This is a genomic window from Agathobaculum desmolans ATCC 43058 (genome assembly GCF_000701665.1).
GTDB lineage: Bacteria > Bacillota > Clostridia > Oscillospirales > Butyricicoccaceae > Agathobaculum > Agathobaculum desmolans.
Window position 1 is genome coordinate 1 of sequence record NZ_JNJN01000015.1, and the last position, 52,446, is coordinate 52,446.

The following is a 52,446-nucleotide window of genomic DNA, read 5'->3' on the forward strand; positions in this document are numbered from 1 at the left end:
GCCGCTGCATTGATAACGGTCCAACCGAGGGATTCTGGGGAATCATTAAATCCGAAATGTACTATCTGCAAACGTTCAAGGACGAGAAATCCCTTCGCTCGGCCATTGAGAAATACATCCATTTCTACAACTACGAGCGTTTCCAGGAGCGCTTTGAAACCCGCACTCCGATGGAAGTCCGCACGGAGGCATTAAACTCCGATACCCCTGCACTATATCCCATTCCCGAAAATAAGCGTATCCAAAAATACAAAGAAAAGTTCGCTGCATAAACAAGCTCACCGTTCCCGAAAAAGGAAACGGCGAGCATAACCGCACTATATTTTATTTATTTCTCCGGTCTACCTTGACTGGGGCGGATCATTGTGCCTGACTTTTTATATATTTTTGTATTGGATGCTTTTTGTATATCAGTCGTCGTAATCGACATCCCAGTCGAGCACTGTGCCGGTTTTTGCATCAATATCGCAATCATATTCGGTGCGTCCGCTGCGCAGTTCGATTTCATACACGGCGCGGCCATCATCATAGTCCAACTGACAGCGGACGACAGAGGCGCCGGGCGCCTTAGCCAGCGCAATGCTTTTTGCCTTATCTGCGGAAATCAGTCCATCGGTCGAAGACTGTCCCTGCGTGGGACGGTTGTCCGCACGGTCGATATCGAATTCCAATACCTTACCGGTGAGTGCGTCGATCTCATAGTCATACTCTGCGCTGCCGGAGGTAAAATCAATTTCATATACGGCGCGGCCATCATCCCACTTGAGGGTGGATTTGGTTACCGTGGCATTGGTCACATCGGCGTGTGAAAAGGCGGCTTTGCGTGCGGCATCTTCGCCGATATAATTGTCCATTTGACCGGATTTGGTATCAACAATGCGGGCAATACGGTTTTGGCTGTCGTACTGTACATCCAGGCCGACTGCCTCGCAGATGGCGCGGATGGGGGCGTAAGTTGTGCCATTATAGGTGAATACTTCAACGGCGGTGCCGCTGACATCAAGGGGAATAAACTCCGCGCCGTTGATGGAGAGGCGGATGTCATCATTCACTGAGATCGTGCGTCCGTATGCACTGGCGGCGGATACGGTCAGTCCTGCAATGAGCAGCGCAGCGGCGAAACCGGTGAAAAATCCGCGGCGTCTTTCGGGGTTCTTTTTGTTCATAACGAAGTTCCTCCTTTTAATAACGTTGTGTGTGTGAAACAAATGGCCGCTATTTGACCAATGGAAACGAAGGACAGACGGCACCGAGCGGACAGCCGGTGCATTTGGGACTGCGGGCCGTGCAGTGTTCACGGCCGAACAGCACCAACCGGTGGCAGAAATCCGAAGATTCTGCCGGCTCGATCAGCGCACGCAGGGCTTTTTCTACCTTGACCGGATCCTTTTCGTTTTTAACAAAGCCGAGCCGGTTGGACAGACGGATACAGTGTGTATCGGCTACGATTGCGGGCTGGCCGAAAATATCACCAAGGATTAGGTTTGCGGTTTTACGCCCTACACCGGGCAGCCGCAGCAGATCTGCCATATTGTCCGGCACATTGCCGCCGAATTCGGTCAGCAGCATGATGGCGCATGCCTTCAGGTCGCGCGCTTTGGTGCGGAACAGCCCACAGGTTTTAATTACCTCGGCAATATCTTCTTCAGATGCCTGCGCAAAGCTTTCCAACGTTGGAAATTGGTGAAACAGAGTTGCAGTAACGATATTTACCCGTGCATCGGTGCACTGGGCAGATAAACGAGTGGCAAACAGCAGCTCGTAATCGTGTGTATAATGCAGCGCGCAGACAGCGTCCGGATAAACGGTTTTAAGCAATTCGGTTACAGCATGTGCGCGTTCTTTTTTTGTCACGAAAACATCTCCTTGTTTGGTGTGTTTTCATTATAAGTCAGAAGCAGGTAAAATGCAAGGCTTTGATAAAAATATTGTAGTTAATCATTTTTAACATAAAAAAGGAGGGAACAGAAGTAAAATCTATCTGTTTGACAGTAGAAAAATGGGAAAAAATGTGCTTTAATTAAAGAACAGAATATCTCACGTTGATGGAGGATGCAATATGGTTCGCGAGGCAATGGAATTTGTAAAAGCGTATGACCCTGAGTTGGGCCGTATGATGCAGGCGGAATATGACCGGCAGCAGCGCAATATCGAGCTGATCGCTTCGGAAAATATCGTCAGTGAGGCAGTTATGGCCGCAATGGGTTCGGTGCTGACCAATAAATATGCGGAAGGTTATCCGGGCAAGCGGTATTACGGCGGCTGCGAGTGCGTCGATGAAGTGGAAAATCTGGCTATCAAACGTGTTTGTGAAGTGTTTGGTGCAAAATATGCCAATGTGCAGCCCCATTCGGGCGCACAGGCCAACATGGCGGTTTATCAGGCGTTGTGCCAGCCGGGCGATACGGTGCTCGGTATGAGTCTGGACAACGGCGGTCACCTGACGCATGGTTCGCCGGTCAACCAGTCCGGCCTGCTGTACCGCATTGTACCCTACGGCGTGGATGATAACGGTTATATTGATTATGATGCGCTGTATGACCTTGCGAAAAAGGAGCAGCCCAAGATGATCATTGCGGGCGCTTCCGCCTATCCGCGTGCGATCGATTTTGCCAAGTTTGCGGAAATCGCGCACGAGGTTGGCGCATACCTGTTTGTGGATATGGCGCATATTGCGGGTCTGGTTGCGGCCGGCCTGCATATGAATCCGCTGCCTTATGCGGATGTCGTGACCACGACTACCCACAAAACGCTGCGCGGCCCGCGCGGCGGTGTGATCCTCTCGAACAATGAAGAGCTGGGCAAAAAGTTCAATAAGGCGATCTTCCCCGGCACGCAGGGCGGCCCGCTGGAGCATGTGATCGCGGCGAAGGCGGTTTGCTTCGGCGAAGCACTGAAGCCCGAATTCAAGGCGTATCAGCAGCAGGTTGTCACCAATGCCCATGTGTTGGCAGATGCACTGCTGGGGCAGGGCTTTGATCTGGTATCCGGCGGTACGGATAACCACCTGATGCTGATTGATCTGCGCAAAACCGGTATTACCGGCAAGGAGCTGCAGCACCGCTTGGATGAAGTGTATATCACGGCTAACAAGAATGCGATCCCGAACGATCCGGAAAGCCCGTTTGTCACTTCGGGTCAGCGCGTCGGTACCCCGGCGGTCACCTCGCGTGGCTTTGGTGAACCGGAAATGCTGCGTATTGCAGAATTCATCTGGCAGACGGCGACCGATTTTGAGAATAAGGCGGAAGAGATCCGTCACAATGTTTGCGAGATCTGCTCGAAATTCCCGATTTATTGATCGGGGGCGGAAGTCACCCGGCAGAAAATAAAAAATGTCAATATGCCGCTTTTCGGTTCCGGAAAAGCGGCATATTATTTTTATTCGTGGAAAAAAGAAGAAAAAATATACTTTTCTGTTTTTACTCGGTAAAGTTTTTATAGAAAATAGACAAAATAACCTTGCGTTCTGCTGTATGTATGATATACTATTAGCAAAAGGGAGTACAGGCCGATGGAAGGGCTTGGAATCAGAGCAAAGGGGAATACAGCTATGGCTATGGAATTGAAATTGACCGGGTTGCAGGGCTTTGTCGGCGAGGAAGAATTGACCTGCATGGCACCGCTGGTACAGGCGGCGCAGGATACGCTGCACAGCCGCTCGGGCGCGGGCAGCGACTATCTGGGCTGGGTCGATCTGCCGGAAGCTTATGACAGAGAAGAGTTTGCACGCATCAAGGCGGCGGCGAAAAGAATTCAGCAGACCTGTGATGTGCTGGTTGTGATCGGGATTGGCGGCTCCTATCTGGGAGCGCGTGCCGCGATTGAATTTGTCAACGGCCAGATGTACAACGGTATCCGCCCGGAGGGGATTCCGGAGGTTTACTTTGTCGGCAATAACATTTCCTCTTCGTATCTGAATGATGTGATCCGCATCATCGGCAACCGCGATTTCTGTGTCAATGTGATTTCCAAGTCGGGCACGACCACGGAACCGGCGATTGCATTCCGTATTTTCAAAAAAATGTGCGAGGAACGCTACGGACGGGACGGCGCGAAAGCGCGTATCTTTGCTACGACCGACCGGGCGCGCGGTGCGCTGAAAACGCTGGCGGATGACGAGGGCTATGAGACGTTTGTCGTGCCGGATGACGTCGGCGGCCGGTTTTCCGTGCTGACGGCGGTCGGCCTGCTGCCGATGGCGGCGGCCGGCGTGGATATCGACGCGGCGATGGCCGGCGCGGCTGCGGCGCGCGCGGCATTTGCCGAAGGGGTCGAGCACGACTGTGCCAAGTATGCCGCCGTGCGGAACATCCTGCTGCAAAAGGGCAAGGCGATGGAGATTCTGGTCAATTATGAGCCGGCGCTTGTCATGTTGGGCGAATGGTTCAAGCAGTTGTTCGATGAATCCGAAGGCAAGGATCATAAGGGTCTGTTTGCAACATCGGCAAACTTCTCGACCGACCTGCACTCGATCGGGCAGTTTATTCAGGATGGTACCCGGAATATGTTTGAAACGGTTGTTTGGGTGCGTGAGCCGCGTTCGGAGAGCTATATCGAAGAGATGGAAGGCGATATCGACGGCCTGAATTATCTGGCGGGCAAAAGCGTACAGTTTGTCAATTCCAAGGCGTATCAGGGTACCCTGATGGCACATATGGACGGCGGTACGCCCAATGTGATTGTGGAGATTGACCGGGCGGATGCATGGCATTTCGGCTATCTGGTGTATTTCTTTGAAAAGGCCTGCGGTATTTCGGGATATCTGCTCGGCGTGAACCCCTTCAATCAGCCGGGCGTAGAGGCATATAAGAAGAATATGTTCGCACTGCTCGGTAAGCCGGGCTATGAGGAGCGCCGCAAAGAACTGGAAGCGCGCCTGTAATCGGACATGGACACAAATGCAAAGGGATGACAGCAGCCATCCCTTTCTTTGTGCCCGCAGGATGCGTGGCGGAAAGGAGGACACGAAAACAATGAAATCGATTTATTTGGCAGGGTTTGATGTGTTTGCGCCCGACGCTGTGCAGCGCGGTGCAAAAATGAAACTGATGTGTGCGGAAAAAGGCTTTGCGGGGTTGTACCCGCTGGATAACGAAGCGGACGGCGCAGCAGCAATTTTTGCAGGCAACTGTGCGCTGATCGACCGCGCGGATGCGGTGATTGCCAATCTGAATTCGTTCCGCGGGGCGGAGCCGGACAGCGGCACCTGCTTTGAGGTCGGTTATGCCCATGCCAAGGGAAAGCCGGTATACGGCTATCTGTCCGATGGGCGGACGATGCGCGAAAAATGGGGAGCGGCAGATGAAAACGGGTTTGCGGTAGAGGATTTTGGCCTGCCGGTCAATTTGATGCTCGCCTGTGCTGCACGGATCGTGCAGGGCGGCTTTGCCGAAGCGTTGGCAGCTTGTGCGGCCGAGCAGGTATGAACCTGTGAGAATCAGGCACACTAAGTTCCGGTGATTTGTGATGAAAAAGCAAACAGCGGGACTTTTTGTTTTGGGTGCGGCCGGCTATGCGGCGCTTGAATTGCTGTGGCGCGGCTATACCCATTGGACCATGGCGCTGACCGGGGGTGCGGTGCTGGTAAGCCTGCACCGGCTGCGCGAACGTGTGCGCGGGGAACCGCCGCTGATCCGCTGCCTGTGCGGGGCGGTGTGCATTACGGCGGCAGAATATGTGGTGGGCTGTACGGTCAACCGGAGGTGGCATCTGCAAGTATGGGATTATTCGCGGGAAAAAGGCAATCTGCACGGGCAGATCTGCCCGAAATATGCGGCGCTGTGGGCACTGCTGTCCGCACCGGTCATGCTGCCGAAATAATGCTTGCAAATGGGGTGTGCCGGGCGTATAATGGCGTTGGCATAATGCCGGAAAAGGAGATACGATAATGCTGATCGCAGTGAATGCAGGAAACAGTCGGATCTTATTGGGCGGTTATGAGGAGGACGCGCAGGTTTTTGCCGCCTCCATCGCAACAGAGCCCAGAAAGGTACAGGATGATTATGCCTGCAAGCTGCAGCAGGTGTTCGGCTTATACGGCGCGGATGCGGCGCGTATCCGCGGTGCAGTGATCGGTTCGGTTGTGCCGGGGTTGGCAGCCGAGCTGGAAGGTGCGCTGCGGCTGCTTGGTGTGACCGATGTGATCGAAGTATCCAGCGGTATCCGCACCGGGCTGAATATCCGTTCGGAGCAGCCGCGGCAGATCGGTTCGGACCGTGTGGCGGCAGCGGTAGCGGCCCGTGCAAAGGGCAGGCTGCCGTGTGTGGCGGTCAGTCTGGGAACGGCAACCACCTTTACCGTGCTGGATGCATCCGGCGCGTTGGTCGGTTCGGCGATTACAGCCGGCGTACAGCTCGGCGTGGACGCACTGCGTGAGCAGGCGGCACAGCTCCCGGCTGTGGCGATCGATGCAGCGGACGAGGGCGTTCTGGCGCGCAATACGGCGGATGCCATGCGTGTGGGCGCTGTGTACGGCGCAGCCGCGCTGGTGGACGGTATGATCGAACGCTATGCCGGGGCGCTGGGGCAGTATCCGTATACGGTGGTAACGGGCGCAATGGCGCCGCTCGTGATGCCGTATCTGCGTGTACCGTATGAATACGATCCCCGGCTGGTGCTGGATGGATTGCACCTGATCTGGAAGCGGAATCGTTCCTGAATCCGTCATTGGCTTAAAAATGCCCTGTACCCGACGAAGAGGGCGGGACGGGAGCGGGAGGAAAACAAAATGAAGAAACAAACAAACAACATCCGGTTTATGACGCAGCTTGCGCTGCTCACGGCAATCACCCTTGTGCTGGCATATACACCGTTAGGGTATCTGCGGATCGGGCCGTTCAACGCATCCTTTTTGTCTGTGCCGGTGTGCATCGGCGCGATTGTGATGGGGCCGGGCGCGGGCGCGTTCCTTGGTATGGTATTTGGCCTGACGAGCTTTGGCAACGCGCTGACCGGCGGTTCCGCAATGGGTGTTGCATTGCTCGGTGTCAGCCCGGTGGGGTATTTTGTGCAGGCGGTTGTCGGCCGCGTGCTGATGGGTCTGTGCGTAGGCCTGATCTTCCGTGCGCTGCGGCGTGTGGATAAGCGCGGCTGGTTCAGCTATGCAGTGGGCGCGGTCAGTGCGCCGCTGCTCAACACCGTGTTTTACATGGGGCTGATGGTGCTGTTGTTCTACAACTGTGAGTATGTGCAGAGCAGAGTTGCTGAACTGGGAGTGGTCAATCCGATCATGTTCGTACTGGCGGTTGTCGGCGTGCAGGGCTTAGTCGAGGTGCTGGTTTGCGGCACTGTGGGCTGCGTGGTCAGCAAGGCAATCGATACGGCGCTCGGCAAACGTGCCGCACCGCAGACGGCAGAATAAAAAATTGCAGAAAACGGCGGTTTTTTCCAAACGGATGGGGAAAACCGCTGTTTTTTTATCATAGAAAACCTTGCCATGACCAGAGACTGATCGGAAAACCAGAAATCCCAAGAGAATAGCAAAGGTTCACAGGCTTGTTTTGCGCATCGGGTGGCACAGTAAAGGACGGAGGTGAAAAAAGTGCAGTTGAGCAAAGCAAAAAAATTTGCAATTTCTCTGTTTTTGGCGCTGGCCATGCTGGTATCCGCGTCGGCGGCGGATGTGGCATCGCTCATCCCGATCGGGCACACCGTAGGGATACAGATGCAGGCAGACGGCGTGCTGGTCGTGCATTTGCAGGACGTGGAGACAGGGAACGGTGCATCCTGTCCGGCGCGGGATGCGGGTGTATGCGAAGGCGACCTGATTTTGCGCGTGAACGATGCGGCGGTCAGCTCTAACGATGGCCTGCAAAAACAGGTCGCGCTTTCCGGCGGGCAGCCGGTGGAGCTGACGCTGGCGCGTGAGGACAGCACCCGTACCGTTACTGTGACACCGTGTGCAGATCGCGACGGCACGTATCGGATCGGCGTACTGGCACGTGACAGCATGGCCGGTATCGGTACGCTGACCTATGTCGATCCGGAAACCGGGGCATACGGCTCGCTGGGGCACGGCGTATGTGACAGCGAAACCGGCGTGCTGATGCCGCTGCGTGCGGGCAGCCTGCTGTATTCTGTGGTAGGCTCGGTGCAGCGAGGCAAAGCGGGCGAGCCGGGTGCCTTGCAGGGCGAGTTTTCGCCGGGGAATCCGCTGGGAACGGTGGAAGAAAATACGGAATACGGTATTTTCGGTAAACTGACGGATTCGTCCCTGTATGCGTCGCTGGAGTCTGTTCCGGTAGCGGATGCAGAGGAGATCCGCACCGGTCCGGCAGAGATCCGCGCGAATGTGGAAGGCGATCGGGTGCAGACTTATTCTGTGCAGGTTGTAAAGGTTTATCCAAAGGACGATGTGTACGGCCGCGGTATGCTGCTGCATGTGACCGACCCGGCGCTGCTGAAGCAGACAGGCGGCATCGTGCAGGGCATGAGCGGCAGTCCGATTTTGCAAAACGGCAAGCTGATCGGCGCGGTGACCCATGTGCTGGTCAATGATCCGTCACGCGGTTACGGCATTTCGATGGAGCGTATGCTGGAAGCAGCGGGATAAGCTGCTAGGGCAGGAGCGTGGATGCTCCTGCCTCTTTTTTTATAAAAGAGGAGCGGCTGCGGATTTATCGGTGGGCGGAAGCTTTTTTGTTATTGGACAAATGACATGGGAAATGGTGAATTAGTTTCTGCTGATGTGGAGAAAAATGGAGTATTGTCGAAATTCGTCGAAAAAAGTTGAGAAAAAAACCAATCTTTTGCGGAAATGCCCTTGAATTCGATGGAAGCATATGGTAAATTGTAGACAGCAGAGAGAAAGAATATAAAAAAGTGGAAAGCTGGTATTGATAATATGGAACAAAAAATTCGCGTGCTGCTTGCAGATGATGATCGTGATTTTTGCGCACGAATGGCAGCAACACTGGAACAGGCGGGGGACATGGAGTTGGTCGGCATTGCGGAAGACGGCGCAAAAGCGGTGGATGCAGTGCGGGAGCTTCGCCCTGATCTGCTCATCATCGATTTGATGCTGCCGGTGATGGACGGCGTCATGGTTCTCAGCCGTCTGCGTGAGCAGGAGCGGATGCCTGCTACACTGGTTCTTTCCGCCTTTGCAAGCCCGCAGATCGGCGCAGCCTGTACATCGTTGGGCGTGGATATGTTTTTGCGTAAGCCGATGGAGACGGATATGGTGTGTGAGCGCATCCGTATGTGGCGCACAGGAGAAAAGGAGGCCGAACAGGCGGGGGAAGCGATGGCGCTCGAAGTGCGTGTGACCGAAGTGATCCATCAGGTCGGCGTGCCGGCGCATATCAAGGGCTACCAGTATCTGCGCGAGGCGATCATCATGGCGGTGGAGGACATGGAAGCGGTGAGCGCGATCACGAAGGTACTGTATCCGTCGATCGCGAAAAAGTTTAAGACCACTTCATCCCGTGTAGAACGTGCGATCCGCCATGCGATCGAGGTCGCGTGGGACCGCGGCGATATCGAGACGCTGCAAAGCTATTTCGGCTATACGGTGTCGGGCGTGAAGGGAAAACCGACCAATTCCGAGTTTATCTCAATGATCGCTGACCGGTTGCGTTTGCAAATGCGGTTCGGCGCATAAGCGAATACTTAAAGCAGGGGCAGGGCGTAAGCACTGTCCCTTATTTTGTCTGGTAATCCGGCAGGGGATGCGATATAATAAAGCATAAGAAAAATTTTCGAAATAATGAGGTCTGTATTCATGAAGATCATGGTGATAGACGGCAACAGCATCCTGAACCGCGCGTTTTATGGTGTGCGTCAGCTTTCCAATCACGAAGGCCTGCCGACCAACGCAGTATATGGTTTTTTGGCAACGCTGTTCAAATTGCAGGACGAGGAGCAGCCAGACCGCACAGTCGTGTGCTTTGACGTGCGCGAAAAAACCTTTCGTCATTTGAAATTTGATACCTACAAGGCCACGCGCAAGGGGATGCCGGAGGAATTGGCAGTCCAGCTTCCACTCGTCAAGGAAGTGCTGGACGCAATGGGGCTGGTGCGCTGCGAACTGGCAGGCTACGAGGCGGATGACCTGATCGGTACGATCAGCCGCCGGGCGAATGAGCAGGGGAACGCGTGCGTTGTGGTCACCGGTGACCGGGACAGCTTGCAGCTGATCGGCGGCGGTACGGTCGTGCGGCTGGTCACCACACGGATGGGACAGACGCTGTATGAGACCTATGATGAGGCGGCGTTCCGTGAAAAATACGGCTTTGACCCTATTCGGCTGATCGACCTGAAAGCGCTGATGGGGGATTCCTCGGATAATATCCCGGGCGTGCCCGGCGTGGGGGAAAAGACCGCGATGCAGCTGCTGCATGATTTCGGCTCGCTGGACGGCGTATATGCTAATCTGGAGGACGCGCGCATCAAAAAAGGCGCACGCACTAAGCTGGAAGCCGGTGAGCAGTCCGCGCGGGACAGCTACTGGCTGGCGACCATCGACCGAGACGCACCGCTGCCGCTTGATATCGCGTCGCTTCCTGCGGCGCAGCCGGATGAGGCGGCGTTGTATGAGCTGCTGACGCGGCTGGAGTTCAAAAATTTCATCAAGCGTCTGGGACTGAGCGGAGAGCTGGCAGAGCCCAAGCTGCCCGCTGTCGGCGCGCAGCGGATCGGTACGGCGGCGCAAGCATTCGCCTTGCTCGATGCCCTGACCGGAGCCGACCGCGTATATGCGCTGGCACCGGAAACGCTGGGCGCACTGTGTCTGCTGGATGGCGATACGGCGCAGGTGCTGTTTTCGGATGATTTTGCGCAGGAGGATTGGGATGCAATTTTGCGCCGTCTGTTCGGCGGTGAGCTGGAACTCGTGCTGCACGATGCCAAGCCGGTCGTTGCAGCGCTGCTGGCGCGCGGAATTGAGGCGAAGGGGATCCGGTTTGATACCGCTCTGGCGGCATATCTGATCGACCCGACCCAGTCCGGCTATGACCTGCCGCGCGTGGCGCTGGCATACTGCAATACCGAGCTGCCGGCGCTGGATCTGGGTGATCCGGCAGCGGTTTCCCCGCTGGGCGGACAGGAGCAGACCATGCAGGCCTGTGCGCAGCATGTAAGCGCGGTGCGCGCGATCTATCAGGAGACAGCCGCAGCGCTCGAAGAGCTGGGGATGCGCAAGCTGTATTATGAGATTGAGCTGCCGCTGATGCATATTCTGGCGGAGATGGAAACGCTGGGCTGCGCGGTTGCACCGGAGGAGCTGCGCGCATTTGGGGATAAGCTGGATGTGCGCATCCATGATCTGACCGGACAGATCTATCAGGATGCAGGAGAGGAATTCAATATCAACAGCCCCAAGCAGCTTGGGGAAGTGCTGTTTGAAAAGCTGGGACTGCCCGCCCCCAAAAAGACAAAGACCGGTTACTCCACCAATGTGGATGTGCTGGAGCGCATTGCGGAGGATCATCCGATCGTGCCGCGGATTTTGGAATACCGCAAGCTGACCAAGCTGAAAAGCACCTATGTGGAGGGGCTTTTGAAGGTCATCAGCCCGAAGGACGGGCGGATCCACACGCATTTTCAGCAGACCGTTACCGCGACCGGACGGCTGTCCTCGACCGATCCCAACCTGCAGAACATTCCGGTGCGAACCGAGCTGGGGCGTGAGCTGCGCCGCATGTTTGTGGCGCCGGATGCGGACCACGTGCTGATCGATGCGGATTATTCGCAGATCGAGCTGCGCGTACTGGCGCATATTTCGCAGGATGCGCATATGATCGAGGCGTTCCGCACCGGACAGGATATCCATGCGGCAACCGCGGCTAAAGTGTATCATGTGCCGCTCGAAGAGGTTACGCCGCAGATGCGCTCCTCGTGCAAGGCGGTCAATTTCGGCATTGTATACGGCATTTCGGATTTTTCGCTCGCGCAGGATATCGGTGTGACGCGTAAGGAGGCTGCCGAGTTTATCCGCACCTATCTGGCGACTTATCCGGGCGTGGCAAAATATATGGAGGATATCAAGCAGAGCGCAAAGGAAAACGGCTATGTGACCACTCTGTTCGGCCGGCGCCGTGCGCTGCCCGAGCTGCAGAGCAGGAATTTCAATATCCGTTCGTTTGGCGAGCGGGTGGCGATGAATACGCCGATTCAGGGAACCGCGGCGGATATCATTAAAATCGCCATGGTGCGTGTGCGTGACCGGCTCGTGCGGGAAGGGATGCAAAGCCGCCTGATTTTGCAGGTACACGATGAGCTGATTCTGGAAGCCCCGCGGGAGGAGCAGCAGGCAGCGATGCAGCTGCTCAAAGAAGAGATGGAGGCAGCGTTCCCCATGGACGCGCCGCTGGTGGCGGAAGCTAAGGCCGGACACAGCTGGTATGATGCAAAGTAGTCGCTCACGGACTGTGCCGGATCGTGAAACAAGGATAATATCGCAAGGAGCGTTATCATAACATATGGACAAGATCGTTTTTATCTGTACAGGAAACACCTGCCGTTCGCCGATGGCCGAGGGGTTGTTCCGCGCGCGGGGCGGTGAAGAGAAAACCGGGCTAACGGCGGCTTCCGCCGGTCTGTTTACGCAGGACGGTCTGCCGGCTTCGCAGAACGCAGTGACGGCGGCAGCCGAGCGGAATGCGGATATCACCGCCCACCGTTCGCAGATGCTGACCGAGAAGCTGGCGCAGGAGGCGCGCTATCTGGTCTGTATGACCGGCGCGCATTATGATGCGGTGTGCAGTCAGTTTCCGGACTGTGAGGGCAAGGTGTTCACACTGCTGGCAGAGGATGTGCCCGATCCCTTTGGCGGGGACTTGGACACATACCGCCGGACGGCGGCGGTGATTGACAAAGGCGTATGCGCCGTGATCGAAAGACTGGCGGAGACATGACGGTCGTACCGATGCAGGAGCGGCACCTTGCCGCACTGGCCGCCATTGAGCAGGCCTGCTTTCATGCGCCATGGAGCGAAGCGATGCTGCGGGAAGAGCTGGGCAAGGGGCTGTTCTTAGCTGCCGAGCAGGCGGGGCGGACGGTGGGCTATGTCGGCTGTCAGACCGTGCTGGATGAGGGATATATCACCAACGTGGCGGTGTCGCCGGACGCAAGGCGGCAGGGGATTGCCCGCGCGCTGCTGCGGGAGCTGCTTGCGCGGGCGGCTGAACGGGCACTGGCGTTTGTCACGCTGGAGGTGCGGGCGTCCAACGCGCCGGCAATCGCCCTGTATGCACAGGCCGGCTTTGAACCGGTCGGCACGCGCCGGAACTTTTATACTGCCCCCACAGAGGACGCGGTGCTGATGACACGTTTTTTGAAGGAGTGAAGCTGCGTGGAGATCAAACGGGTGGACGCGGAAAATGAAGAGCTGCTGGCGCTGGCACATGCGCTGGACGAATACTACTTCCGGGTAGTGGGCGAAGTACAGAAAAAATATGCCCGGTATAACGATCCGCACGGGATGGACTGCCGCATGGTCGCCTATGAAAACGGGCGGGCCGTCGGCTGCGGCTGCTGGAAGGCGAAGGATGCCCACACGGCAGAGATCAAACGTATTTATATCGTGCCGGAATATCGCCGGCGCGGCGTGGCCAGCGAGGTGATCTGCGCGCTGGAGCAGGATGCGGCGCAGCACGGCTATGTGCAGGCGGTGCTGGAAACCGCGCGCACGACCAAGGATTCGGCGGCGCTTTATCTGAAATTGGGGTATCAGGTCATGCCGTATTACGGCAGCCCGGCGGGGGCAGAAAACTGCCTGTGCTTTGAAAAAATGCTGAGGAAGGAATAAATGCGGGGAAAGATATGGAGATCAGGTTTGTAGAACAGGATGATCGGGCGTTAGCGCAGCTTTCGCAGGAACTGGACAGCTTCTTTTTTGATCTGCTCGGCGCGGTCTATTTGGAATATCAGCCGCACAATACGCTGTCCGGTCTGGCCGGGGGGGTTGTGGCTTATGAGGCGGGCGAGGCGGTCGGCTGTGCCTGCTGGAAGCCGTTTGACGCGGTGACGGCTGAGCTGAAACGGGTGTATGTCCGCCCGGAGCAGCGCCGGTCGGGTACGGCGCGCCGCATGGTTGCGCAGATCGAGCAGCATGCGGCGGCGAGCGGCTGCCACCGCATGGTGATCGAAACGGCGAAAGAGTTGGACGGTGCGGCGGCGTTGTATCTCAGACAGGGATACCGTCCGCTGCCCGAAGGCTTTGGCCCCTATATCGGAGACAGCGGTTCGCTGTGCTTTGAAAAAGAGATCTCGGACGGGACGATGCGGTGATGCGGCCGGACGGGACTTTCGGCAGAATAGATTGGATATGGAGCATGGCATATGAAAATATTGAGCATAGAGTCCTCCTGTGATGAAACGGCGGCAGCCGTGATCGAGGACGGACGGAAAATACTTTCCAGCGTGGTGGATACGCAGATCGAAACGCATGCACTGTACGGCGGCGTGGTGCCCGAGATCGCGTCGCGGCGGCACATGGAAGCGGTGGTGCGCGTGACCGAGCAGGCGCTGGCCGAGGCGGGGCTGGACAAGCACGCGGTCGATGCGGTGGCGGCGACCTGTGCGCCGGGGCTGATCGGCGCGCTGCTCGTCGGCGCGAATTTCGGCAAATCGCTGGCATTTGCGCTGGATAAGCCGTTTATTCCGGTGCATCATATCCGCGGGCATATTGCGGCGACCTATCTGGCGTACCCCGAGCTGAAGCCGCCGTTTTTAACGCTGATCGCGTCCGGCGGACACAGTGAGATCGTGATGGTGCGCGACTACACTGCATTTGAGATCCTTGGCGGCACACGGGATGATGCGGCAGGCGAGGCGTTTGACAAGGTTGCGCGTGTGCTTGGCGTGGGTTATCCCGGCGGGCCGAAGATCGATAAGCTGGCACAGACGGGAGACCCCAAACGGTATAAGCTGCCGGATTCCCACATCAAGGATGCGCCGCTGGATTTTTCCTTTTCCGGGCTGAAAACGGCGGTCATCAATCTGGCGCACCACGCGGAGCAGAAGGGGGAGACACTTGACAGGGAAGGCTTGGCGGCTTCATTCTGTGCAGCGGTGGTGCATACGCTTGTGCCGCGGCTGGAGCAGGCCGTGCAGCAGACCCATGCACGCAATGTGGTCTGCGCCGGCGGCGTGGCGGCAAATTCCTTTCTGCGTGCGGCGTTGCAGCAGATGGCGGCACGTACGCATACACGGCTGTATCTGCCGCCGCTGGCTCTGTGCGGGGACAACGCGGCGATGATCGGCAGCCAGGCGTATTATGAATATCTTGCAGGCAATGTGGGCTGCACCTTGCAAAATGCTTTTGCAACGGCAGAGATCGGTCAAAATATTTGTGAAAAGCGTTAGTGGAAAAGTCTTTTCAAACCATATGGAATGTTGTAAAATAGAAGTGGTTTTTGCATTGCAAAGACCGCTTCTGTTTTGTTTTGGGCACGGCGCATACAGTGCGCCGTGGAGAAGGCTGTGGAAGCCGCAACATTCCCGCCCTGCAGCGGCGGGGCGCGGTGCGCGTTCAGGCGCCGCCGCGCGGGGACAGTAAGGAGCGAAGGAAACACAATGGGTATGACAATTGCGCAGAAAATTTTGAAGGCGCATCTGGTGGACGGCGAAATGGTGCAGGGACAGGAGATCGGCCTGAGAATCGACCAGACGCTGACGCAGGATGCGACCGGTACGATGGCCTATCTGCAATTTGAGGCGATGGGCGTCGATCAGGTCAAGACCGAGCGGTCGGTCGCTTATATTGACCATAATACCCTGCAATCCGGCTTCGAAAATGCGGACGACCACAAATATATTGGCTCTGTCGCAAAGAAGCACGGCATTTACTACTCGAAGGCAGGCAACGGCATCTGCCATCAGGTGCATCTGGAGCGCTTTGGCGCACCGGGCAAAACCCTGATCGGTTCGGACAGCCACACCCCAACCGGCGGCGGCATCGGTATGCTGGCGTTCGGCGCGGGCGGGCTGGATGTCGCGGTCGCTATGGGCGGCGGGGCGTATTATATCCCGATGCCCAAGATGGTGCGCGTTAATCTGACGGGCAAGCTCTCTCCGTGGGTTTCTGCAAAGGATGTGATTTTGGACGTGCTGCGCCAGATGACCGTCAAGGGCGGCGTGGGCAAGATCGTTGAGTACGCGGGCGAAGGCGTAAAAACCCTTTCCGTGCCCGAACGTGCAACCATTACCAATATGGGCGCCGAACTGGGCGCAACGACCTCGCTCTTCCCGTCCGATGAGGAAACCAAGAAGTTTCTGGAGGCGCAGGGCCGCGGCGACGTATGGGTTCCGCTGTCCTCCGATCCGGATGCGGTTTATGATGAGGAGTATACTGTCGATCTTTCTGCGCTGGAGCCGCTGGCGGCCATGCCGCACATGCCGGATAATGTGAAGAAGGTGTCCGAGATCGGTGAGATCAAGGTCAATCAGTGCTGCATCGGCTCGTGCACCAATTCCTCTTATTACGATATGATGAAGGTCGCATCCATTTTGAAGGGAAAGACCGTACATCCCGATGTATCGCTGACCATCAGCCCCGGCTCTAAGCAGGTGCTGGATATGCTGGCGCAGAACGGGGCGCTGGCGGATATCATCGCGGCGGGCGCGCGTATTCTGGAATGTGCCTGCGGCCCGTGCATCGGCATGGGGCAGTCGCCCGAGTCTGCGGGCGTGTCCCTGCGCACCTTTAACCGCAATTTCGAGGGGCGGTCGGGCACACAGGACGCACAGATCTATCTGGTATCTCCTGAGGTTGCAGCGGCTTCCGCACTGGCCGGCGTACTGACCGACCCGCGCACACTGGGTGAGATGCCCGCGATTGAGATGCCCGCGCATTTCGTTATCAACGACAATATGATCATCAAGCCCTCAGAGCATCCGGAAGCGGTCGAGGTCGTGCGCGGCCCGAACATCAAGCCCTTCCCGTTGGGGCACGCGCTCGAAGCATCCTATACGGGCAAAGTCGTTCTCAAGACCGAGGACAATATCACCACGGATCACATTCTGCCGGCAGGCGCGAAGCTGCTGCCTTACCGCTCGAATGTGCCGTACTATTCGAACTACTGCTTTATCAATGTCGATCCGGAATTCCCCGCACGCTGCCGGGAACAGGGCGGCGGCATCATCGTTGGCGGCGCAAATTACGGACAGGGCTCGTCACGCGAGCACGCGGCACTGGTTCCGCTGTACCTTGGCGTTAAGGCAGTGCTGTGCAAGTCGTTCGCGCGGATCCATAAGGCCAATCTGGTCAACTCCGGTATTTTGCCGCTGACGTTTGCCGATCCGGCGGATTACGACGCAGTGAACCTGCTGGACGAGATCTCGCTGCCGCATGTGCAGGAGGAGATCCGGAGCGGCAGGCAGGTCACGGTCGTCTGCGGCGGCCGCACCTTCCATGCGGATTGTGAGGTTTCCGACCGTCAGCGCCGTGCGCTGCTGGCAGGCGGTACGCTCAACGATGCCCGGCAGCAGGCGCAGTAAAGGGCTGTGGCTGCTTTCTTGACAAAGCGGCGCATTTTTGTTAAAATAATATCAATGGTAGCAGGAGGACAGGAAAATGTCGATCGACCAGTCCATTTTAGATAAATTTGAAGCAGTGGTAGAGAGCCAGCGCAAGCGTATCCTTGATATGAAGGCGCAGGACGATTTTATTGATTATTCCAAGCTGGATAAGCTGATTATCGGCGTGTGCGGCGGTGACGGCATCGGCCCGATGATCACCGGCATGGCGCAGCACGCGTTGGAAACGCTGCTGGCTGACAAGGTAAAGACCGGCAAGGTTGCGTTTCGCGTGATCGACGGCTTGACCATCGAACGCCGCGCTGAGCTTGGCTGCGCGATCCCGCCCGACGTGATGGAGCAGCTCAAACAGTGCCATGTGATCCTCAAGGGGCCGACCACGACCCCGCGCAAGGGCGACCCGTGGCCGAATGTGGAATCTGCCAATGTGGCGATGCGCAAGGCGCTCGATCTGTTTGCCAACGTGCGTCCCGTTAAGGTGCCTGCGCTTGGCATCGACTGGACATTTTATCGTGAGAATACCGAGGGCGGCTATGCAGTCGGTTCGCAGGGCGTGCAGATCGATGACGATTTGTTTATCGACTTTACCGTTGCAACCTCGCAGGGCTGCGAGCGCATTGCACGTCTGGCCTTTGATTATGCGCGCAAGACCGGAAAAAACCGTGTTTCCTGCGTGACCAAGGCCAATATCATCAAAACGACAGACGGAAAGTTTTTGGATACCTGCCAGAAGGTCGCGGCGGAATATCCCGAGGTGGAGTTCGACGACTGGTACATCGATATTATGACCGCAAAACTGCTGGATGATAAGCGCCGCCGTGATTTCAAGGTGGTCGTGCTGCCTAACTTGTACGGCGATATTATCACCGATGAGGCGGCGGAAATCCAGGGCGGTGTCGGCACGGCGGGCTCAGCCAATATCGGCAAGCGCTACGCGATGTTTGAGGCGATCCATGGTTCGGCGCCGCGTATGGTGCAGGAGGGCCGCGCTCAGTATGCAGATCCGTCCTCTGTGCTGCGTGCAGCGGTGATGCTGCTCGAGCATATCGGTGAGATCGAGCTGGCCGGTAAGCTCGACCGCGCACTGGATATCTGCATGTTCGAGGAGAAGAAGGTTGTGGTCAATGGCCGCGCTACGGGAGCGACCGCACAGGAGTTTACGGATTACGTGCTCGACACGATCGCCGGGCTGTAAATCGCTTTAGACGAAGAGGGAGGAAGAGGGATCTGTGGAACGCAAGCAAGAGGTTTCAAAGGCGGTGATTCAGCGCTTGCCGCGCTATTACCGCAATATCTGTGAGCTGAAAGCAGAAGGTGTGCAGCGTATTTCGTCGCGCGCGCTGGCAGAGCGTATGGGACTGACAGCTTCCCAGATCCGGCAGGACTTCAACTGCTTCGGCGGTTTTGGACAGCAGGGATATGGTTATAATGTGGATAAGCTGTTGGATGAGCTGGGGGCGATCCTCGGCCTGCGCGCAGGGCGGACGGCTATCCTGATCGGCGCGGGCAATTTGGGCCGGGCCTTGCTGAACAACTTCGATTTTGCGGCAAGCGGATTTGAACTGCTGTGTGCGTTTGACGCCAATCCGGAACTGACCGGCCAGCGCTTCGGCGGGTTTGAGGTGCGGCACAGCGATACGCTGAGCGCGTTTCTGGAAGAACGCAAGCCGGATGTGGCGGTGCTGACCATCCCGCGCGGGAATGCGCCGGCACTGGCACGCAAGCTGGTGGAGCGGGGGATTCGCGGCCTGTGGAACTTTACGGGCGAGGATTTGCATCTGGAAGGACTGGGTGTGCCGGTGGAAAACGTGCACCTGTCCGACAGTATGATGACGCTGTGCCATTTGGTCGGCACACGGGAAGACAGCATGCCGCATAAATGACCTGTTGACAGGTTTTAATGTATGCAGCAGCGTGTGTTTAACAGCATTTGCAATACAAGCTGGGGTCAGGTACTTGTGCCTGACCCCGGCTTTTTTGTATTAAGACAAAAATTCCGCATGACATTGCGTTTCCGCGCAGCAGAAGAGAAGTGCCATATGCCGGAAAACAGGTTGCTGCGGCCGCCGCAGCCGCGGTGCGCAAGCTGCATTTTTATTTCCTCCGAAACAGAATGTACCGGTGAAAGGATTTGTGAAAATGATGGGTATTTTGGCGCATTGCCGGTCTTCCGTTATGCAAAAGAATGCTTGTGGGAAAACAAGGGACGTGCTATAATAAACCATACGCAATTACGGAACAGATAAGGAGCTTTTGGTGTGAACAATCGCGGACAAATTCGCAATTTTTCCATTATCGCACATATCGACCACGGCAAATCCACGCTGGCTGACCGTCTGCTGGAGCAGTGCAAAGCGGTCACCCAGCGCGAGATGGAAGAACAACTGCTGGATAACATGGATCTGGAGCGTGAGCGCGGCATTACGATCAAGGCGCGCGCGGTGCGCATGGAATACGAGGCAGATGATGGCAACACCTATCAGATGAATCTGATCGACACCCCGGGGCACGTGGACTTCAATTACGAGGTTTCCCGCTCGCTGGCTGCGTGTGAGGGTGCGCTGCTTGTGGTAGATGCGGCGCAGGGGATTGAAGCGCAGACGCTCGGCAATACCTATCTGGCGATCGATGCCGGACTCGAGGTCGTGCCGGTCATCAACAAGATCGACCTGCCCGCGGCCGATCCGGCACGCGTGAAGAACGAGATCGAGGATATCATCGGTATCCCGGCGGAAGATAGTCCCGAGATCTCGGCAAAAATGAATCTCAACATCCACGAGGTGCTCGAGCGCATCGTATCCGATGTGCCGCCGCCGTCGGGGGATGCCGAAGCGCCGCTGAAAGCACTGGTGTTTGACAGCCAGTACGATCCGTATAAGGGCGTTATCGTTTATATGCGCCTGATGGACGGCTGCATCCGTCCGGGGATGCGTGTAAAGATGATGGCGACCGGCGCGGTCTTTCAGGTGCTCGAGTGCGGTTATTTGCAGCCGTTCGGCCTGTCGCCGCAGCAGGAGCTGCGTGCGGGCGAGGTAGGTTATTTCACTGCATCGATCAAAAATGTGGCGGATACCCGTGTTGGTGATACGGTTACCGAGGCGGATCGCCCGACAGCGGAGGCGCTGCCCGGATACCGTCCGGCGCGGCCGATGGTCTATTGCGGTATTTACACCGAGGATGGATCTAAATATCCCGATCTGCGTGACGCACTCGAAAAATTGCAGCTCAACGACGCAGCGCTGTCCTTTGAGCCGGAAAGCTCGGTCGCGCTGGGCTTTGGCTTCCGCTGCGGTTTTCTCGGGATGCTGCATATGGAGGTCATTCAGGAACGGTTGGAACGCGAGTTTGACCTGGATCTGGTGACCACACTGCCTTCGGTGGTATATGAGATCACCAAGGCGGACGGCACGACCGTACACTGTGATAATCCGCATGATTATCCGGATCCGGCCGTGATCGAGGAGGCGCGCGAGCCGTTTGTTAAGGCGACGATCATGACGCCGAACGAGTTTGTCGGCAATATCATGCCGATGTGTCAGGAACGGCGCGGCGTGTTCAAGGATATGCAGTATCTGGATGCCAATCTGGTAGAACTGCATTATGAAATGCCGATCAATGAGATCATTTATGATTTCTTTGATGCACTCAAGGCGCGTACCAAGGGCTATGCGTCGCTGGACTATGAATTTCTGGATTACCGGCCGAGCGATCTGGTCAAGGTGGATATGCTGCTTAACGGCGATCAGGTGGATGCGCTGTCCTTTATTGCACACCGCGAGAAAGCGTATGGACGTGCGCGGCGGATCTGTGAAAAGCTCAAGGAGAACATCCCGCGGCAGTTGTTTGAGATCCCGGTGCAGGCGGCGATCGGCGGCAAGGTCATTGCCCGCGAAACCGTAAAGGCCATGCGCAAGGATGTGCTTGCCAAGTGCTACGGCGGCGACATCACGCGTAAAAAGAAGCTGCTGGAAAAGCAGAAGGAAGGCAAAAAGAAAATGCGTTCGCTCGGCACGGTGCAGCTGCCGACGGAGGCGTTTATGGCGGTGCTCAAGCTGGACGAGGAGTAACCGCGCCGTTTGCCGCAGGTGCAGCGGCAAAAATAACAACTGGGTGGGCAAAATGAGTAAATTCAGTTACAGAAATAAACCGCTCGGGCTGTATCTGCACATCCCGTTCTGTGTGAAAAAATGCGGATATTGCGATTTTTATTCGGTCGAGGACCGGGAGCTGATGAAGGAATATGTATCCGCGCTGCTGCTGCATATCCGCTCATACGGCAAGGTGTGCAGTGGCTATACGGTGGATACGGTATATATCGGCGGCGGCACGCCGACCTGCCTCGGACCCAAATATTTGGGCCGCATTTTGCAGGAGATACGCAACAAGTTTCCGCTGGCAGAGGATGCGGAGATCACTGTGGAGTGCAATCCGGAAAGCACGGATAAAAAAGTGCTGGACGTGATGAAAAAACAGGGCGTGAACCGGCTGTCGTTTGGTGTGCAGTCCGCGCATGATGAAGAGCTGCGTGCCATCGGCCGGATCCATACCTTTGCGCAGGCGAAGGAAGCGGTGGAGCTGGCGCGGGAAAAGGGTTTTGCCAATATCAGTCTGGACCTGATGTACGGTCTGCCCGGACAGACGCAGGAAATGTTTTTGGACTCGGTGGAGCAATGTCTGGGATTGGAACCGCAGCATTTATCCTGCTATGGGCTGAAGCTGGAGCCGGGGACGCCGATGGGACGCGAAAATCCTGTTCTGCCGGATGACGGTGCACAGGCGGATACCTATCTTGCTATGTGTGAGCGGCTGCGGGACAAGGGATATGAACACTACGAGATCTCGAATTTTGCCAAGCCGGGCTGCCGCTCGCGTCATAATATGAAATACTGGGATCTGTCCGAATATCTCGGACTGGGCCCGGGAGCACATTCGTTTATGAACGGACGGCGGTTTGCATTTGCACGCGATCTGAAGGCCTATATCGGCGGGGAGGATATCGTGCAGGATGAAGACGAGGTGCCGACCTTTCAGCGGCAGGGCGAGTATTTGATGGTGCGCCTGCGCACCGCGGACGGTGTGGATTTCCTCGATCTGGAAAAACGGTATAATATCGATTCCACGCCGTATGAGGAAGCGTTCCGCGGCCTGATGGGAAACGGTTTGGTCGCGCATCAGGGTACCCGGTGGTATTTGACGGAAAAAGGCTTTCTGGTATCCAACAGCATCATCAATATCGTGGTCGCGGCGGGGCAGGAGCAGATGACGTCCTGATCCGGTTAAAGGGAGCGGTGCTCCATGAAATATATAACGAAACATCATTTTGGAGGAATCAGTATGCGCGCAGTTATTACGGTGGTCGGTAAGGATCGGACGGGTATCATTGCCAAAATTTCGGATACGCTGTACCGGCATGAGGTCAATATTGTGGATATTTCGCAGAATGTTATGGAGGATATGTTCGCAATGGTCATGCTGGTCAATATCGATCATTGCACGGTGGAGTTCAATGCGCTGGCCGATGTGCTCGACCGGGACGGCGAGGCGCTGGGCATGAAGATCCATACCATGCATGAGGATATTTTTGACGCGATGCACAAAGTGTAAAGCAGAAAACGAATGAGGACGGCGCACAGTGCAGGCGCTGTCGGTTCTGCATTTTCAATGAAAAAATGGAGTTTTTGCCATGTCAATGATCAATACAAAAGATATTCTGGAAACCATTAAGATGATTGAGGAGGAGCACCTTGATATCCGCACGATTACGATGGGTATCTCGTTGCGCGATCTAGCGGCGGATGATATCCATGTGCTGGCGGATAAGATTTATGACAAGGTGACACGCCGCGCGGAAAAGCTGGTCGCCACAGGTGAACAGATCGAGCGCGAATTGGGCATCCCGATCATCAACAAGCGGATTTCGGTAACGCCGATTGCGATGATCGGCGCCACTTCGTCTGCAAACAGCTATGTGCCGCTGGCCAAGGCGCTCGACCGCGCCGCCGCAGCGACCGGTGTGAATTTTGTCGGGGGCTTTTCCGCGCTGGTGCAGAAGGGCTTTGCCAAGGGTGATGAGATTCTGATCCGCTCCATTCCGGAAGCACTGGCGGAAACCAATCTGGTTTGCTCATCGGTCAATGTTGCATCTACCAAGGCGGGTGTCAATCTGGATGCGATTGCGCTGATGGGACGCATTATTAAGCAGACAGCAGAGTTAACGAAGGATAACGATTCGATGGGCTGCTCCAAGCTGGTCGTCTTTGCCAACGCGGTAGATGACAATCCGTTCATGGCAGGTGCGTTCCACGGCATCGGTGAGCCGGAAACCGTGATCAATGTCGGCGTATCCGGCCCGGGCGTAGTGCAGTCGGCGATCCGCCGCGCGGGCGACTGCTCGATCGGTGAGGTGGCGGACGTGATCAAAAAGACCGCGTTCAAGATCACCCGCATGGGGCAGCTTGTCGGCGCACTGGCAAGCCAGCGGTTAGGCGTGCCGTTTGGTATTGTCGACCTGTCTCTGGCGCCGACGCCGGCGATCGGTGATTCGGTTGCGCGGATTCTGGAAGAGGTTGGTCTGGAGGTCTGCGGCTGCTGCGGCACGACGGCGATCCTTGCGATGCTGAACGATGCGGTCAAAAAGGGCGGCGTGATGGCGTCCTCGTCGGTCGGCGGCCTTTCGGGTGCGTTCATCCCGGTATCCGAGGATGAAGGCATGATCGCCGCAGCGCAGTCGGGGGCGTTGACGTTGGAAAAGCTCGAAGCGATGACGGCGGTCTGTTCGGTGGGAATCGATATGGTTGCGGTGCCCGGCGACACAACGGCCGAGGTGATTTCCGGCCTGATTGCGGATGAGATCGCCATCGGCGTGGTTAATACCAAGACAACCGCAGTGCGTGTGATCCCTGCGGTTGGGAAGGGTGTCGGCGATGTGGTGGAATTTGGTGGTCTGCTGGGCAGCGCGCCGATTATGCCGATCGCAACCGGCTCGCCGGCGAAATTTATCGGCCGCGGCGGTCGTATCCCTGCACCGATCCAAAGCCTTAAGAACTGATTATTTTGCGCGGCGGCATTTGATTGACAAGCAAATCCTATGCACAGCAGCGCATATAAAATAGTATTTGCGATGCAAATGCAGAAAAAGTCAGGCCATGTGCCTGACTTTTTCTATTTAACCGCCGTGGGGAGGAGCGCAGAGTGCTGCAGGCAAAGATGTTTCGATCGTTTGGGAACTGCCAAAAGGCAGTTCTTTTTTTATTTTGACAAACAGTTCGTTTTGATACAAGAAAACAATACAAAAACAGTATATTTATATTGTGCAAATCGATATAAAAAGGATGAATATACAAAATAAAATTAGAAAATTTGTGCAAATCGCAGTTGACTGAAAAGATACGATTATGGTATTCTTTAATCAAGCTAATGAGTAATAAATACTATTTGAAATATGCTCAAATAAGGAGGTTCCCCTATGTTGTTCCGTACTACCGAGGCGCACGAAAACTTACGCGCTCAGATCCGCTCTTTTGCGGAGACCGAAGTGAAGCCGCTGGCTTTCCTGCTCGATAAGGAAAACGGTTTTCCGACCGAAGCGGTTAAAAAGATGGGCGAGCTGGGATTTATGGGTCTGCCATATCCCAAGGAATACGGCGGCGCCGGTTTGGATATTATGAGCTATGCAATCGCGGTGGAAGAGCTGTCCCGCGTGGACGGCGGCACGGGCGTCATCCTGTCCGCCCATGTTTCGCTGGGTTCGTGGCCGATCTTCGCGTTCGGCACGGAGGAGCAGAAGCAGAAGTATCTGGTGCCCTTGGCCAAGGGTGAAAAAATCGCCGCATTCGGTCTGACTGAGCCGAACGCCGGTTCGGATGCCGGCGGCACGGAAACGACGGCGATCGATAAGGGCGATTATTACCTGCTTAACGGCAATAAGATTTTTATCACCAACGCACCTAAGGCGGATACCTATGTGGTGTTTGCGGTCACCACGCCGGATATCGGCACGCGCGGTATTTCCGCTTTCATTGTGGAAAAAGGTTGGGAAGGCTTTACCTTCGGTGACCATTACGATAAAATGGGCATCCGTTCCTCTTCAACGGCGGAGCTGATCTTTAACGATGTTAAGGTTCCCAAGGAAAATCTGCTCGGCAAGGAAGGCCAGGGCTTTAAGATCGCAATGGCGACGCTGGACGGCGGACGTATCGGCATCGCATCGCAGGCGCTCGGTATTGCGCAGGGCGCATACGAGGCGGCGGTGGATTATGCGAAGGAGCGTATCCAGTTCGGCAAGCCCATCGGCTTCCAGCAGGCGATCGGCTTTAAGCTGGCGGATATGGCGACCAAGCTGCGCTGTGCGCGGATGCTGGTCTACTCGGCGGCGGAGCTGAAGGAGGCGCACGAGCCGTATGCAACCGAAGCGGCCATGGCCAAAATGTACGCATCGGATATCTCGCTTGAGGTCACGAACGATGCCTTGCAGATTTTCGGCGGCACCGGTTTCCTCAAGGGTATGGATGTCGAGCGTATGTACCGCGATGCCAAGATCACAACGATTTACGAAGGCACCAACGAGATCCAGCGTGTGGTCATCTCGGCGGGTATTCTGGGCAAGCCGCCCAAGAGCGAGGGCGGATCATCCAGCCGTGCAAAGAAGCCTGCACCGGTTACCGGTGTGCGCAAACGCAACATTTTGAAGGAAGGTTCGGCGGAGGAAAAGGTCGCAGCGCTGGTGGAAGCGCTTAAGAAGGACGGCCATGATTTCACCGTTGGTATCCCGATCGATACGCCGATCACGCAGGCCGAGCGTGTGGTTTCTGCGGGTCAGGGCATTGGTGACCGGGAAAATATGAAGCTGGTGGAAGATTTGGCGGCAGCAGCCGGTGCGGCGGTGGGTTCGTCCCGTCCGGTGGCAGAAACCCTCAAATATGTGCCGCTTGACCGATACGTCGGTATGTCCGGCCAGAAGTTCAAGGGCAATCTGTATATCGCCTGCGGTATTTCGGGTGCGATCCAGCATCTGAAGGGCATTAAGGATGCTTCCACGATTGTGGCGATCAATAAAAACGGCAATGCGCCGATCTTTAAGAATTGTGATTACGGCATTGTAGGCGATGTGAATGAGATCCTGCCGCTGCTGACGGCAGCGCTCGATACCGGTGACAAGCAGCCGGCGCCGCCGATGGTCAAGATGAAGCGCCCGCCGGTACCCAAGCCGGAACCCATTGGCAAGCGGTATGTCTGCGGCGGCTGCGGTTACGAGTATGTGCCGGAGCTGGGCGATGAGGATGCTGAGATCGCACCCGGTACGCTGTTTGAAAAGCTGCCCGAGGATTGGGTTTGCCCGGAGTGCGGCGAAGGCAGAGAAATGTTTATCGAAGGCTGACCGAATACAAAGGAGGATTGAACTATGTACTGTGTACGCAATGTAACGGAAGATCTGTATTGGGTCGGCGCAAATGACCATCGTCTGACTCTGTTTGAAAATATTCATCCGATTCCGCGCGGCGTTTCCTATAACGCATATTTGCTGATGGATGAGCAGACCGTATTGTTTGATACCGTGGACTGGTCGGCGTGCCGCCAGCTGCTGGAGAATATGGAGCATGTACTGGACGGCCGTCCGCTAGACTATCTGGTCATCAACCATATGGAGCCGGATCACGGTGCGTCGATCGAAGAGGTTTTGCTGCGTTATCCGAACGTTAAGGTGATCTCTACCGAAAAGTCCTTTATGCTGATGCGGCAGTTTGGCTTTGCAGTCGATTCGCATGAACTGATCGAGGTTAAGGAGGGGGATACCCAGTGCTTTGGTAAGCATACCGTTACCTTTGTAGCAGCCCCCATGGTGCATTGGCCGGAAGCGATGGTTACCTTTGACCTGACGGACGGCGTGCTGTTCTCCGCGGATGCGTTCGGCACCTTCGGTGCGCTGGATGGCAAGCTGTTTGCGGACGAAGTCAACTTTGATCGCGATTGGATCGATGATGCACGCCGCTATCTGACCAATATCGTAGGAAAATACGGCCCGCATGTACAGCTGCTGCTCAAAAAGGCCGGCGGTATTCTGGATCAAATCAAGTATATCTGTCCGCTGCACGGTCCGGTCTGGCGGGAGGATCTGGGATACTTTATCAACAAGTATGACCTTTGGAGCCGGTATGAGCCGGAGGAAAAGGGTGTTATGATCGCCTATGCCTCGATGTACGGCAATACCGAAGCGGCGGCACAGGCGCTGGCGGCCAAGCTGTGCGAACGCGGTGTGACCAACGTGCATCTGTATGATGTATCCAACACCCATGTTTCCTATCTGATCTCGGAAAGCTTCCGCCTGAGCCATATCGTACTGGCATCGGTGACGTATAATCTGGGTATCTATCCGGTGATGCACAATTACCTGATGGATATGAAGGCGCTCAACCTGCAGAACCGCACCTTTGCCATCATTGAGAATGGTTCGTGGGCAGTTAAGTCAGGTGACCTGATGCAGAAGTTTATCGATGAAGAAATGAAGAATATGACCGTGCTCAACGAGCGCCTGTCCATGGCTTCGGCACTGCTGCCGGATAAGGCGGCGGAGTTGGACGCACTGGCAGATGCGATCGCAGAATCGGTCAACGCATAAAAGAATAACTTCCATTTTCAGCGTGAAAGCATCACAGCCCCCTGCGGTTAACCGCAGGGGGCTGTGCTTTATTGGTATGCGTGGTATTGAGGACGGTTTGCGCTGGCAGGGCGTTGAGAACCGCCGGAAAAAATTAAGCCGTCTGCCTGATTTTTTTTGTAGTTTTGCAGCGCCCGGGGCGAAGGTGTTATTCCCAAGTTTCCCAGATCGAGGGGCAGTAGCCTACGGTTGCCTGCCGCCCGTTGCGGACGATCGGGGTGTGGAGCAGCGTACCGTCCTCCAGCAGCTTTTGGATCTTGTCCTCCTCATAGGCAAGATAGGCAAGCGAAGCATACGCCTTGCTTTTTTCATCGATCAGCGTGTCCAACCCGCCGGCAGCCTTGCGCACACTGTCCAGTTCGCCGCGCGATATGCCCTTTTGTGCCAGATCGATCATCTGGAATTTGATGCCGCGCTCTTTGAACCAACGCTGGGCTTTTTTCGTGTCAAAGCATTTGTTTTTGCCGAAAATCTGAATATTCATCACATCGAACTCCTTTGTTTGCATTATAGCAGAGGTTTGGCTGCAAAACAAGGCTTGACAAACACATTGGATTATTGTATTATACAAATCAAACAATAATACAAAAGGGGATTTACAAATGGAAGCAACACATACCTTGGAGCGGCGGCGCGGGCTGGATGGGTTTCGGCTCAAGCTGCTGGCGCTGATCATCATGACGATTGACCATATCTATTATTTCGGTTCGGCTTTACGCCCCATGCCGGAAATATTGACGCTGATCGGCCGCATTGCCGCACCGATTTTTGTGTTTTTCGTGGCGGAGGGCTTCGCGCATACGCGCAGCCGCAAAAAGTATCTGCTGCGGCTGTATACCGGCGGCGTGCTGATGTACATTGCGAATATGCTCGTCAACACTTACTGTCCGTTGCCGGGCGGGGTTATGGTGATAAACGGTATTTTTACCACAATGGCGGTCATTGTCATCTACCTGTGGTGGATTGAAAACATGCAAAAGCGCTGGCGTGAAGGCAAAAAGGGACGCGCGGTGCTGTATGTGATAGCGATGGTTGCGCTTTTTGTCTCATACGTCCCGATTCTGATGCTGGCGGAAACGCAGATGGGTCTGATGCGTATTGCGCTTATATTTCTGCCTAGCCCGGTGCTGTGCGAGGGCAGTTTCCTGATCGTGGCGATCGGCATAGGGTTTTATTACTGTCGGAACAGCAAGCGGGCACTTGCTGTCTTTTATACCACATTCCTGCTGGTGATGGCGGCTGTGCAGTTTTTGCTTTCCTCCCGGGAGGCGTTTCTGTCGGTAGCGCCCTCGCTGTTTTTCATGTGGCTGGCGCTGCCGCTGCTTCTGCTGTACAACGGGCAGCGCGGACGCGGGATGAAATATCTGTTTTATGCGTATTATCCAGCGCATGTGTATGCGCTGGCGATCCTTACATGGCTGCTCGGCCGGGGCTGATAAAAAGAGTAGTGCATTTCGGTAGATGAGTATCAGCAATACGCGTGGCAGTGCGCATAAGACAGCATTTTCGATCGAAAGACTGTTCGAAAAAACCAGTTTTTCGACAGTCTTTGAGGGACGCTTATGCGTCCCTCTTTTTCTGCCGGTATGGCAGGATGCCATAGCTTTTGGTTAGTGGCAGCAGCAGGACGCAGGTGAGCGCGGCACAGCGTCCCAAATCACAGAGCAGCAGAGGGACGGCGAAAAATACCTCGCCGTGGCGGGCAAAGTCGCCGACAGCAGCCAGACCGGCAGCAGAAAAGTTCGGGTAGGACAGCAGCGCTGCGGTGTGCGGACCGAGCAGCAGGAGCGTGCGCAGGGAGAGCAAGGCAAGCAATGCGCCGCCCGCTGCCAAACCGCGTGAAGCGGCACCGGATAATGCTTCCGGCAGCGACAGCGAGAGGATCAGCGCCGCGGGGAGCAGTGCGCGCAGCAACGCGCTGGTTTGCTGCAGCATACCGGCCTCCGGTGCAGCCCAGTGGGCGGGGGTGAGCTGGCTGATGGTCAGGATGCATGACAGGACGGCGATTGCACCGGCTAGCCATGCGATGGGCAGCGCCCACATAGCACAGCGGTTGAAGCCTGCCGTGGCGCACAGGATGGCGCAGATTGCGAGCAGGAGCAGCAGGCTCCATACCGGCCTTGTGGGAAAGACGGTATTGCGCAGAAACAGCCCCATGCGTGCCAATGTGCGGCAGAGCGGCCAGAGCGATGCCAGCGCAAGCAGCCACCGGATGAGACGTGAGCGCTGGCAGTGGGGAGCGAGCCGTGCTGCCCCTGCACAGAAAAGGGCGCAGAACAGGCAGGCCAGCGCGGCAGCATACATGGTTTGGCCGTTGACCGGCGTATACAGCACTTCGCCCAACGGCAGCAGGGCGAACAGTGCCGCGCCCCAACGGGGAAACAGTCGTTCACGCATGGGCGGAGGCACCTCCGATCTCGCTGCCGTCCAGAAAACAGGACAGACGATGCTCGGCAAATACTGCGGTGCCGGCGGGGGCGGTTTGTCCGTATGCATCGATGGACAGCGCCGGCAGAATAGCGGTGCCGCTGGCATGCAGTACTTCGGCGGCGCGGTAAAGCGGCATATCGGGCAGTGTGCCTTGCCGGGCGGCACGGTCGAGCAGCTCACTGAGTGCGTATACCTCTTCGTCGTTTTGCAGCAGTTCAGCAGCCGAGCTGCCGCGCACAACCGCGGCGCGTAAACTGAGACGCACCTCTTGATCGGTACACAGGTAATCCGCAAGCGGCAGAATGTTATCGGCAGCCGCTTGTTCGCTCAGCAGCAGCACCTGTGCATGGCTGAGATACAGCTCGCCGGGCAGCAAGGCGCCCAGTCGGTCGAGCAGCTCGGGCAGATCGCGGCCGGAGGAGGACAGATATGCCGGGGAAGCGGCATCATCCGGCTTGTCCTGCCGCACGACCTCAGCGGTTAAACGGTATCCGTCAGCAGTTTTATCCAGCGCCAGCGCAGAGACGGGGGAAACCTCTCGGGCGCAGCCGCCGAGCGTGGACAAAAGCAGCACCGGAACAAGCAACTTGTACAAATTCATGGTTTGTCCTCCTTTGTTGGGCTGCGTTTGACGGCAAAACGGTCGTACCGCATCCAAAACCACGGGGCACGCAGCCAGGTATCCTCCTGCTCGGCACGGACTCGCGGCACCAGATTGAGCAGGTACGGCACCGAGCAGGAATGCATGCGGCACAGCCACAGCAGCAGAAGGGCGAGCGTCAGCCCGACACCGTACAGGCCGTAGGCTGCTGCTGCGCCGAGCAGCACAAACCGCAGCCAGAGAGCAGCGGTTTGCAGTTTGGGCACCATCAGACCGGTCACGCCGGCAACGGCAATGACGATCACGGTCGGTGCTGCGGCAAACCGCGCAGAAACCGCAGCTTGACCGAGCACCAGTCCGCCGACAATGCTCATGGTCTGTCCCATGGCGCCCGGGGTGCGTGCGCCGGCCTCCTTGAGCATTTCGAGCACGAGCAGCAGCAGGAAGGTCTCCCAGCCGACCGGCAGAGGGACGCCGCGCTGTGCGGCGGCAACGGCAAACAGCAGACGCGCAGGCACCAGCTCACGGTGATACAGCAGAAGTGCAGTGTAAACCGCGGGAAAGGTGATCGAGCAGAGAAAACCCAGCAGCCGCAGCACGCGGGCCAGATTGGCTTGCAGAAAGCTGATATAATAGTCATCGTTGGATTGAAAGCACTCCTGAAACAGAAAGGGTGCGGTCAGCACAACGGGGCTGCCGTCGGTTACAATGGCACAGCGGCCCTCTGCCAGACGGGAGGCGACTACATCGGGACGCTCTGTTGTGCCAAGGGTGGGAAAAGGCGACCAGCGGTGGTCGCGGATACGCTCGGCGAGGTAGTTGGCATCCAGCACACTGTCCACCTGCAGCGCTTCCAGACGGCGGCGCAGGCGGCTGACCAGATGGGTGTCACATACACCGGCCAGATAACACAGGCATACCACGGTGTTGGTCCGTCCGCCGATGCGCAGAAAGGTGAACTTCAGCCGCCGATCGTTCAGCCGCCGGCGGATGAGTGCCAGATTGGGCATGAAACACTCGGTAAAGCCCTCGCGCGGGCCGGACAGCACCCGTTCGTTTTCCGGTTCGGCAGAGGCGCGCACGGAAAACCCCTTGGTATTGACAACGACCGGCCGTGCGTCCCCCTCGGTCAGCACAACGGTATCGCCGTACAGGAACGAGGCGAACAGCTTGTTCATGTCGGTTTCTACCCGGCTGTCGTTGACCTGCAGGATGGTTTGCGCCAGCATATCGGCGGTGGCGGTGCGGCAGTCGGCACACACGATCGGCCGGATCACGCTTTGGTTGATTGCAATACTATTGACCATGCCGTCAAAAAAGAAAACGGCGCAGGTCAGCCCGCTGCGTCCGGATGCGCGGCGGGTCACAAAGGTGTTGTCACCTTGAAAAAGCGCCTGCATCAGCCGGATATTGGTTTCCAGATCGGTTGTAAATGTGATCTGCTCCATGGTGTCACCCCTTATCGGCGGTTAGGTTGCGCAGCGGGAAGGGATTTTATGCACCGGTCAGGTCGTTGGCAAGCACCTGCCCGAACAGGCGGATGGCGGCGAGCGCCTCGGTCATCGTGTTGCCCGAGGAGCCGACTTCGACCAGTATGGAGCCGGGGCGTGCGTGCTGGTTAAACCGCTGGGTACGCAGATTGACCGGGCGCATCAGGCCGGGATAGGTACGGTTGAGCCGGTATTGCAGGCCGGTGATGTAGTTCAGATTGCTGCGCCAGTCCGGATGGGTCAGGCCGCCGTCATCCGTGCCGACGACAAACATGAGCTGCGCCATGGGGGTGCCGTCGATCGTGCAGGCAGTTTTGTAAGCCTGCCCGTCATCGGTCAGAATAGAATCCCGGTGCAGGTCGATGACGACCTGAATGGACGGATACTGTGCGAGTGTCTGCTCGATGGCAGCGAGCGAACGGTCGTAGGAACCCGAATAGGTAGGCGAGTCGAATATTTCGCGGATATGGACGGCTTGCACACCGTGCGCCTCCAGCACCTTTTGCAGCTCATCACCGACGCGAACCACATTGTAGCGGGTGTCGGTCGTGCGTTCGTTTTCGGTTGGGGTATAGGGGAAAGCGGCGTCTGGCGTATAGCTTTCGCTGCCGTGGGTATGGAACAGCAGCACCTGCGGGCCGTCGCCCTGTGCACGGATCGTGGTATTGGCAGACAAGCAGGCTTCCACATCGACCGGATAGGAGGTCTCGTTGTTGATCGTGACGGTGGCGGCGCGGTCGGCGGCGCTCAGCACCGGTGCATCATTGGGGCTTTCCTGCGGCAGGTAGGTGCTTTCCGATTGGGGATCAGCTGCGGTTTCGCTGCGGGCGGATGCTGCGGTGCGTGGGGTATAAATTTCCGCGTGCGATGGCGACAGACCCAGTTCCAGCGAGACAGCGCGTGCCACAAAACCGGTGTTGCCGGCCAGCGCGGCAACGGCCTGCCGCGCGAGCGGCTCTCCGCCCGCACGTGAAAACAGCAGCAGGGATGCTGCAAGGCACAATGTAACCGCGGCGGACAGCCGCACGCCGTCCCGCCGCCGGTGATGTTTTTTGTGCCGGTTCATGTCCGCCACCTCCTCGCATTTGCTTCTATCATACGCCCGTCCGGCTGCGAGTATGCCGGAATTCTGGCAGTTGGCTCAGGAGAGGTAAAAATCGATCTCTTCGATGGACAGGTGCGGATGCAGCGCCAGATCGATCGCATAACCGATCACGCGGGCGATATCAGCGATTTCGCGGTCGATATCGCGTGTAGTGACCATGACCGGTTGGGCAAGATCGGTCAGCGCTTCGCACTGTGCGCCGTTCATCTGGTGCGTGATCTCGTGCGCGAGGCTGGCGCCGTCCACCACAGTGGGCACGCCGATGGCGATCACCGGGATTCCCAGCGTTTCGCAGTTGAGTGCAGTGCGGGCGTTTCCGACACCTGAGCCGGGGGTGATGCCGGTATCGGTCAGCTGTACGGTGTGCAGCAGGTGGGATAAGCGTCCGGCTGCCAATGCATCCACAGCGAGGACGGCGGCGGGACGGATGCGGTCGAGCACACCGCAGAGCAGTTCACCGGTTTCTACGCCGGTTTGGCCGAGTACGCCCGGCGCAAGGGTGGATACCGGCCGCCACGTGTCAAACAGCACCGGCTCCTGTTCGATCAGATGCCGGGTTGCGATTACATGGTCGGCGGCCTGCGGGCCAAGCGCGTCGGGGGTGATCATGCGGTTGCCGAGGCCGGCGATCAGGATGGGGGCACGTGCGGCACCGGCAGGCAGCAGTTCCCCCAGCAGGGCACTGAGCGCGCGGCAGGCACGGGGGAAGGCATCCTGTTCCCGGCGGAGCAGGGCATCCAGCACAAGCGTGTGGTACCGGCCGCGCGGTTTGCCGGTTTCGTGTGCGGCCTGTGCGGTTAGAATGTGGGTTTCAGTAACGGCAAAGCCTTCGAGTACACGTTTGCACTGCCGGATATGCGGCAGTGCAGTGGATGTTCCGGTGTTTTCAATGGCTTCTATGGCCAGATCGGTTCGAAAAGACATGGCGGTCACTCCTTTGCGGTTATTTTGCGGGTGAAAGGAATTTTTATGCGCTTTTACGGAAAAAGTGCTTGCAATTTTGTGAAACTGATGGTAGAATAGAAACACTGACGAATAGAAAACGAAGGAGGTGTTTTCGGAATGCCCAACATCAAGTCTGCAAAGAAGCGCGTGAAGGTCAATACCATCAAGGCGATGAACAACCAGATGGCGAAGAGCGCACTCAAGACCACGCTGAAGAAGTTCGATACGGCTGTTGCTGCCGGCGACAAGGCGGAAGCGACTGTTGCTTATACCACCGCAGTAAAGGCGGTAGATCAGGCGGCTGCCAAGCACCTCCTGCACAAGAACAACGCGGCCAACAAGAAGAGCAAGATGACGGTCAAGCTCAACGGCATGGCGTAATCGTTCGTATATTGCTGAGAAACTCCCGAAACGATCGTTTCGGGAGTTTTTTTATTGTATCACAACATTTAGAAAAACATCTAAATAAAACTTGACTTTGGCGGTGCGGTACGCTATTCTACATTTAGATTATTTTCTAAATGAGGTGAGCAGATGCCTTATGGGATTTATTTAGCCGCAGTGCTGCTGGTGGCTTGCGCACTGATCATATGGCAGGCGGTGCTGCTTTCGCGGTGCCGCTTCTGGTGTAAATCATGCGGGCGGTTGTTTGCCTTGCCGTGGCGCCGCCTGCTGTTCCGCCAGCATGTGCAGGATGAGTGGTGGTTGGTCTGTCCGCACTGCGGAACAAAGGGTTGGTGCCGTGCCAAGCGGCGGAAGGAGGAAAGCTGAATGGGGTTTCAGCAGACATTTAAGGCGCTATCCGATCCGATCCGCCGGGATATCCTTGCGCTGCTGCGCGCGGGACCGATGGCGGCGGGGGAGATCGCTGCGCATTTTCCGGTGTCGGGGGCAACAGTTTCGCACCATTTGTCTATTCTGCGGGATGCCGGCTTGGTGCTGGATGACAAGCAGGGAAAGTACATTTATTACGAATTGAATATGTCGGTGGTCGATGAGATTCTGGAATGGATCACGGCATTGAAAGGTGGAGAGACAAATGAAAAAAATCACTAAGGGACAGGTATTGGCGTGGGGGTTGGCACTGGTGCCGCTGCTGTTGGTTGCGGCGGCCTATCGGTATTTGCCGGAGCGGGTGCCGATGCAGTGGGATTTCGGCGGTGAAGTGAGATATGAAGCCAAATGGCATTTGTGGATCACAGCGGGGCTGTCTCTGCCGGTTGCCGTGATGCTGGCGGTCATGCCGCATCTGGATCCCAAAAAGCGAAACTACGACAAATTTTTTGGGTCTTATGTGGGATTTCAGATTATGATGATGCTGTTTCTGATTGTGATGAACGGGATTTGTGTGGTGGAAGGCCTGTGGCCGGGGACGGTCAATATTGCTATGGCGGTGACGCTGCTGGTCAGTCTGATGATGGTGTATCTGGGTAATGTCATGCCGAAATTCCGTATGAACTGGTATTGCGGGATCAAAAACCCTTGGACATTGTCGAGTGAAACCGTGTGGATACGCACGCACAGGCTTGGTGGCCGTTTATTTTTCGCGGCAGGCATGATCGGCTTGCTGGGAGCATTTGTGCCGAGCAATGCGGCGCGGTTGACATTGCTGTTGGCGCCGCTTTCACTGGCAGCACTTGTGCCGACGGTGCTTAGTTATTTGTGGTATCGGAAAGAACAGCAAGGGTGAACGGTGAATATAGGGTATGCGTGAAACTGTCAATAATATGCGAAAATGGAGGGGGAAACGCGGATAAGAACGAAAAACATCGGTGAAAAGTTTAACGAATTAAAAACCACCGACAATTTTGTTCAAAATTTAACTTGTAAAATGGAAAGAAGTGTGTTATAATTTTGCGGTAATTTGCATGGGTGGAGCATTTTACCCATGTGAGGCCTTATGGGTAAGGAGAAGATTATGACAAGAGCGCGTAAGCTGCTGGCAGCAGTGCTGCTGGTTGCCGTCGTTGCGGTGAGCGTACTGACTGCTGCGCTCGCGACGGACACCACAGAAACCTATGCGTATTTGCCCGATCACTCTGTTTATTTCTATGACGTGGCAGAGGGCTATGCATGGGCCCACCGCGAGATTGACACATTGGCAGTAGCCGGTGTGATCACCGGTAGTGGCAATCATCTGTTTTTCCCCGGAAATGCGATCACACGTGCGGACTTTATCGTGATGCTTGATCGGGCATACGGTATGAGCAAGGCACTGGACAGCGGTGCGATTGATTCCAAGGGCGGATTTGTGGATGTGCCGGGCAATACCTATTACAGCAAGGCAGTCACAGCGGCCAAGGCCTTTGGTATCGCATCGGGAACGAGTGATAACCGATTTCTGCCGCAAAGCCGTATGACACGGCAGGATGCGATGGTATTCCTCAAGCGTACACTGGACTGCACGCAGATCGATTTGCAGGTTGGTTCGCTGACGGGGTTTTCCGATAGCGGTCGGGTATCCGATTATGCACGGGAAGCGATCGGGGCGCTGGTCAAGGCCGGTGTGATCGATGGGTCGGGCGGCAAGCTGCTGCCGCGGAACAATGTAACGCGTGCGGAAATGGCAGTTATGCTGTATCGTGCGGCGCATTTGGCTACTTGGGGGAACAGCCAGGTGTATGAACCGCGCAAGGATATTGTGAACCTGTGTGTAGGAGCAAAGACCTATTGCGATGTTGTGATCTCTAATTATGACGCTTCCGTGCATTATGGAGAGTTGATGCGATACTCCGGCCTGCAGGAGCAGAACGGCATGATGACGGTCACGCTGGAGGCGAATCAGCCGATTGACCGCACGGTGGTCTATCAGGACGGTGTGTTCACTCTGAATGATCCGAACCAGAACGGTGCATCGGTCAGCTATCCCGCGGCAGCGGACTGCGTTGCGGTAGATGTTAGTCAGCCGTATCACCAGTTGCGTGCGCCGGTCAGCACGGGCAGTATTTATCATTATGGCTATCCGTCGATCGTCAACGGAGAGGTCGCAGTGATTTATTATACCAGACGGTGAAAAAGCGGCAGAAGGATCATGGCCGCAGCGCGTATCGGATGGAAGCATAAATATGAAAAGCTGAGGACATCTCTGCCTCAGCTTTTTTTATTTTATGCACGACATGACAGAGATGCCCTGCTTAGTCAGTGTTTTGTGATGCATCGGCGGCACGGCTGAAAATGCGATCCAGCTCCGGCCGGCTTCGCTTGAGTGAGACCGGCCGCCCATCCTGCTGCATGAAGCAATGACAGCTTTCGCCGGTGCAGCGCAGTGTGCCGGTCTGCGCGTCAAAGATTTCGTAGCCGATGGTCATGCGCACGCCGTTGTAGGCTGTGATACGTGCAAGGATCTGCACGGTTTCGCCAAAGCGCGCCATGGTTTTGTATTGGCAGGAAACAGCAAGCACTGGGCTGCCGAAGCCTGCGGCTTCAATTCGGTCATAACCGCAGCCGAGCTGCTCCAGCAGATCGACACGCGCTTCTTCAAACCAACGGATATAGTTGGAGTGGTGGACGATGCCCATGCCGTCGGTTTCGTAGTATTGTACTTTGTGCTGATAAGATTTCATTAAAACATCTCCAATGCAAAGATCAATATGAGAGCAAAAACGCCCTCGCATGAGGGCGCTTCAGTCTGTTGAAAAAGTATTTTGTTGATGCGTTCACCAATACGCGCGGTAGCGCGCATCAAACAGCATTTGCAGCGCAAATGCATAAAAGCTGGGGGCGTGTACCTCAGCTTTTATACTTTGAGAGAGAAAAAGTTTCTGCACAGGAACTTTTTCTCGTCCATGTTTGGCGAAGTCCAAACATAGATTGTCGGAAAAACGAAGTTTTTTGACAGTCTCAAGCGCCCTCGCATGAGGGCGCTTTTGCTTATTGTTTTAGCAGGATCGTGATATCTTCATCACTTAAAATACTTCACGCCGTTTTCGAAAATCGGCTGATACTTTTCGCCGTAGATATTTTTGCCGACGAACGGGCTGTAACGCTCGGTATGCCCCATCTTGCCCAGCACGCGGCCGTCCGGAGAGGTGATACCCTCGATCGCGCACAGCGAGCCGTTCGGGTTCCATGCGATATCCATAGACGGTTCGCCGGCCAGATCGGTGTACTGGAAGGCAACCTGACCGTTCTGCACGAGCTGATCGATCACGGGCTGCGGGGCGACAAAGCGGCCTTCACCGTGGGAAACGGCGATCGAGTGCAGGTCGCCGACCTCGCAGGAGGACAGCCATGGGCTCTTGACGGATGCCACGCGGGTGGTGACATAGCGGCTCTGGTGGCGGCCGATGAGGTTGAAGGTCAGCGTCGGGTCGTCGCCGGTCATTTCGTCACGGATTTCGCCGTAAGGCACCAGACCCAGCTTGATGAGCGCCTGGAAGCCGTTGCAGATGCCGAGCATCAGGCCGTCGCGCTTGCCAAGCAGTTCATGGATGGAATCCTTGATGCCCGGGCCGCGCAGGAACGAGGCGATGAACTTGCCCGAGCCGTCCGGCTCGTCGCCGCCGGAGAAGCCGCCCGGCAGGATGACCATCTGCGCCCGACGGACAGCGCTTTCCAGCTGCTCGGCGCTTTCTGCCAGTGCGTCGGCGGAGAAATTGCGCACGACGATGATCTCAGCCGCGCCGCCTGCATTTTCCACCGCGCGGGCGGTATCGTACTCGCAGTTGGTGCCCGGGAAAACCGGAATAACAGCCAAAGGCTTTGCCGACTTGACAGCAGGCGCCTTGCCGCTGCGTGCAGTATAGGATACCTTGACGAGGTGTTCGTCCGAAGCGTCCGCCTTGGTCGGGAATACGCTTTCCAGACGGCCCTCGAATGCTGCGGTCAGCGCGTCGATCGAAACGCGCTCGCCCGCAACGGTGACAGCCTCGTCCGCAGTTGTGCGGCCGACCAGCCAGTAGGCGGGCAGCTCTTCCGCGGCTTCGATCAGGATGCCGCCGAAGTTCTTGAGATAAAGCGCCTCGGACGGGAAGGATTCGTCGAACGCAAAGCCGATCCGGTTGCCGAGCGCCATTTTGCATACGCCCTCGGCAATGCCGCCGGTGGTCAGCGCCCAGGCGGATACTGCCTTGCCGGAAGCGATGAGACCGGCGACCTCGCTCCAGATGTGCTTCATCGTCTGGTAATCGGGCGAGCCGTCCGGATGGTACGGCGCGTCGAAGAAGTAAACCGGATGGCCGGCCGCCTTGAACTCAGGCGAAATCAGGCGCGCCGCGTCCTGCGGGGCGATGGCGAACGAGACCAGCGTCGGGGGAACGTCCATATCGTCGAACGAGCCGCTCATGGAGTCCTTGCCGCCGATCGCGCCGAGGCAGAGCTCATCCTGCGCGGTGTAAGCGCCCAGCAGGGCGGAAAGCGGCTTGCCGAAGCGCTTCGGGTCCTTGCCCAGCCGCTCGAAATATTCCTGGAAGGTGAGGTAGGCGGTTTCAAAGTCGCAGCCTGCCGCAACGAGCTTGGCAACCGATTCGATCACCGCGGCAGATGCGCCGAGGAAGGGGTTCTGTTCGGTATAGCAGGGGTCAAAGCCAAAGGCCATGACAGAGGCGGTTTCGCACTGGCCGGAGAGTGCCGGCATGGTGGCTGCCATGACCTGCGTCGGGGTGAGCTGGTATTTGCCGCCGAACGGCATGAATACCGAGTTCGCACCGATCGAACCGTCAAAGCGTTCAACAAGGCCGCGCTCCAGACAGATGCCGAGCGTTGCGGCGTGGTTCAGCAGCTTTTCTGCTTGGGTGCTGCCGGCGGGGGTGCAGGTGATGGACGGCGCGGCAAGCGGCGCGACTTCGGCGTTTACATGCTTGGCGCAGCCGTTGGTGTTCAGGAAATCACGGGAGACATCCGCGATCAGGTTGCCGTTCCACGTCATGCACAGCCGGTTTTTGTCGGTCACCACGGCAACTTGAACGGCTTCGATGTTTTCCTTTGCGGCGGCGGCAATAAAGGCTTCTGCGTCCTTCGCGCGGACGACAACAGCCATGCGTTCCTGCGATTCCGAGATCGCAAGCTCAGTGCCGTCCAGACCGTCGTATTTTTTGGGCACCGCGTCAAGGTTGATGTCCAGACCGTCGGCCAGTTCGCCGATGGCAACCGAAACGCCGCCTGCGCCGAAGTCGTTGCAGCGGCGGATCATGCGGGTGACACCGCCGTTGCGGAACAGACGCTGGATCTTGCGCTCTTCGGGCGGGTTGCCCTTCTGTACCTCGGCGCCGCAGGTTTCGAGCGAGGACTCGGTGTGCTTTTTGGAAGAACCGGTGGCGCCGCCGCAGCCGTCGCGTCCGGTTTTGCCGCCGAGCAGGATGACAACATCGCCCGGCTCAGGTACTTCACGGATGACGTTTTCCAGCGGTGCAGCGCCGACGACCGCGCCGATCTCCATGCGCTTGGCAACATAGCCCGGATGATAGATCTCGTGCACCAGTCCGGTGGCAAGACCGATCTGGTTGCCGTAGGAGGAATAGCCCGCCGCAGCGGTCTGGCACAGCTTGCGCTGCGGCAGCTTGTGCTCGAGCGTTTCGGAGAGCGGCACCGTCGGGTCGCCCGCGCCGGTCACGCGCATGGCCTGATAGACATAGGAGCGGCCGGAGAGCGGGTCACGGATCGCGCCGCCCAGACAGGTGGCTGCGCCGCCGAACGGTTCGATCTCGGTCGGGTGGTTGTGGGTTTCGTTTTTGAACATGAGCAGCCAGTCTTCATACCGGCCGTCCACAAGCGCCTTGACCTTGATCGAGCAGGCGTTGATCTCTTCGGATTTGTCGATATTTTTGAGGTAGCCGCGCTTTTTGAGCACCTTGACGCCGGCGGTCGCAATGTCCATCAGGGTGACCGGACGCTTTGCGGCCTTTTCCTCGCCGTATACTTCCACGCGGGCGGCAAGATAGCGGTCGAACGCATCCTGCACCATGGGGTCGTCGATCTGCACGCCGTCGATCTCGGTCAGGAAAGTGGTGTGGCGGCAGTGGTCGGACCAGTAGGTATCCACCATGCGCACCTCGGTGATGGTGGGGTCGCGCTTTTCCTCATCGCGGAAGTATGCCTGCAGGAAGGTGAGGTCGTCCAGATCCATTGCAAGGCCCATGTTTGTCAGCAGGTCGGACAGTGCGGCCTTGTCCATATGGATAAAGCCGGTCACCGAAGCAACGGTGGTAGGAATTTCGTACTGCACATGCAGGGTTTCGGGTTTGTCCATCGAAGCTTCGCGCGCCTCGACGGGATTGATCAAGAAACCGCGGATCTTATCCAGATCGGCATCCGACAGTGCGCCCTCCAGCACATAGACCTTGGCGGCGGCTACCGACGGGCGCTCGCCGCCGGTCAGCAGCTGGATGCACTGGGCGCAGGAATCCGCGCGCTGGTCAAACTGACCGGGAAGCGGCTCGACTGCCAGCACGGTATGAGCGCCGGCCGGACGGGGGAAATCCTCGTCGTAGCACACATCGGCCATCGGTTCGGAAAAGACAATGCCCTTTGCTTTTTCATAGGCTTCCGGGGCGAGGCCCTCGGCATCATAGCGGCAGAGGTAGCGGACATGGGTCAGGCTTTTGATCTCCAGCAGGTCGTGCAGACTGGAAAACAGACTGCGCGCTTCTACGTCGAAGCCGGGTTTTTTCTCGGAATAACAACGATTGACGCTCATTTTATCGTGTCCTCTCTTTTTGTTGTAGCAAGATAGTTTTATTCTACCTGTTTTCCATCAATAAATCAATCGGTGAGGGCAACAAAATCCGAGCGGTTTCCGGGGGTTCTCTGCATACTGCCCGTATGGCGGGACGGACAAATGCTTATGCTGCGCGCTGAAGCGGGATTTCCACGCCGTCATAGATGATGGCCACAATATCTTCTATAGGGATGATACGGTCGAATATCCAGCTCTTCTGAGTGGAGATGGTTTGGGTTTTCATGACCGGACCGGCATCAATACAGCTGTTTGCAAGCCGGTTGTCTGTGCCATCCCAAATCGTGCCGTCCCTGAGCTTGAGCTGGAAGCTGGTGGAATAGGGTTCGGTCAACTCGTCGGTCTGGAAAGACCAGACCACATCGAGCATGCAACCGAGCGGGGAGAGGTAGATGCCGTTGATTTCTGTGCGGATGCCGTCTTTTTCTGTGACTTGGCCTGCGGCATAACAAACAGTTGTGTCCTCGTAAACCAACGGGATTTCCAAATCGGTTTCGCTGGAAAAAACATACGTGGTATCATACTTCGCTTCATCGCCATACAGGGCGAAATCAGGATTAGGCGTTTCATAAAATACGTCAAAGGATTGATACACAAGTGTCTGGCCTGCCATGGGGATGCGCTGTCTGGTGTCGTTGTCGTATGCGTAGCTGACAGACGCAAATTGAAGTGTTCCGTCGGACGGGTCATCGTCCAGCGCAAAAACAGAGCCAACCGCAAAAGCATCCGGAGCTTCTTTAAGGGAATAGTTGTTATAGCACAGCCAGTCGACAATATCCGCGTCCGTGGTCAGCGGCTGTCCGTCGTCCCGATTGAGGGTGTAGACCAGCAGGACATTGTAGCGGTCGCCCAGTGCGGCTTCGACGGTGAATGTCATACCGTCTTTGCGGATGGTGTTTTCCACCGGCTGCACCATCGGTTCGGCCAGAGTGGGGTCGGATGAAGGATAAAGTGCGTTCAGCCAGTTGTTTTTGACAGCAAGCGCGGTCGTGCTGCATAATACTGCTGCTGCGACTACGGCGCACAGAACGCGGCACGGGGGCGGCTGACAGCGCGGCTGTGCCGCTTTGCGCCGGATGCCGCGCAGTATCCGCGCCTTTTGCTCCTCGGTCGGATTAAGCCTGTCCGTATGTATTTGCTTCATTATAATGATCCCCTCCTAACGCTTGTTTCAGCATATTGCGGCCGCGCTGCAGCCGCGTGCGCACCGTGCTTTCCCGGCAGCCCAGCAGCGCCGCCACGTCCTTTGCTGGATCGCCCTCCCAATAATACAGGTACAGGGTCACACGGTATTTTTCCGGCAGGGCAAACAGCGCGTCCAGCAGACCGGCCGCGTCATCGTTCACCGCCGGGGCGGCAGGCTCGGGCAGCTCGTCCAGCCCGACCCGCTGCCGCCGCCACCAGCAGCGCAGTTGATCGCGGCAGATGTTTTTGGCCGTCAGCAGCAGCCAGGCCGTTTCGTGCGCGGTGTTTTGAAATACAGGCTGCTTTTGCAGGTATTTGACAAAGGCAGACTGCGTCGCGTCTTCTGCATCTGCACGGCTGCGCAGATAGACATAGCAAAGCCGATACACAGCGTCAACATTACGGGCATACACAGCAGCCAGCCCATCCATGTTTTCGGGCATTCTGTGTCACCTCCTATAAGGGAAACGATTCAAAAGGGAGGGGCGTCCCATCAAACAGATATTTTTGTAATGGCGGTGCAATCATAGCACGCCTTTGGCGCCTTGTCCAGAAAGGGATTGAAAAAACGTGCGGATGCGGTATAATAAAGGCAAAAGGGGGGACGGCTGTGGCACCGTCCCCGGTATTCCAAAAAGCGGGCGGCGGCATACAGCCGCTCGGAACGCCGCTTACCATCACAATATGCCGTGCGCGGCTGCGCGGTTACAGGAGGAAACAATATGGAAATCAAGCTGTCTCCGTCTATTCTTTCGGCGGACTTTGCCAATTTAGAGCGCGATATCAAAATCGCAACCGATGCGGGCGCGGAATATGTGCATGTGGACGTGATGGACGGACACTTTGTACCCAACATCACCATCGGTGCGCCGGTGGTCAAAGCGCTGCGTAAGGCGACCGACAAGGTGCTGGATGTACATTTGATGATCACTGATCCGGATCAGTATCTGGACGATTTCATCAAGGCCGGTTCGGATATCATTACGGTGCACTATGAGTCCAACGGCGATACGCTGGAGCAGCTCAAAAAAATCCGCGCGGCGGGCGTCAAAGCGGCGTGCGTCATTAAGCCCAAAACGCCGGCAGAGGCATTGTTCCCGCTGCTGCCGTACTGCGATATGGTGCTGATCATGACGGTGGAGCCGGGCTTCGGCGGTCAGGGCTTTATTCCGGAGTGTATGGACAAGATCCGCGCGGTGCGTGCGGAGATCCAGAAGCACGGTTATCAGTGTGAGCTGGAAATCGACGGCGGTGCTAAGCTGAACAACACGGCGGACATTGTTGCGGCGGGTGCGGATGTTATCGTTGCAGGTTCAGCTGTGTTCGGCGGCGATATTGCAGCTAACGTAAAGGGCTTCCGCGAAGTATTTGCAGAAGGTGCGGCCAGAGCCGAGTGGAGCAAGTGAGAACAGGCCAAAACTGTGCTTTTCGTGCGCGTTGACAGTTTGAACCGGACGGCGGCTGCCGTCCGGTTGAGACTGTCGAAAAACTTTGTTTTTCCGACAATCTGTGTTTGGACAAGGCCAAACACGGACGAGAAAAAGTTCCTGGGCGCAAACTTTTTCTCTCTCAAAGTATAAAAGCTGAGGTACACGCCCTCAGCTTTTATGCATTTGCGCTGCAAATGCTGTTTTACGCGCGCTGTCGCGCGTATGGTGGGAGCCCCATTGACAGAATACTTTTCGATAAGCGGAACCGGACGGCGGCAGCGGTGAACCGTGTTGACAGGGCGTGCACGGCTATGCTATACTGCAATTATTAAAGGTGCGTTAATAAGTGGGGCGGAGGGATGATCGGATGGCGGATGCAACAGGGCTGCGCCGTATCAACATCGAACTGGTGCGCAGGGCTGTGCGCTGGGGCGGTGAGATGAGCAAAAATGATCTGGTGCGCGCGACCGGGCTGAGCTTCCCGACGGTCAGCCGCACGGTGGATGAGCTGGTGCAGCATGGTGAGCTGCGTGAGATCGAGCCGGCCGCTTCGACGGGGGGACGGTGTGCCAAGCGTTATATGCGCGATCCGCGCTTCCGCGTAATGCTGTGTGCGCGCTTGGAAGGGCGGCAGTTGTCGTATGAAGTGCGGGATTTAGCCGGAGAAGTATTGGAGCAGACCGTCCTGCCGCAGGAAGATACGGTTCTGCAAGCGCTGGACAGGATGGCAGCACAGGTGCGGGAGACCTATTCGCATCTGGGCGGTGCGGCGCTTGGCGTGGATTGTCCGCTGCAAGGCGGCGTGGCGGGAGAATGTGAATGTTATCCGGAGCTGGCGGGGGTCAGCCTGTCGGAGCGGCTCAGCCGGGCAGCGGGTGTGTCTGCGACCGCGGTGCGAGATGTACATTTGGCCTCTACTGGCTACTGTGTCCGGGAAAATGGCTGGGACGGTGTGACCGTGTGCATTTATCTGGGATCGTCCGGCATGCGTGCAAGTACGTCGGTGGGCGGCAAGGCGTTCGAAGGGGCGTCAGCCTTTGCGGGCGAACTGCATTATCTGCCCATTAAGAACAATCTGGAGTACGTGCGGACGAATTTTCAGGGGGCGGATATGACTGCGTATTATATGCAGATTATCCGGGCGTATGCGGCGCTGGTCAACCCGGCGCGGGTCATTTTGTATGATAATCCGCTGCTGTCGGGCAAGGTGGAGCGCATTCGCCGGGCCTGTGCGCAGACATTGCCGGAGCGGGCAGTGCCGGAGATCATTTTGTCACAGGAATTTGCGCAGGATTACAGTGCCGGGCTGTTTCGGCTGGCATACGAACAAACCGAGGAGGGATTGCATGAATTGCTTTATTTTTGATGTGGACGGTACCTTGATAGACTCGTCCGGCGTTTATTTGCCTGCTTTGGCGCAGATTTTGGAGGAAGGCGGCTATCCATATACACAGGAGATGCTGAAAAAAGCCTTTGGCATGACCGGGCGGCAGGGATTGGCATATTTCGGCGTGCCGGAAGAACAGCGGGATGCGGTGCTGCGCCGGTGGGAGAATATGGCGTATGCGAATTTGCACAATGTGACGATTTACGACGGCATTCTGGATACGCTGCGCGCATTGCGTGCAGCAGGCTGCAAGCTGGGTGTGGTTACCTCGCGCACCCGTGCGCAGTTTGCGGATGGGGTCAAGCCGCTTGGCTTACAGGAATATTTCGATACCATTGTGTGTTCGGACGATGTGGCACATCCCAAGCCGGCGCCGGATGAAGCGCTGGAATGCCTGCGGCGGCTGGATTGCGTACCGGAACAGGCGGTTTATATCGGGGACAGCGCATTTGATATGGACTGTGCCCGCTCGGCGGGGATTATGAGCGTACTTGCGCTTTGGGGCGGGCATGTGCCGGAAGGCCTGCCAGTTGACCGCTGTGTTTCGTATCCATCCGAACTGCTGCATCTGTAATAAAACCGCCCTGCATCATAATGATGCAGGGCGGTTTTGACAGTTATGCAAATTTGACAGCCGTGCCGTAAGCCATGACCTCGGCTGCGCCGGGTGCGATTTCAGAAGCCGTGTAGCGAATGGCAATGATGGCGTCCGCACCTGCCTGTACAGCAGCGGAAATCATGCGGTCGGTTGCGGTTTGACGGGCCTCATCCATCAGCTCGGTATAGGAGTCCATTTCTCCGCCGACCAGATTTTTCAGGCTGTTCATAATGTCGTGTCCGACGTTTTTGCACTGTACTGTGCTGCCGCGAACCAGTCCCAGTACGGTGTAGGACGTGCCCGGCAATGTTTCGGTGGTGGAAAGCAGCATAGAAGTCTCCTTACGGTTCAGGTGGCAGTGGGCTGCGCTGTTTCGTGCGTCGGTTCGGCGCAGGCGGTGAGTTGGGACTCAAGCCAGCGGGAAATATCCGCGAAAGCGTCCAGCCGCCCAAGCTCGTTCAGCACCTCGTGCCGGGCATCCTTGTAGAAAATGACCTCGATGTTTTTCACGCCTGCACCGCGATACAAGTTGACTACGCGGCGCACCCCTTCGCCATAGCGGCCGACGGGATCCTTGTCGCCGGCAAGGAACAGCAGCGGCAAATCGTGCGGCGTGCGGCGGAAGGTCTGCACGGCATTGGCCTTAATCAGCAGGGTGTACAGGTCGCGGAAACCGGTAGCGGTGAAGATGAAATTGCATTTTTCATCCGACTGGTAAAGTGATACGACATCCTCGTCCCGGCTGAGCCAGTCAAACACCGTGTGCGGTTGTTTGATGCGGCGGTTATAGCCGCGGAAAGTCAGGCTGGACAGCAGACCGCTGCGGTAGGTCATTCCACGGGAACGGGCGATCGAATCCGCCAGCCGCACCGCACTGGCGGCGGCTGCATTCGGCCCTGCGGTACCGATCAGGATGCAGCCGGCAAGCCGGTTGCCGTAATCGGTCAGGCACAGGCGGGCAATCAGTGAACCCATCGAGTGGCCGAGCAAAAAATACGGCAGGTCGGGGTAGCGGCGCTGCATCCGCTCGGTGAGCTGCTCGACATCTTCCACAAGATATTTCCATCCGTCGCGTGTGCTGAAAAAGCCGAGTTCGGAGGGACGAGCCACGGAGGCCCCGTGACCGATATGGTCGTTTCCGCACACGATAAAGCCAAGACCGCATAGATATTTGGCAAACGCAGTATAGCGCGAAAAATATTCACACATGCCGTGCGCCAACTGTATAATACCACGGATTTCAACTTCTTCGGGTACAAGAATATAATAGGTCACATTGGATACACCGTTGGCGCTTTTATAAATATTTTGCGTACACTTGATATTCATAAGCACACATCCGTTCGGTGAGCATTGTCTTATTGCTAATATCATACCACAAAATACAGGGGAGGTGCACGGCTTTTTGAACAAAGTTAACAAAGCGTTTATAAATTCACTGCCTTGCCCTGTTGGGCAGCAGGTGATATAATAGAAAAAACAAAGAACGGAGTGATTGTTTTATGCCATATATTGCAGTAAATACGTCGAAAAAACTATCTGATGAGCAAAAAGACACCCTGAAGGCCGCTCTGGGAGAGCGCATTGCCGTGATCCCGGGCAAGAGTGAGGCGCGGCTGATGGTGGATATTGCGGACGGGCATACCATGTATATGGCCGGGGAAAAGCGGGAACTGGCATTTTTGGATGTCCGCTGTTTTGGCGCGACGGAGTTTGCAAACAAAAAAGCATTTACCGAAGCGGCATTTCAGGCCGTGCAGCAGACGACCGGACTGCCGGAGAACGCGATTTATCTGACTTATAGTGAATTTGCCAACTGGGGGACCGGCGGCAGCATGAAGTGATGCCTGTTCCGGGATTGGCTGATATGGGAACAGCGTCAGCTTGTCGAAAAAAGCATCTTACCGACGAGTATCCACTATACGCGCGGCAGCGCATCTGAAACAGCATTTGCATCGCAAATACACAAAAGCTGAGGGCGTGTACCTCAGCTTTTGTTTTTCTCGTCTGTGTTTGGCGCAGTCCAACCTCAGATTGTCGGAAAACGCAGCTTTTCGATAGCCTCACGCTGTCCCGGCTGTTTCAGGACAGGATGTTTTGCAGCAGAATTTGCAGAATGTCCATAATCGCAGCGTTGACAGAGAAAACGATCTGCCGTATCATATGGTTAACAAGTGAACTGTTAGGGCGGGGGAGGTGCCGAAGTGCCTGATTGGGAAGAAGCGTTTTTGCATGAAGCAGTGATGGTGGAAAAACTGTACAGAAGCTGCTTCCGCTGTGCGGTGGAAGACTGCCGGCTGACGCCGAACGAAATTGCAGTGCTGCTGTTCCTCGGCCGCAATGCACCCGGGCGGGATACGGCGACCGATATCGCGCAGAGCTGCGGAATCTCCAAGGCGCTGGTTGCACGCAGCGTAAGCGGCCTGCACCGCCGTGGTTTTTTTGGACTGCGAACGGGATCGGGACGACCGCAGGATGGTTCATTTGCGTCTGCGCGGGGAAGGCCGCGCGGTAGCAGAGCGGCTGGTACAGAACGGCCGCCGTATTGCGGTGGAGCTGCATCGGGGGATCCGCCCGGAGGAATTGCAGCTTGTGCGGCAAATCATGCAAAAAATGCAGGGAAACTTGGATGCCCTGCTCGAACAACTGGAAGGTTAGGTGAATTATATGGTGGAACCGGGTAAAAAACCCAAAACACCGAGAAAACCGCTGATATTTTATTATGTGGTTACGTTATTGGTGCTGATGCTGCTCAACTGGCTGCTGGTGCCGATGCTGGCGCAGCGGCGGGTGGTCGAGGTCGGCTATGATGAGTTTCTTTCCATGGTGGATGCAGGTCAGGTCGAAACCATTGCGTATGAAAAAACAGATGATCAGATCTTGTTTGAAAGCAAGGAGCAGGATGGGAAAAAGCAGATCTACAAAACCGGGATTTTTCCGGATCAGGGGTTGGTCGAACGGCTGATCGGCGCGAAGGTAAAGTTTGCCGCCGAAATCCCGACCCGGACTTCGCCGCTGCTTAGCCTGTTGGTTGGCTATGCGATTCCGATTATTCTCATTATTGCATTTGGTCAGTGGATGAGCAGACGCATGATGAAAAACATGGGCGGCAACGTGATGAATTTCGGCAAATCGAATGCCAAAATCTACGCGGAAACCGAAACCGGTAAAACCTTTGCCGATGTGGCCGGGCAGGATGAAGCGAAGGAGGCGCTGACGGAGATCGTTGATTTCCTGCATAACCCGGGAAAATATGCTGCGATCGGCGCCAAGCTGCCCAAGGGGGCGCTGTTGGTCGGCCCGCCGGGCACCGGCAAAACACTGCTGGCCAAAGCGGTGGCGGGCGAGGCGCACGTGCCGTTTTTCTCGATCTCGGGATCGGAGTTTGTGGAGATGTTCGTCGGCATGGGTGCTGCTAAGGTGCGCGATCTGTTCAAGCAGGCGGGAGAAAAGGCGCCCTGCATCGTGTTTATCGATGAGATCGATACCATCGGCAAAAAACGTGACGGCGCAGGAATGGGCGGCAACGATGAGCGGGAACAGACGCTCAATCAGCTGCTGACCGAGATGGACGGGTTTGACGGTACCAAGGGCGTTGTCATTCTGGCGGCGACCAACCGGCCGGAATCGCTCGACCCGGCGCTGCTGCGTCCGGGCCGGTTTGACCGCCGGATCCCGGTGGAGCTGCCCGATCTGAAGGGGCGCAGTGCGATCCTGCGGGTGCACGCGAAGGATGTGCATATGGCGGGACCGATCGATTTTAATGCAGTAGCCCGTGCCACTTCGGGCGCGTCCGGCGCAGATCTTGCCAATATTATCAACGAGGCGGCGCTGCGCGCGGTTCGCTTGGGGCGGAACACCGTAACACAGGCGGATCTGGAGGAAAGCGTGGAAACAGTGATTGCCGGTGCACAGCGCAAAAATGCGGTGCTGAACCCCAAGGAAAAGGAGATCGTTGCCTATCACGAGATCGGCCACGCGTTGGTTGCGGCGCGGCAGACGGATTCCGCGCCAGTCACGAAAATCACGATCGTGCCGCGTACTTCGGGCGCACTCGGCTATACGATGCAGGTGGATGAGGGTGAACACTATCTGATGAGCCGGGAAGAACTGCTGAACAAGGTGGCTACGCTGACCGGCGGCCGGGCGGCGGAGGAATTGATCTTTGGTTCGGTCACGACCGGTGCTTCCAATGATATCGAACAGGCGACTAAGATGACCCGTGCTATGATCACGCGCTACGGCATGAGCCGTAAATTCGACATGGTGGCACTGGAAGCGGTGACCAATCAGTATCTGGCGGGGGATACCTCGCTGGTCTGCTCGGCGGAGACGGCGGCGGAGATCGACCGTGAGGTGGTAGAGACGGTCAAGCAGGCGCACGAAAAGGCGATCGGTATTTTGCAGGAGAACAGGGAAGCGCTGCACCGCTTGGCGCATTATCTGCTCGAACGGGAAACGATCACCGGAGAAGAGTTTATGGCATTGCTGGAAAAAACGCAGGCCTGAGCGCAGAGAAAAGGGGAAGTGAGGTTATGAAAAACAAGCCCGGAAGTGTAGTCTGGATCTTGGTCGGGGTGTTTCTGCTGGTCATGGGATTATACTTTTTGATCAACCCGAAAGCGACGCTGACTTCAATCGCATGGCTGTTCGGATTGACGATGCTGGTATCCGGCATTGCGGATCTGGTGTTGTATGCGGCGCGGCAGTGGGCGTATGGCGCGTCTGTCTGGTTTTATGCGGATGGGATCATCGATGTGCTGATCGGTATTGCGTTTCTGTGCAATGATTGGCTGGCGGCAGAACTGCTGCCCTATATTCTGGCTGTCTGGGCGGTGATTTCGGGCATTACTAAGGTCATGGGTGCGGTGCTGTACCGCCGGCAGGGGATGCCGTTTTGGGGGGCGCAGGCAGTGGCTGGCGCGGCAGTGCTGTTTTTTGGGGTCGCAACGCTGTTCCGGCCGATGATCGCCGTGGTAGCGGTGTCCTTCGTGGTAGCGGTGGTGCTGATCATTCAGGGTCTGATGGCACTGATGCGTGGTTTGTTTGTTTCTGCGCCGCGGCGGTAGGCAGCGGTCTGCGGTGGGGCGCCGCGGGCGTGAAAACGTAAAGAGACTTTTTTGCAGACGAAGTCTGCTGAAAAGTATCTTGTCGATGAATGTCAGTAATACGCGCGGCTGCGCGCATCAAACACATTTGCTTTGCAACTGCATAAAAGTTGGGGCGTATGTGATATGATCCTCCTAAAGTAGACCATGGAAAAAACCAAAATCTACTTTAGGAGGATTTTTTATGGGCAAAATAAAATTCACTCCAGAGAAGAAAATAGAAATCATAGAAGCGTATAAGTCGGGTAAGGTTGCCTATTCTCAATTACAAGATGTTTATGGAATGAATCGTGACGAGATATATAGATGGATATCCAAGTACGAAGCGAACGGTATTGAAGCCTTTGTAAGTGGAAACAG

Annotated in this window: 52 protein-coding genes and 1 pseudogene; 39 read left to right on the forward strand and 14 right to left on the reverse strand. The window is 56.5% G+C overall.

The annotated features are described in order from the left end of the window. On the forward strand, positions 1-272 hold a 272-nt coding region (locus tag T363_RS0105255; RefSeq protein ID WP_031473933.1), incomplete at its 5' end, for an IS3 family transposase. A gap of 138 nt (positions 273-410) precedes the next feature. On the opposite strand, the gene T363_RS0105260 is transcribed toward T363_RS0105255, so the two are convergent. Together T363_RS0105260 and nth are read right to left on the reverse strand one after the other, a co-directional pair. Continuing rightward, the gene (locus T363_RS0105260) at positions 411-1,166 is read right to left on the reverse strand and encodes a PepSY domain-containing protein (protein WP_031473935.1); all 756 of its coding nucleotides are present in this window, start codon (positions 1,164-1,166) and stop codon (positions 411-413) included. A gap of 49 nt (positions 1,167-1,215) precedes the next feature. Beyond that, entirely contained in the window at positions 1,216-1,854 is a 639-nt protein-coding gene (gene nth, locus T363_RS0105265; protein ID WP_031473937.1) for an endonuclease III, read from the reverse strand. 205 nt (positions 1,855-2,059) lie between these two features. On the opposite strand from nth, the gene glyA reads away from it, so the two are divergent. The 23 genes from glyA (at position 2,060) to T363_RS0105385 (ending at position 28,096) form a co-directional block, all read left to right on the forward strand. After that, a complete protein-coding gene (gene glyA / locus T363_RS0105270) occupies positions 2,060-3,301 on the forward strand; it encodes a serine hydroxymethyltransferase (protein WP_031473939.1) in 1,242 nt (413 codons plus the stop codon). 252 nt (positions 3,302-3,553) lie between these two features. Then, positions 3,554-4,885 carry a glucose-6-phosphate isomerase gene (locus T363_RS0105275; RefSeq protein ID WP_031473941.1) on the forward strand — a complete coding sequence of 444 codons (1,332 nt, stop codon included), beginning with the start codon at positions 3,554-3,556 and terminating at the stop codon, positions 4,883-4,885. A 91-nt stretch (positions 4,886-4,976) separates the two neighbouring features. Then, positions 4,977-5,429 carry a nucleoside 2-deoxyribosyltransferase gene (locus T363_RS0105280; RefSeq protein WP_031473943.1) on the forward strand — a complete coding sequence of 151 codons (453 nt, stop codon included), beginning with the start codon at positions 4,977-4,979 and terminating at the stop codon, positions 5,427-5,429. A 40-nt stretch (positions 5,430-5,469) separates the two neighbouring features. Further along, the gene (locus tag T363_RS0105285) at positions 5,470-5,823 is read left to right on the forward strand and encodes a putative ABC transporter permease (RefSeq protein WP_034971763.1); all 354 of its coding nucleotides are present in this window, start codon (positions 5,470-5,472) and stop codon (positions 5,821-5,823) included. Between the two features lie 67 nt (positions 5,824-5,890). Continuing rightward, positions 5,891-6,661: a type III pantothenate kinase gene (locus T363_RS0105290; protein WP_031473947.1), complete on the forward strand. Its 771-nt coding sequence runs from the start codon at positions 5,891-5,893 to the stop codon at positions 6,659-6,661. A gap of 69 nt (positions 6,662-6,730) precedes the next feature. Beyond that, the gene (locus tag T363_RS0105295) at positions 6,731-7,363 is read left to right on the forward strand and encodes an ECF transporter S component (protein WP_034971766.1); all 633 of its coding nucleotides are present in this window, start codon (positions 6,731-6,733) and stop codon (positions 7,361-7,363) included. A 180-nt stretch (positions 7,364-7,543) separates the two neighbouring features. After that, a complete protein-coding gene (gene spoIVB / locus T363_RS0105300; protein WP_031473951.1) occupies positions 7,544-8,554 on the forward strand; it encodes a SpoIVB peptidase in 1,011 nt (336 codons plus the stop codon). A gap of 291 nt (positions 8,555-8,845) precedes the next feature. Then, positions 8,846-9,604 (forward strand): sporulation transcription factor Spo0A, encoded by a 759-nt coding sequence (spo0A, locus tag T363_RS0105305; RefSeq protein WP_031473953.1) that lies wholly within the window; start codon positions 8,846-8,848, stop codon positions 9,602-9,604. 120 nt (positions 9,605-9,724) lie between these two features. Further along, positions 9,725-12,358 (forward strand): DNA polymerase I, encoded by a 2,634-nt coding sequence (gene polA, locus T363_RS0105310; protein WP_031473955.1) that lies wholly within the window; start codon positions 9,725-9,727, stop codon positions 12,356-12,358. Positions 12,359-12,422: 64 nt separating this feature from the next. Beyond that, positions 12,423-12,857 carry a low molecular weight protein arginine phosphatase gene (locus T363_RS0105315; RefSeq protein ID WP_031473957.1) on the forward strand — a complete coding sequence of 145 codons (435 nt, stop codon included), beginning with the start codon at positions 12,423-12,425 and terminating at the stop codon, positions 12,855-12,857. After that, on the forward strand, positions 12,824-13,288 hold the full coding sequence (gene rimI / locus T363_RS0105320) for a ribosomal protein S18-alanine N-acetyltransferase (protein WP_242840235.1): 465 nt from the start codon (positions 12,824-12,826) through the stop codon (positions 13,286-13,288). Before T363_RS0105315 ends, rimI begins: the two co-directional genes overlap by 34 nt. Positions 13,289-13,294: 6 nt before the next feature. Next, positions 13,295-13,750 carry a GNAT family N-acetyltransferase gene (locus T363_RS0105325; RefSeq protein ID WP_031473961.1) on the forward strand — a complete coding sequence of 152 codons (456 nt, stop codon included), beginning with the start codon at positions 13,295-13,297 and terminating at the stop codon, positions 13,748-13,750. A gap of 14 nt (positions 13,751-13,764) precedes the next feature. After that, entirely contained in the window at positions 13,765-14,232 is a 468-nt protein-coding gene (locus T363_RS14470; protein ID WP_051643109.1) for a GNAT family N-acetyltransferase, read from the forward strand. A 51-nt stretch (positions 14,233-14,283) separates the two neighbouring features. Next, positions 14,284-15,309 (forward strand): tRNA (adenosine(37)-N6)-threonylcarbamoyltransferase complex transferase subunit TsaD, encoded by a 1,026-nt coding sequence (gene tsaD / locus T363_RS0105335; RefSeq protein ID WP_031473965.1) that lies wholly within the window; start codon positions 14,284-14,286, stop codon positions 15,307-15,309. Positions 15,310-15,519: 210 nt separating this feature from the next. Next, positions 15,520-17,442, forward strand: coding sequence for an aconitate hydratase (locus T363_RS0105340; protein WP_031473967.1), 1,923 nt, complete (start codon positions 15,520-15,522; stop codon positions 17,440-17,442). A gap of 76 nt (positions 17,443-17,518) precedes the next feature. Beyond that, complete coding sequence (locus tag T363_RS0105345) at positions 17,519-18,676, forward strand: isocitrate/isopropylmalate family dehydrogenase (protein WP_031473969.1); 1,158 nt, start codon at positions 17,519-17,521, stop codon at positions 18,674-18,676. A 34-nt stretch (positions 18,677-18,710) separates the two neighbouring features. Continuing rightward, complete coding sequence (locus tag T363_RS0105350) at positions 18,711-19,364, forward strand: redox-sensing transcriptional repressor Rex (protein WP_031473971.1); 654 nt, start codon at positions 18,711-18,713, stop codon at positions 19,362-19,364. Positions 19,365-19,739: 375 nt separating this feature from the next. Further along, the gene (lepA, locus tag T363_RS0105360; RefSeq protein ID WP_031473973.1) at positions 19,740-21,548 is read left to right on the forward strand and encodes a translation elongation factor 4; all 1,809 of its coding nucleotides are present in this window, start codon (positions 19,740-19,742) and stop codon (positions 21,546-21,548) included. A gap of 52 nt (positions 21,549-21,600) precedes the next feature. After that, the gene (hemW, locus tag T363_RS0105365; RefSeq protein WP_031473975.1) at positions 21,601-22,752 is read left to right on the forward strand and encodes a radical SAM family heme chaperone HemW; all 1,152 of its coding nucleotides are present in this window, start codon (positions 21,601-21,603) and stop codon (positions 22,750-22,752) included. Positions 22,753-22,815: 63 nt separating this feature from the next. Continuing rightward, positions 22,816-23,085, forward strand: coding sequence for an ACT domain-containing protein (locus T363_RS0105370; RefSeq protein ID WP_031473977.1), 270 nt, complete (start codon positions 22,816-22,818; stop codon positions 23,083-23,085). A gap of 85 nt (positions 23,086-23,170) precedes the next feature. After that, positions 23,171-24,529 (forward strand): PFL family protein, encoded by a 1,359-nt coding sequence (locus T363_RS0105375; RefSeq protein WP_031473979.1) that lies wholly within the window; start codon positions 23,171-23,173, stop codon positions 24,527-24,529. A 417-nt stretch (positions 24,530-24,946) separates the two neighbouring features. Beyond that, positions 24,947-26,857 (forward strand): acyl-CoA dehydrogenase family protein, encoded by a 1,911-nt coding sequence (locus tag T363_RS15485; protein WP_078096921.1) that lies wholly within the window; start codon positions 24,947-24,949, stop codon positions 26,855-26,857. Between the two features lie 24 nt (positions 26,858-26,881). Beyond that, complete coding sequence (locus T363_RS0105385; protein WP_031473983.1) at positions 26,882-28,096, forward strand: FprA family A-type flavoprotein; 1,215 nt, start codon at positions 26,882-26,884, stop codon at positions 28,094-28,096. A 187-nt stretch (positions 28,097-28,283) separates the two neighbouring features. On the opposite strand, the gene T363_RS0105390 is transcribed toward T363_RS0105385, so the two are convergent. Further along, positions 28,284-28,619 (reverse strand): arsenate reductase family protein, encoded by a 336-nt coding sequence (locus T363_RS0105390; RefSeq protein ID WP_031473985.1) that lies wholly within the window; start codon positions 28,617-28,619, stop codon positions 28,284-28,286. Positions 28,620-28,737: 118 nt separating this feature from the next. Here T363_RS0105390 and T363_RS0105395 point away from each other — a divergent pair, with 118 nt between their 5' ends. Next, on the forward strand, positions 28,738-29,571 hold the full coding sequence (locus T363_RS0105395; protein ID WP_031473987.1) for a TraX family protein: 834 nt from the start codon (positions 28,738-28,740) through the stop codon (positions 29,569-29,571). 124 nt (positions 29,572-29,695) lie between these two features. Here T363_RS0105395 and T363_RS0105400 read toward each other — a convergent pair whose 3' ends face one another. The 5 genes from T363_RS0105400 to gpr all read right to left on the reverse strand — a co-directional run bounded on the left by T363_RS0105400 (position 29,696) and on the right by gpr (position 34,685). Continuing rightward, the gene (locus T363_RS0105400) at positions 29,696-30,532 is read right to left on the reverse strand and encodes a hypothetical protein (protein WP_031473989.1); all 837 of its coding nucleotides are present in this window, start codon (positions 30,530-30,532) and stop codon (positions 29,696-29,698) included. After that, positions 30,525-31,166: a Ger(x)C family spore germination protein gene (locus tag T363_RS0105405; RefSeq protein ID WP_031473991.1), complete on the reverse strand. Its 642-nt coding sequence runs from the start codon at positions 31,164-31,166 to the stop codon at positions 30,525-30,527. Before T363_RS0105405 ends, T363_RS0105400 begins: the two co-directional genes overlap by 8 nt. Further along, positions 31,163-32,614 (reverse strand): spore germination protein, encoded by a 1,452-nt coding sequence (locus T363_RS0105410; RefSeq protein ID WP_051643110.1) that lies wholly within the window; start codon positions 32,612-32,614, stop codon positions 31,163-31,165. The genes T363_RS0105405 and T363_RS0105410 overlap by 4 nt, the downstream gene beginning before the upstream one ends. 46 nt (positions 32,615-32,660) lie before the next feature. Then, complete coding sequence (gene spoIIP, locus T363_RS0105415; RefSeq protein ID WP_051643111.1) at positions 32,661-33,722, reverse strand: stage II sporulation protein P; 1,062 nt, start codon at positions 33,720-33,722, stop codon at positions 32,661-32,663. A 75-nt stretch (positions 33,723-33,797) separates the two neighbouring features. Next, the gene (gene gpr, locus T363_RS0105420) at positions 33,798-34,685 is read right to left on the reverse strand and encodes a GPR endopeptidase (protein ID WP_031473997.1); all 888 of its coding nucleotides are present in this window, start codon (positions 34,683-34,685) and stop codon (positions 33,798-33,800) included. 138 nt (positions 34,686-34,823) lie between these two features. On the opposite strand from gpr, the gene rpsT reads away from it, so the two are divergent. The 5 genes from rpsT to T363_RS0105445 all read left to right on the forward strand — a co-directional run bounded on the left by rpsT (position 34,824) and on the right by T363_RS0105445 (position 37,719). Beyond that, positions 34,824-35,087 carry a 30S ribosomal protein S20 gene (gene rpsT, locus T363_RS0105425; protein WP_031473999.1) on the forward strand — a complete coding sequence of 88 codons (264 nt, stop codon included), beginning with the start codon at positions 34,824-34,826 and terminating at the stop codon, positions 35,085-35,087. A 153-nt stretch (positions 35,088-35,240) separates the two neighbouring features. After that, entirely contained in the window at positions 35,241-35,477 is a 237-nt protein-coding gene (locus T363_RS0105430) for a hypothetical protein (RefSeq protein WP_031474001.1), read from the forward strand. Then, positions 35,478-35,762 carry an autorepressor SdpR family transcription factor gene (locus tag T363_RS0105435; RefSeq protein WP_031474003.1) on the forward strand — a complete coding sequence of 95 codons (285 nt, stop codon included), beginning with the start codon at positions 35,478-35,480 and terminating at the stop codon, positions 35,760-35,762. Next, positions 35,746-36,396, forward strand: a complete 651-nt coding sequence (locus T363_RS0105440) for an SdpI family protein (protein WP_031474004.1) — start codon at positions 35,746-35,748, stop codon at positions 36,394-36,396. Before T363_RS0105435 ends, T363_RS0105440 begins: the two co-directional genes overlap by 17 nt. Before the next feature lie 228 nt (positions 36,397-36,624). Further along, positions 36,625-37,719, forward strand: coding sequence for an S-layer homology domain-containing protein (locus tag T363_RS0105445; protein ID WP_031474005.1), 1,095 nt, complete (start codon positions 36,625-36,627; stop codon positions 37,717-37,719). 121 nt (positions 37,720-37,840) lie between these two features. Here T363_RS0105445 and T363_RS0105450 read toward each other — a convergent pair whose 3' ends face one another. From T363_RS0105450 to T363_RS0105465, 4 genes are all read right to left on the reverse strand, one after another. After that, positions 37,841-38,269: an acyl-CoA thioesterase gene (locus T363_RS0105450; RefSeq protein WP_031474006.1), complete on the reverse strand. Its 429-nt coding sequence runs from the start codon at positions 38,267-38,269 to the stop codon at positions 37,841-37,843. Between the two features lie 338 nt (positions 38,270-38,607). Continuing rightward, positions 38,608-42,339, reverse strand: coding sequence for a phosphoribosylformylglycinamidine synthase (locus T363_RS0105455; RefSeq protein ID WP_031474008.1), 3,732 nt, complete (start codon positions 42,337-42,339; stop codon positions 38,608-38,610). A gap of 145 nt (positions 42,340-42,484) precedes the next feature. Beyond that, a complete protein-coding gene (locus tag T363_RS0105460) occupies positions 42,485-43,522 on the reverse strand; it encodes a DUF4179 domain-containing protein (RefSeq protein WP_031474010.1) in 1,038 nt (345 codons plus the stop codon). Next, entirely contained in the window at positions 43,494-44,006 is a 513-nt protein-coding gene (locus T363_RS0105465) for an RNA polymerase sigma factor (RefSeq protein WP_031474012.1), read from the reverse strand. Before T363_RS0105465 ends, T363_RS0105460 begins: the two co-directional genes overlap by 29 nt. Before the next feature lie 279 nt (positions 44,007-44,285). Here T363_RS0105465 and rpe point away from each other — a divergent pair, with 279 nt between their 5' ends. The 3 genes from rpe to T363_RS0105485 all read left to right on the forward strand — a co-directional run bounded on the left by rpe (position 44,286) and on the right by T363_RS0105485 (position 46,954). Next, entirely contained in the window at positions 44,286-44,969 is a 684-nt protein-coding gene (gene rpe, locus T363_RS0105475) for a ribulose-phosphate 3-epimerase (RefSeq protein WP_031474016.1), read from the forward strand. Between the two features lie 391 nt (positions 44,970-45,360). Continuing rightward, positions 45,361-46,359 (forward strand): ROK family protein, encoded by a 999-nt coding sequence (locus tag T363_RS16225; RefSeq protein ID WP_031474018.1) that lies wholly within the window; start codon positions 45,361-45,363, stop codon positions 46,357-46,359. Next, complete coding sequence (locus T363_RS0105485; RefSeq protein WP_034971772.1) at positions 46,340-46,954, forward strand: HAD family hydrolase; 615 nt, start codon at positions 46,340-46,342, stop codon at positions 46,952-46,954. Before T363_RS16225 ends, T363_RS0105485 begins: the two co-directional genes overlap by 20 nt. 43 nt (positions 46,955-46,997) lie before the next feature. Here the strand turns inward: T363_RS0105485 and T363_RS0105490 are convergent, their stop codons facing one another. Both T363_RS0105490 and T363_RS0105495 read right to left on the reverse strand, forming a co-directional pair. Beyond that, positions 46,998-47,309, reverse strand: a complete 312-nt coding sequence (locus T363_RS0105490; protein WP_031474022.1) for a YbjQ family protein — start codon at positions 47,307-47,309, stop codon at positions 46,998-47,000. 17 nt (positions 47,310-47,326) lie between these two features. Then, entirely contained in the window at positions 47,327-48,307 is a 981-nt protein-coding gene (locus tag T363_RS0105495) for an alpha/beta fold hydrolase (protein ID WP_051643112.1), read from the reverse strand. Between the two features lie 173 nt (positions 48,308-48,480). On the opposite strand from T363_RS0105495, the gene T363_RS0105500 reads away from it, so the two are divergent. From T363_RS0105500 to T363_RS16785, 6 genes and pseudogenes are all read left to right on the forward strand, one after another. Next, positions 48,481-48,822, forward strand: coding sequence for a phenylpyruvate tautomerase MIF-related protein (locus T363_RS0105500; RefSeq protein WP_031474026.1), 342 nt, complete (start codon positions 48,481-48,483; stop codon positions 48,820-48,822). 399 nt (positions 48,823-49,221) lie between these two features. Beyond that, positions 49,222-49,407, forward strand: a pseudogene (locus tag T363_RS16780) (MarR family transcriptional regulator); the annotation flags it as partial. 46 nt (positions 49,408-49,453) lie between these two features. Then, positions 49,454-49,636: a hypothetical protein gene (locus tag T363_RS16545; protein ID WP_242840236.1), complete on the forward strand. Its 183-nt coding sequence runs from the start codon at positions 49,454-49,456 to the stop codon at positions 49,634-49,636. Positions 49,637-49,645: 9 nt separating this feature from the next. Further along, positions 49,646-51,487 carry an ATP-dependent zinc metalloprotease FtsH gene (gene ftsH, locus T363_RS0105510; RefSeq protein WP_031474028.1) on the forward strand — a complete coding sequence of 614 codons (1,842 nt, stop codon included), beginning with the start codon at positions 49,646-49,648 and terminating at the stop codon, positions 51,485-51,487. Between the two features lie 26 nt (positions 51,488-51,513). Further along, complete coding sequence (locus T363_RS0105515; RefSeq protein WP_031474030.1) at positions 51,514-52,047, forward strand: HdeD family acid-resistance protein; 534 nt, start codon at positions 51,514-51,516, stop codon at positions 52,045-52,047. Between the two features lie 223 nt (positions 52,048-52,270). Next, on the forward strand, positions 52,271-52,446 hold a 176-nt coding region (locus T363_RS16785), incomplete at its 3' end, for a helix-turn-helix domain-containing protein (RefSeq protein ID WP_154658747.1).

Coding starts and splice junctions, on each gene's coding strand:
- T363_RS0105260 (WP_031473935.1), bottom strand. CDS start 1,166: ATGAACAAAAAGAACCCCGAAAGACGCCGCGGATTTTTCACCGGTTTC.
- glyA (WP_031473939.1), top strand. CDS start 2,060: ATGGTTCGCGAGGCAATGGAATTTGTAAAAGCGTATGACCCTGAGTTG.
- T363_RS0105275 (WP_031473941.1), top strand. CDS start 3,554: ATGGCTATGGAATTGAAATTGACCGGGTTGCAGGGCTTTGTCGGCGAG.
- T363_RS0105280 (WP_031473943.1), top strand. CDS start 4,977: ATGAAATCGATTTATTTGGCAGGGTTTGATGTGTTTGCGCCCGACGCT.
- T363_RS0105285 (WP_034971763.1), top strand. CDS start 5,470: ATGAAAAAGCAAACAGCGGGACTTTTTGTTTTGGGTGCGGCCGGCTAT.
- T363_RS0105290 (WP_031473947.1), top strand. CDS start 5,891: ATGCTGATCGCAGTGAATGCAGGAAACAGTCGGATCTTATTGGGCGGT.
- T363_RS0105295 (WP_034971766.1), top strand. CDS start 6,731: ATGAAGAAACAAACAAACAACATCCGGTTTATGACGCAGCTTGCGCTG.
- spo0A (WP_031473953.1), top strand. CDS start 8,846: ATGGAACAAAAAATTCGCGTGCTGCTTGCAGATGATGATCGTGATTTT.
- polA (WP_031473955.1), top strand. CDS start 9,725: ATGAAGATCATGGTGATAGACGGCAACAGCATCCTGAACCGCGCGTTT.
- T363_RS0105315 (WP_031473957.1), top strand. CDS start 12,423: ATGGACAAGATCGTTTTTATCTGTACAGGAAACACCTGCCGTTCGCCG.
- rimI (WP_242840235.1), top strand. CDS start 12,824: ATGCGCCGTGATCGAAAGACTGGCGGAGACATGACGGTCGTACCGATG.
- T363_RS14470 (WP_051643109.1), top strand. CDS start 13,765: ATGGAGATCAGGTTTGTAGAACAGGATGATCGGGCGTTAGCGCAGCTT.
- tsaD (WP_031473965.1), top strand. CDS start 14,284: ATGAAAATATTGAGCATAGAGTCCTCCTGTGATGAAACGGCGGCAGCC.
- T363_RS0105340 (WP_031473967.1), top strand. CDS start 15,520: ATGGGTATGACAATTGCGCAGAAAATTTTGAAGGCGCATCTGGTGGAC.
- T363_RS0105345 (WP_031473969.1), top strand. CDS start 17,519: ATGTCGATCGACCAGTCCATTTTAGATAAATTTGAAGCAGTGGTAGAG.
- hemW (WP_031473975.1), top strand. CDS start 21,601: ATGAGTAAATTCAGTTACAGAAATAAACCGCTCGGGCTGTATCTGCAC.
- T363_RS0105370 (WP_031473977.1), top strand. CDS start 22,816: ATGCGCGCAGTTATTACGGTGGTCGGTAAGGATCGGACGGGTATCATT.
- T363_RS0105375 (WP_031473979.1), top strand. CDS start 23,171: ATGATCAATACAAAAGATATTCTGGAAACCATTAAGATGATTGAGGAG.
- T363_RS15485 (WP_078096921.1), top strand. CDS start 24,947: ATGTTGTTCCGTACTACCGAGGCGCACGAAAACTTACGCGCTCAGATC.
- T363_RS0105385 (WP_031473983.1), top strand. CDS start 26,882: ATGTACTGTGTACGCAATGTAACGGAAGATCTGTATTGGGTCGGCGCA.
- T363_RS0105390 (WP_031473985.1), bottom strand. CDS start 28,619: ATGAATATTCAGATTTTCGGCAAAAACAAATGCTTTGACACGAAAAAA.
- T363_RS0105395 (WP_031473987.1), top strand. CDS start 28,738: ATGGAAGCAACACATACCTTGGAGCGGCGGCGCGGGCTGGATGGGTTT.
- T363_RS0105400 (WP_031473989.1), bottom strand. CDS start 30,532: ATGCGTGAACGACTGTTTCCCCGTTGGGGCGCGGCACTGTTCGCCCTG.
- T363_RS0105405 (WP_031473991.1), bottom strand. CDS start 31,166: ATGAATTTGTACAAGTTGCTTGTTCCGGTGCTGCTTTTGTCCACGCTC.
- T363_RS0105410 (WP_051643110.1), bottom strand. CDS start 32,614: ATGGAGCAGATCACATTTACAACCGATCTGGAAACCAATATCCGGCTG.
- spoIIP (WP_051643111.1), bottom strand. CDS start 33,722: ATGAACCGGCACAAAAAACATCACCGGCGGCGGGACGGCGTGCGGCTG.
- gpr (WP_031473997.1), bottom strand. CDS start 34,685: ATGTCTTTTCGAACCGATCTGGCCATAGAAGCCATTGAAAACACCGGA.
- rpsT (WP_031473999.1), top strand. CDS start 34,824: ATGCCCAACATCAAGTCTGCAAAGAAGCGCGTGAAGGTCAATACCATC.
- T363_RS0105430 (WP_031474001.1), top strand. CDS start 35,241: ATGCCTTATGGGATTTATTTAGCCGCAGTGCTGCTGGTGGCTTGCGCA.
- T363_RS0105435 (WP_031474003.1), top strand. CDS start 35,478: ATGGGGTTTCAGCAGACATTTAAGGCGCTATCCGATCCGATCCGCCGG.
- T363_RS0105440 (WP_031474004.1), top strand. CDS start 35,746: ATGAAAAAAATCACTAAGGGACAGGTATTGGCGTGGGGGTTGGCACTG.
- T363_RS0105445 (WP_031474005.1), top strand. CDS start 36,625: ATGACAAGAGCGCGTAAGCTGCTGGCAGCAGTGCTGCTGGTTGCCGTC.
- T363_RS0105450 (WP_031474006.1), bottom strand. CDS start 38,269: ATGAAATCTTATCAGCACAAAGTACAATACTACGAAACCGACGGCATG.
- T363_RS0105455 (WP_031474008.1), bottom strand. CDS start 42,339: ATGAGCGTCAATCGTTGTTATTCCGAGAAAAAACCCGGCTTCGACGTA.
- T363_RS0105460 (WP_031474010.1), bottom strand. CDS start 43,522: ATGAAGCAAATACATACGGACAGGCTTAATCCGACCGAGGAGCAAAAG.
- T363_RS0105465 (WP_031474012.1), bottom strand. CDS start 44,006: ATGCCCGAAAACATGGATGGGCTGGCTGCTGTGTATGCCCGTAATGTT.
- rpe (WP_031474016.1), top strand. CDS start 44,286: ATGGAAATCAAGCTGTCTCCGTCTATTCTTTCGGCGGACTTTGCCAAT.
- T363_RS16225 (WP_031474018.1), top strand. CDS start 45,361: ATGGCGGATGCAACAGGGCTGCGCCGTATCAACATCGAACTGGTGCGC.
- T363_RS0105485 (WP_034971772.1), top strand. CDS start 46,340: ATGAATTGCTTTATTTTTGATGTGGACGGTACCTTGATAGACTCGTCC.
- T363_RS0105490 (WP_031474022.1), bottom strand. CDS start 47,309: ATGCTGCTTTCCACCACCGAAACATTGCCGGGCACGTCCTACACCGTA.
- T363_RS0105495 (WP_051643112.1), bottom strand. CDS start 48,307: ATGAATATCAAGTGTACGCAAAATATTTATAAAAGCGCCAACGGTGTA.
- T363_RS0105500 (WP_031474026.1), top strand. CDS start 48,481: ATGCCATATATTGCAGTAAATACGTCGAAAAAACTATCTGATGAGCAA.
- T363_RS16545 (WP_242840236.1), top strand. CDS start 49,454: ATGGTTCATTTGCGTCTGCGCGGGGAAGGCCGCGCGGTAGCAGAGCGG.
- ftsH (WP_031474028.1), top strand. CDS start 49,646: ATGGTGGAACCGGGTAAAAAACCCAAAACACCGAGAAAACCGCTGATA.
- T363_RS0105515 (WP_031474030.1), top strand. CDS start 51,514: ATGAAAAACAAGCCCGGAAGTGTAGTCTGGATCTTGGTCGGGGTGTTT.